This is a genomic window from Rickettsia australis str. Phillips (assembly GCF_000273745.1).
In the GTDB taxonomy this organism is placed as follows: Bacteria; Pseudomonadota; Alphaproteobacteria; order Rickettsiales; family Rickettsiaceae; genus Rickettsia; species Rickettsia australis.
Genome location: NZ_AKVZ01000034.1, coordinates 1 through 56,976, shown reverse-complemented (window position 1 = coordinate 56,976; position 56,976 = coordinate 1). Strand labels below are relative to the sequence as shown.

Here is a 56,976-nt window from a genome sequence, read left to right as displayed (position 1 = left end):
GTTATTTAGCATTACCTCAAAACAGTTAATTTTAAATTTATATGTCATTCCCGTGAAGGCAGGAATCCAGTAAAGCATATAAAAAAACAAGTTTTTTATATGCTTATTTTATCAAATATGTAACTTTATAGTATTAAAGTTATTTATTTTGGATCTCTTCCTACGCGGGGATTACATCGCACGCGTTTTTCGAGTTATGCAACAATATCAATGCTTTCTTGTAATGACGTAGGTATTATTTTTCATAAACAATAGCAACAAACTAGTAATCCTATGGAAATTAAAGATTTTGACTTTGAGAAAAACCGTAAAATTTTTCACTTATCGGCTATAATATTTCCGCTGCTTTATTTATTTATTCCAAGAACCGCTATTATGTTATTATTATTTATAATAACGGTTGTTACATTATATTTAGATGTATCACGTCATAATAATGTAAAAATTAGCGAATTTGTAACTAAATTTTTCTCAAAAGTTATAAGGCTCGAAGAAAATAATGGTTCTTGTACTTTAAGCGGCATTAGCTTTATGATGCTTGGTCTTTTCTTAACTGCTCTTCTTTTCCCTAAAAATTTAGTGATTTGTTCGTGGTTGATTTTAATTATTTCAGATTGTTTAGCGGCTCTTGTCGGTGTTAAAATAGGAAATAGCTTAGGTAACGGTAAATCTATAGCAGGTTCTGTTACCTTCTTAGCTTCTGCAATTTTTATAAGTATATTAGTGTATTTCTATCTAGGATATAATACAAGTTTTATTATTATTATAATAAGTTGTATAGGGGCTACGGCAACTGAATTTTATTCAAAAGATTTAAGAATTAACGATAATTTGTCTATACCACTTTCTTATTGTTTTTCTACAGCTATTCTTTCCTACATATTGTAATATAATGAGAGTTGCACCGGAATTTTATGAGTTCTTAAGAAACCGTATTAACATATCTGATGTAGTGCGGCAAAAAGTAGTTTTAACTAGAAAATCCGGTAACTATGTAGGTTTATGTCCTTTCCATCAAGAAAAGACCCCATCTTTTACAGTTAGTGATAGTAAGAGATTTTTCTATTGTTTTGGCTGTAAAGCAGCCGGTGACGTTATAAAATTTACTTCTAATATTAGCGGTCTATCCTATAATGAATCTGCTATAAAGCTTGCAACCGATTACGGTATAGAGATACCAAAATTAACTGCGAAACAGAAAGAATTTTATGAAGAATCCGATGAAATTTTAAATATTTTAGAGCTTGCTAATAAATTTTTTAGAACGCAATTAACGCCTGAAATATTAAATTATCTACACCAAAGAAATATTACCGAAACGACAATAAAAGAATTTTCAATAGGTTTTGCTCCAAGAAATAATAAATTTGAAAAATTTTTTCATGATAAAAATATAGATATTATAAAACTCGGCAAAGCCGGCTTAATTGGTAAACGAGAAAACGGTGAAATATATAATTTATTTTCTAACCGTATTACTATTCCAATTAGAAATATTTACAATAAAATTGTAGGCTTTGGCGGTAGGGTACTAGGGGAGGGGCTACCTAAATACTTGAATTCACCTGACACTACAGTATTTCAAAAAAGTAAAACTCTATACGGTGAGCATAAAGCGATAAGCAGTAGCTATAAAAAAAATCATTCGATTTTAGTAGAAGGTTATTTTGATGTTATAGCACTACATCAAGCAGGCTTTAGTGCAGCGGTTGCGAGTCTCGGTACTAGCGTTACCGAGAATCACTTACATAAATTATGGCGTGCCGGCGATGAAATTATATTATGTCTTGACGGAGATAATGCAGGCATAAAAGCTAGCATAAGAACTATTAACTTAGCATTACCGCTTATTAATAGTGAAAAGAAAATTTCTTTTATTAGATTACCAAGCGGACTTGATCCAGACGATACAGTAAATAAAAACGGTGCTGATTTTTTTGCAAAGCTTATAGATAAAAGAATAAGTCTATCAGAAATGATTTGGCATATTGAATATAGCGGTAAGAATTTTAAAACCGCAGAAGAAAAAGCCAATTTAGAGAAAAATTTAAAAGATTACTGCAATAAAATATCGGATAGTAATTTAAAAGCAAGTTATTACAGGTTTTTTAAAGATCAAATATGGCAAAATTTAGTCACAAAGCAGAAGAAAATTATAACTAAAAGCTCAAATTTGGTGCCTATAGTTTCAAGTCACGGCTATTCAGAGCTTGAAATGCTAGAACACGCTTTTTGTGCTTTGTTGGTTAAATTTCCTATAATACTTGAAGAAAAAGATATTAGAGATTTCATCTTAAATTTAAATTTTAATAATAAATCGCTTGAAGAATTTCGTAACTGGTATTTAAACGAGATTATAGATAATAACGTAGAAGCAAGTGAAATTACTGCAATTGTGGAAAAAACTAGCTTTTTTGATATTTTTTTATTATTATCAAAAACGGATAATTTGTTTTTAGATATCTCATTTAATAAAAATAATATCAGACTGGATTTATTATGGCAGTGGCTACATAAGAAATATTATCTAATAAATTTACAACAAGAATACGCTATTACAATAAACAGTACAGACAATCACGACTTTGAAAAAATTTTAGTATATAAAAAAGAAATTCTGAAGATTGCAAATGAACTTCAAGTTTTAAACGAATCTTTTATTAATCACACGATAACTTAATTATTTCAAACTTCTTGTAAAAGAAAAAAGCATATAGGTATTTAATGAGCAATAGCAATATAGACAATGATCTAGATAAAATAGATAGTTTACTTAAAAAAGCTAAATCTAAAAAGATACCGGTCACTTATGATGATATAAACAAAGCTCTTCCTCTTAATAAAAATCCTTCAATAAGACAATTAGAAGAAGCTATATTAAAATTTTCCGATGCTGGAGTAGATATTTTAGAATCTAACGAAGATGATGAAATTAAGCTTGATATCGGAATGGATGAAGAATTTAAGCTATCTACTAATGTTGATAATGAACCTGATGATGAAGCAGAAGAAGAAAATATAGGTACTACCGATGATCCTGTAAGATTATATCTTAAGGATATGGGAGGAGTCGATCTTTTAACTCGTGAAAACGAAGTAGAAATAGCAAAAAGGATTGAGGAAGGACGTAAAACAATGACTGCTTCCTTATGCAGAAGCCCTATTGCTATGCGTTGTTTTATAGTATGGTATGAAGATTTAGTTAATGAAAAAATGTTACTACGTGATCTGATAGATTTAGAAGCTAACATGTTACATGACGAAACACCCGAAAATGATGAAGAACATAGTAGTGAGACCGAAGGAGAAGAGCATGAGGATAATCACTTATCTATGTCTAGAGTAGAAACGCAGATATTACCTAATATCATAGAGCGTATGAAAAAGATTTCTTTTATCTGCGAAGAGCTACTCATTGAAGCTAAAAAATGTTATGAAAAATCTTTTGAACCGAAAGTTTTACAAAATAACAAAAAATATAATAATAATTTAGAATTATTATTAAATGAAGTTTCGGAAATACATTTTAATTCTAAAAGAACGGAAGAAATTTTAGGTAAGATGTATGGAATAAATCGTGATTTAATTAATAAAGAAACAGCTTTTTTAAAACTTGCTGAAAAATACGGAGTAACTCGCCAAAATTTCCTTGATGAATATATAGGATCGGTTATCAATGCAGCATGGAAAGAAAAAATGCTGAAAAATAAAAAAGTCGCTTGGAAAGAGTTAATTACTAAAGAATCGGATTATATAGATCAAATGATTGCTGAATTATCGGTTATAGAATCTAATACCGGTCTTTTAGTTAATGATTTTAAAAAACTAGTGAATACTATACAAAAAAGTGAGAGACAAACACTGCAAGCAAAAAAGGATATGATAGAAGCGAATTTACGTTTAGTTATATCTATCGCTAAAAAATATGCTAATAGAGGGTTGCAGTTTTTAGATTTAATTCAAGAAGGTAATATAGGACTTATGAAAGCGGTGGATAAATTTGAATATCGCCGTGGTTATAAATTCTCTACCTATGCTACTTGGTGGATTAGACAAGCTATAACAAGAGCTATTGCAGATCAAGCAAGGACTATACGTATTCCTGTGCATATGATTGAAACAATTAATAAGATACTGCGTACTTCAAGACAAATGCTTAATGAACTTGGATACGAACCAACGGCAACGGAAATCGCTAATCGTCTTTCAATGCCGCTTGATAAAGTGCGGAAAGTTATGAAGATAGCTAAAGAACCTATAAGTCTTGAGAATCCCGTAGGTGATGATAGTGACGGCGGTCAATTAGGCGATTTTATCGAAGATAAGAATGCAGTAGCACCGATTGATGCAGCAATTCAGTCAAATTTACGAGAAGTTACCACTAGAGTACTTGCAACCCTTACGCCTCGTGAAGAAAGAGTGCTTAGAATGCGTTTCGGTATAGGTATGAATACTGACCATACATTAGAAGAAGTAGGGCAGCAATTTAAAGTAACTAGAGAACGTATAAGACAAATCGAGTCAAAAGCTTTAAGAAAGTTACAACATCCTATTAGATCCAAAAAACTTAATAGCTTTAGAAGCGGTGGAAAGCGTGGTGAAGGTAATCCATCAGATTTACTAGAGGCGTGATAATACTTGTACTGTCATCCCGTGGTTTGTTGCATAGGATGCCAAATCGTCATTGCGAGGAGCGACGTAGCAATCCAGAAAAATAATAAAAAAATTCTAATTTACAGATTTTTTACTGGATTGCTGCGTCGAATTACTGCGTAATTCTTCTCGCGACGGCTTAGGTATCTTTTCCGCAGAAATGGACAATAACAAGCTTCTTTATGTATCGATATAAGATCACCATTGAATATTTAGGCACGAATCTTGCAGGTTGGCAAAGACAAGCAGGAGTAATGTCGGTACAGCAGATATTAGAAGAAGCGATTTATAAATTTTCTGGTGAACAGGTAATATTGTTTGGGTCAGGAAGAACAGATGCTGGTGTTCATGCTATAGGTCAAGTAGCACATTTTGATCTTTCAAAATATTTAGAACCTCACAAAATTATTATGGCTATTAACTATTTTGCAAGACCTTATGCAGTAGTGGTATGGCATTGCGCAATAGTCCTAAATAATTTTCATGCAAGATTTTCAGCCACCTCTCGTCATTATATATATAGAATTATTAATAGACCTTATCCATCGGTAATTGATTTAAATAGAGCATGGTGGATTAGTTCACCTTTAGATGTTCTAGCTATGAAAAAAGCTGCCACTTATCTATTAGGCAAACATGATTTTACTTCATTTAGGGCTAGCTCATGTCAATCAAAATCACCGATTAAAACTTTAACTGAACTTAATATTGTTACAGGAGACGAAGAAATAAAATTATATCTTTCAGCCCCATCATTTTTGCATCATATGGTGCGTAATATTGTTGGTAGTTTAGTGCTTGTCGGTAAGAATATTTGGCAAGCAGAGCATATTAAAGATGTTCTAAAAGCTAAAGATAGAAAAGCCGCCGGTCCTACTGCCCCTGCCTCTGGACTTTATTTTGTGAAAACAGAGTATTAATAACTATATAATCCACTAGCCATTTATGAGTGTTATATAATCACTTTGATCTACTTGCAATAGCTCTTAACAACGATAGTCTTCGTTTCACAGTGGGAACTTGAATATTAACGTTCTTTACAAAAAATCAAAATTAGTATATAATTCGCTAAGCAATTATTAATTATGATGAACCAAAAAACTCTCCAATCTACACCAAATCATCCCCAAGCTATTACTTTTTCTAAAAGTAAGTCAATTCTTTTAGATAGTAGTAATTTTAAACAATTTAAACAAATGTTACAAGCAGATGAATTTTATGCTATGGCATTACAGGATTCTATTGACTTCGTAAAAAATATTAAAGTTACGGTGGAAATTGTTAATTACTTAATTAGTTTTACATCTAAATATAACGCCATAACTTTTATACAAAATGTTATGACAAAATTATTTATTAATTGTAAGTATTAAGGTTTAAAAGGTAATACATTACTTAATAAATATCAGATTAAAAAATTATCTGAAAAAAATTTTGTGTATAAAATAGAGAATAAATTTTATACCTGCGCATTTCAACTTAAAAAAATTATTAATTTAGATGTCGGGAAAGTTATATTTCTAAAAATCGCAGCTATGCGTGATGCTATAAATATTGCCATAAAAAATAATCATGACCAACTAGCTGAATAATTAATAAAAGATGTATTAAAAACTGCTGATGTAAACTTAGCCTTATTTTTAAAAATCAATGCTCCTCAATATAACGAAGCTATCTTAATCATTACCAATTTAGTATCTTTGTGAGAGAGCCGTAAGCCCAAATTCATGCTTTTCAAATATTAGCAACACACTGTCAACAAAATTTTTGTGCATTGTTAAACTTTTCAGAGGCTTTGTTATCAAAAAACGATGCTGATCAAGTAATAAAGTTGCTAGAAACTAAATTAGTGAATATGGATATTGTTATCATAACCTTGGCATCGCATATTCCAATAAAGCAGATTATCAATCTGCAAAAAAATACTATTTAGCTGCTTTAGAATATTTACCGAAAGATCAACAGACAATTTTTGAACAATATAAAGTTTATTTAAAACTTAATGAAATAGACAATGCAAAACATTCTAGAAATTACTTAACATCTAAAGATTTAAAACACTTATTAAAGATATCTCAAGATCTTCCTACTGTTTCTACAAAAGGATTAGCATCAATTAATAAAATGGCAATACTACATGCTTCCATTCTCTAATTAAAAGTTTAGAATATGTAGCTAAATTTAATGAAGGTAAGTTTTCTAAGGTTGATGAAGCTAAGGTTCTTAACAAACTTATTAATGATTGTAATGATAATACATTATTGCTTTCAATAGCTCTCTACACTAAACAACTTGATATTGTAAAAAACATCGTACAAAAAATCTCTAAGGAAGAATGATTCCAAAATAAATATTTATGGCAACTTAAAGCTTTATTTGGATTAGACGAGGATATTGAAGCTTCACAAATTATTATTGATAGCAATCATCTAGAAGGAAAAGAATCGGCTGATTTAATGAATATCTCGAGTACTGTTTTAATTGCTAATGAAGAATTTAACTCTGTTCCTAGGTAGACAACGCTTTAAAATATGACCAAAAAAATGAAGAAACTTTAGAAATAGGTATAGCTTTATTCTTTATTAAATAATAATAAAGAAAAAGCCCAAGAATATGCAAATCAATTAACCGAAGAAAAACAGTAAGCAATTTCTGCAAATTACTCTACAGATAACACAGCAGAAAATATAGACGAGCTTATTGAGCAATATGATGCAAAAGAAATACATACTTATTATCAACGGCTAAAACAACAAAAACTTTTTGAAATTAGCCAAAAAATCACTAATAACCAAATTGCTAGTAATTGGAATGTTAATAAACAGAACATTAAAAAAGATGATGCTTATTTTGTAGGCAAATATAAAGGTTTAAATTGCTTTGCAAAAATTTCTGAAGACATCAAGAAAAAATTAGATATTAATTTAATTGATTCTTTTACTCGAGCTATAGAAAAAGGTATTACATATTGTAAAACAAGCATCAATGGAATTAAATTTTTACAAAATAAAGCAGTAGAAGCTAAATTTGACGGTGACATGCGTTTATTTACAAATCTAATTTATAAAAATTCTCAAGAAGAGCTATTAATAAATTTTGATCATTACAGCAATCATGATGAGGAAGGAAATTTTGCTAATAACCATAAATTAGTAGAAGTACTTGGATATTTAACAATATTATAATATACGGTTTGCCCGTGCGTGGATCAATTTTACCTCTGTCATCCCATGGTTTGACCACAGGATCCATAACAAAACAAGTTTAAATCCTACGATCAAGTCCATAGTACCGGACAATTTTAAAAAGTCCTAGATGTCATTCCCACGGAGGCAAGAATCCAGCATAAAGCAAGATAAATCGAGCTTTTAATTTCAAAAATTTGCTGTATTTAATACTTTTTTCTGGATTCCCGCCTACGCGGAAATGACATAAAATGAGTTATGCAACAATGCCTACAACTCGCAACCACGTCCTAAATTAGTACATTACGGACACTGTTAATAAACTGTATAATTTTTTATGGATGTTAGTTAACTTACCTATATTGCTTCCTCCGGCTTGAGCAAGGCTTGCTTGTCCACCTCCGCCGCTGCCTCCCAAGAATAAAGAGAGTTCTTTTGCAATTATACCTGCATTGTATTTGTCTGTTATAGCTTTACTCACCGCAACCGTAATAGATAATTTATCGTTATTACCCGTAATATATACTACTATTAAATCTTCTACTTTTTTCGTTAAATTTTCTGCAGCCTGACGCAATACTTTATTGTCTAAATTCTCTATATATCGATAAATTAACTTAACTCCTTTTATATCCTCAACTTGCTTTTCAATTTGCTCTATACTTAAATCTAAACGAGCTAAATGAGTTTTTTCTAACTCTTTCTCAAGTTCCTTATTACGCTTTAGGGTATTATGAATCTTAGTAACAAGTTCGTTTTTGTTAGTCTTTAAACTGCTTTCTATCGATTTAAGTAAACTATCCTTTTCTCTCATTAATTTAATTACGAATTCACCGCAAACTGCTTCAATTCTACGAACACCTGCTGCTATAGCACTTTCGCTTGTAATTTTAAAAGAGCCGATATCACCAGTACGTCTAACATGCGTACCGCCGCATAATTCTAAAGAAGTATCACCAATCTTAACTACTCTTACCTCAGAGTCGTACTTCTCACCAAACAGTGCCATAGCTCCTTGTTTAACTGCATCTTCAGTTGTCATTAATGTAGTATTTACTTCATGATTATCTCTAATAATCTCATTTATCTTATCTTCGATTGAAGTGATTTCTTCATTAGTCACAGCTTTGGAATGGCTAATATCAAAACGTAAATAAGTCGGAGCGACTAACGAACCTTTTTGTGTAACATGTTTACCAAGTACCTCATGTAGTACTGCATGTAATATATGCGTGGCCGAGTGGTGAATCCTTAAATTTTGTCTATATTTGATGTCTATACTAAAATTAGCATTCTCGCTTACGTTAATCTGTCCCTTTTTCAAAATACATTTATGGGCTATAATAGAGCCTAAATATTTTAAAGTATCTATTACTTCTATCTCAGAATCTTTTGCAAATATCGTTCCAATGTCACCCATCTGACCGCCGGACTCACCGTAAAAAGGTGTTTGGTTGCTGATTAGCAGAAATTGCGTATCTATCTCTTTTATATCATTAACTAAATTATTATCTTTAATTAATGCAATTATTTTACATTCTGCGTCATTAAGCGTATATCCTAAAAACTCCGTGCTACCATGCTGCTCTTTGATGTCAAACCACAACTGATCGGTTTTTGATTCACCGGAGCCAAGCCAAGCTTTTCTAGCACGTTCTTTTTGTGCGAGCATTTGCTCTTCAAACCCATTATGATCGACGGAAATATCACGGTTTTTTAGAATATCTTCGGTTAAATCAAGCGGAAATCCGTAAGTATCATATAGTTTAAACGCTATTTCTCCTGATAATTCATTACCTTTCGTTAGCGTTGCTGTTTCTTCGGTCAGTAGCTTTAATCCACGTTCTAAAGTAGTTTTAAACCTAATTTCTTCTTGTTCTAAGATGCTGCTGATAAAGCTTTCTGCTCTCTTAAGTTCAGGATAAACATTTCCCATTAAATCAACAAGTTTTGGCAGTAATTTATATATTAACGGCTCTTGTGATCCAAGCATATGGGCATGCCTCATGGCTCGCCTCATAATACGTCGGAGTACGTAACCACGCCCCTCATTTGAAGGAATAACGCCGTCAGCTATTAAAAAGCTACTTGCTCGTAAGTGGTCGGCAATAACTCGGTAAGAAAATTTAGCTTCTCCCTCTATTTTCACTTTTACTATATTTTCGGTAAAATTAATTATTTCCTGAAATAAATCTATGTCATAATTGTTGTTAACATGCTGTAATACTGCAGTCATACGCTCAAGACCCATACCGGTATCGATAGATTTTTGCGGTAACTCTATTCTAGTATCTTTATCGATTTGTTCATATTGCATAAATACCATATTCCAAATCTCGATAAATCTGTCACCGTCTTCATCCTTAGTGCCAGGTAGCCCACCGTATATTTGTTCTCCGTGGTCATAAAAAATTTCAGAGCAAGGACCACAAGGACCAGTATCGCCCATAGACCAAAAATTATCGTTTGTTTTAATCTTTATTATGCGATCATCCCCAAAACCTGCTATTTTTTTCCAACAAGAAGCTGTTTCGTCATCAGTATGATAAATTGTTGCATAAAGCTTGTCTTTTGGGAGTTCAAATTCTTTAGTTAATAAATTCCAAGCGTAATATATGGCTTGTTCTTTAAAATAGTCACCGAATGAAAAATTACCTAGCATTTCAAAAAATGTATGATGTCTTGCTGTATAACCGACATTCTCAAGGTCGTTATGTTTACCGCCAGCTCTAAGAGATTTTTGACTAGTTACTGCTGTGTTATAAGGTCTTTTTGCTTGTCCGGTAAAAACATTTTTAAATTGTACCATTCCGGAATTAACAAACATTAAGCTAGGGTCATTGTGTGGAATTAACGAGCTAGCTGGTACATGTGTATGATTATTTGTTTTAAAGTAAGTTATAAATTTACTTCTAACTTCTTCGGTGGTAAATTTAGTCATGGTACGATATATTATTTAATGTTATGTCATTCCTTTGTGGATCGGTAAAATCCACCGTGTCACCCCGTGGCTTGACCACGGGGTCCATAAAAATATTAATATTATTATGTATTTTTTAAGCTGGATCTCGCGATTAAGTCGCGGGGATGACAACGGAAAATCAGTCCACGCAACAATGCTACGCAGGTCTGACTTTGCATATAGTAAAATACACTGAATTATGATTAAAATAAATTTATTTATGAAAAATATTTTTGATTCGATCAAATTAGATTTTGTTAATTTTTTAACAAAATTAAAAATATCTTCTTTCAAAAGAAAAAAGATTGTGGTGTTACTAGGTAATAAAGGTGTATTTCTTAGTACTTTTCTTGATAATAAATTATTAGATAAATTATTTATCCCTACTCAGGAACAGATAGACTTAAATCCTTATAAAAACTTTTTTAGTAAATTTCCAAAAAGCGATATTTATTTTTTACTTGACGGTAGCGAATGTAAGACACGGCACGATCAAATACCTATATTACAGTCGATAGTTAAACTTGATCCTATTGAACAATTTATCGAAGGTTATTTTAATAAAGAAGACATTATAGCACATTGTGTTTACGAAATTACTACTACACCAAGTGAAATTTGGTCAACTTTAATTATGTCGTGTCCATTTGAAACACCTTTAAGTGATATAATTTCATGCATTATAGATCAAAGATCGCTTGATTTAAAAGAAATTTACTTTTTAACGTTAGAGCTAAAAGTTATTATAAATAAAATAGTTCAGAATATAGAAAATGATAAATATAATGATTATTTTCAAATTTGTGTATATGCATCACAAGCTAGCGGTATAAAATTTATTATTAAACATAAAAATAATATAATAACAATTAGAAATCTTGAGTATCCATTTGATAAAACAACCGGCTATGTTCAAGGTATTATAGAACAAGAAATTAATGATTGCTTTATATTATTTAAAAACTATATCAGTAATCTTGACCAAAGAGCCTGTATAATTCTTATAGTAGATGAAGAGTTAAAATCTTTATTAGAATCAACAAATTTTGAAGATCACCCTTTAATCTTTATACCGGTTGATAATATACTAAACACGCAAACTCTAGAAAAAGAAAGATTTATAGATACGAATATTAGTAAGCTGTTTCTAGAATATAAGAGTTTTCCTGCTTATAATAATAATTTAAAATCAATAAAAAAACTAGTTACTATAAAAGATCTGATATTTAAATTATATAGTGCATTACTTATAATATTAATATTAGTGGTTGGTATTATCAAATATAATACAAAACAGAATTACAAAGATATAAACTCTATTAATGAAAAATATTATGCAACAAATCAAGAATATGATAGTATCAAATATAAATATCCTTATATTAAAAATACTACTAGCCTCGCTGATTTATATGTAATAGGAAAATTACTAGAAGCACCGGTACCGCTACCGTTTGATTTGCTTAACAGACTTATAATTACTTTAAATCCGGCTTTTAAATTAGAAGAAATTAAATGGGAATTAACAAATATAGATAATATTTTATTAGTTTCTAAGAGACAATTAATAATCAAATTAATACTTAAATATTATACTAATAATCTATCGATAGATGAATCTCTAAAGCTGCTAGATGATCATATGCAAAACGTAAAAAATAAATTATCTAATTTGCAGATAGATTATGTTATATATAAGGATAAAATACTTGATATATTCGGTAAGGTAGTAATTCCTTTATCGGTTAATATAGTTGATGATAAGACCTAGTATTCTACGGAAGCTGGAAGGCATTGTTGTGTGGATATCTAATCGTTATTGCTTCGTCGAATTATTACGTAGCTCTTAGCAATGACGGAGAATCGAACCACTCAGGCAATGCCATGCGGGAATGACATAAGTCATGCAATAGCATTAATAACCCAAGGTAAAGATAATGTTTGAAAAATATATTATGTATTTAAAGAATCTTATACTCTTTCAATTTATTATATATTTTTTCTTTATTTCCTTAACTATTTGGATAATAAAAAATTTTCAACAAGAATACAGTAAATCTATTCTTGATAAACAAGTTTCACAAGAAAATCTAACAGAGGAAGTTTTAAAGCTTTATTCTGTCATTAACTCTAAAGACGAAATATTAGAATCTTACAAAAAATATGTAGATTTAAGCGTTCCAAGTAATGTAAGTTGCTTAAATTATCAAAAACTAATTCCTAAAATAAAAAGCTTAAGCAATAAATATGATTTAGTAGAACCTATAGACGTATCTATAAATTCAGTATTTTTTAAAAATAATGTTCAGGTGATTGAAGGAGGAGAAGGTGAATCGATTCATGTCAATAATTATAGCATAAATATAAAATATGCATGTGCAGATTTTTTGACTTTTTTAAAAATATTCTCTGAAATTTATTCTTATATGCCTCCTAATACTCTTATATCTTTTGTACGAGTGCGTAATGAAGAAGTGTTAACGCCTAAGAATATATATAAACTTTCAGTGAATCATGCTCCTAATCTTATTTATGCTAAATTGATATTATATATCAGAGAATTAGCCTCGAAATAAATTACTAAAATGAATAATGCAATAGTACTTAATAACATAAATACTAATTTATTTAAAAAAGATATTGTTAATAATTTTGTCAATAATCTTACGCAATCTACTTGCTCTACTATTGCAAATATGCTGGCTATAGATTATACGCTAAGGCTTAATTCTAAGCCGGAAGCTGAAAAATATATTAATAAATGTATTTCTAGACTCAAAAATTATTTAGGTATGCGGGTTATTAATGATGATAATTTTTCTGTAGCATTAGAGTTATTTGTAATAATGATTACTTCTGAAAATGAAAATGAGCAAAATAAGAATAATATTTTAGAGCAATCACAAGATATAATAGCAGAAAATCTTGTAGAAGTTTATTGTGGAGATGAAAAAATAAATAGCACCGAAAAAGAAAAAGTTAAAAATATATTTAAAACTCTTTTAAAAGAGAAGAATTTTGACAAAATAATAAATTGTGTGGAATCTAATAAAAAATTATTTAAGGCTTCTGTAATGTATGCAATGAAGAAATATAATAATATTGATGAAGCAACAATCTATATCAAGAAAGAATTTAATAAAATATTAGAAATGTCTTTAGCATTTACACAAAAAAGTAATATATTTAAACAAGCAACCGGAAAAATCGCCGGTGCTGTTTGTGCTTTACTAGTCGGAGCAATTAGTGTTGCAACTGCGGGAGCGGCTTTTTCTATCATAGTTGTACCGGCATCAATTTTTGCTGTCAGATATGCACCCGAACTTGGGGAAAAAATTGGAGGGTTAATTTTAAATAATGATAATGCAATAAAACTAGAACAAAGCAATATAGATAAGTTTATGAAAACATTACAAAATGATAAAGAAAGTCTTCTATCTCGAAAAAAAACAAAAAACATTGAACAAAATATTAAAGTTTCTCCTTCTCAAATAAATGCTACATTAACTAAGAAAGTGGTTAATGAAAAATATAGATAGGGTATCGTAATTGCGAGTGACTGTAGATGTTGCCCGTATGGTTTAAAAGACTTACTCTATGTCATTCCTGCGAGGCATTGGCGTTATTTCATGGATAGTTTTTTTCGTCATTGCGAGGAAAAACTGTAAGTTGTGACGAAGTAATCCAGTTAAAAATGCTAATTTTTAGCATTTTTTTAATTATTTTTACTGGATTGCCGCACGGTCTTCGACCGCTCGCAATGACGGAGGTGGTGTCCACGCAACAACGCCCCACTTTCGTGGGCATGACATAAATGAGCCCTACAATGAAGCTTAAAGTTATTTTTACTTGAGAATATACAATATTCCTTTTATTATCTTTTTTTAAAATCAATAAAATAACTTAATGAAAAAAGTAATAATACCGGGAATGATCGGTAATGCTGCTGAGTGGTTTGATTATGCGTTATATGCACAATTTGCTTATATTATAGGGCAGCATTTTTTTCCTGATTCTGAAATGCGTGATACCTTAACTTTTGCTGTATTTGCTGCGGGTTTTATAGTGCGTCCACTCGGAGGTATTATTTTCGGTAATATCGGAGATAGATTCGGCAGACGCACTGCTTTAGTTATTGGTATTATAACTATGACAGTGCCGACTGCCGGAATAGGGCTACTCCCTAGTTATAACACTATTGGCATTGCTGCCCCCATCATTTTGACTATTATCAGGCTTATCCAAGGTTTTTCTCTAGGAGGTGAGTTTAGCGGCTGTATTTCTTATATAGTTGAGCATGCTTCGCTTGAGCAAAGAGGGATTGCAGGAAGTGTCTCGTTTGTTAGTATGTGTGGCGGTATGCTGCTTGGGCTACTAACCGCTGCCGGTTTTTCTTATTTTATGCCTGCCGATATGCTATTTGAATGGGGTTGGAGAATACCTTTTATCGCAGGATTGTTGATTGGCTCTATAGGTCTATATATCAGAAAAAATTTAGCAGAAAGCCCTATTTATAAAAAAGCTAAAGAGAACGGCAGGTTAACACGTTTTCCTTTGCGTGAAACATTAACTAAATTTCCAAAAGAACTCATTATCGCACTTGGTCTTTATATTACCGTCACTGCTCCTTTTTATACTTCTACGGTTTTTATCGGTAATTTTATGCAAACGCTTGGTTATACTAATCAGCAAAGTACAATTGTTAGTAGTATAATATTAATCGTAATGATGACAGTATTTCCTATATCTGCCTATGTTTCAGATAAGGTGGGGCGGCGTCCTGTACTAATATGGGGGATTATCTTGTTAATTTTATCAGTCTATCCTATTTTTGTAGTCTTAGGATCAATGAATTTTACTTTAGCTATAATATCTCAAGTAATATTTGCCGGGATTATCGCTATTTATATGGGACCTATCCCAACGGTTTTAGTAGAGATATTCCCGACTAGTGTAAGATTTACCGGCGTTGCACTTTCATACAACCTTGCAGCTGCTATATTTGGTGGTACTGCTCCAATGTTAGCAATGATATTAACGAAAGTTACCGGAGACAATTATGCTATTGCATATTATTTAATTGCACTTGCCTTGTTATCTTCTATAATTCTAAAATTCTACAAAGAAACTTATAAAAAGAATTTGGTAAATTAGGTTCTATGATGAGCAAAGTTTTTAAAATACCAAACGGTGAAAGCAAAGTTTTATTACATTGTTGTTGTGCTCCTTGCGTTGGCCCTTTAATGGAAAAAATGATAGAGAGCGATATTAAATATACGCTTTTTTTTTACAATCCTAATATTCACCCTAAAAAAGAATATGAGCTTCGTAAGAACGAAAATATTAAGTTTGCCGAGAAGCATAATATAGAATTTATCGACGCAGATTATGATCCACAAAATTGGTTTAGAAGAGCTAAAGGGATGGAATTTGAGCCTGAGAGAGGTATACGCTGTACAATGTGTTTTGATATGCGTTTCGAGCGTACGGCTTTATATGCTTATGAGAACGGCTTTAAAATTATAACTAGCTCGCTTGGTATTTCTAGATGGAAAGATATGAACCAAATTAATGAATCAGGAACTAGGGCGGTATCTCACTATGAGGGGATAACCTATTGGACTTATAATTGGCGTAAAGATGGCGGTGCTAGTCGTATGTATGAAATCGCTAAAGAAGAGCATTTTTATAAGCAAGAATTCTGCGGTTGTGTTTATTCTTTCCGTGATACTAACGATTGGCGAGTAGCAAATGATCGCCCTAAGATTGAGATAGGCAAGGAGTATTATTAGTCTCTCAAATTAATAAAAAATATTTTATTTTGAAATCTTTATATTATAATAATCTAGACAATTTAGCTATATTAGGGTTTTATTATGAATAAATGACAGCTACACGAAGCAAAGAGTAAGTTAAGTAATATTATTGATATTGCCATACATGGTACTCCTCAATGTATTACCAAAAGAGGTGAAGACGCAGTTGTAATTATGAGTATAAAAGACTATAAACAACTTACTAAACAAAAACCTGATTTTAAAAAATATTTGTTGAGCATACCTAAGACAGATGATTTGGTTACTGAGAGGGCCCAAGGAAAAGCGAGAGACTTTGAGCTATGAAATATTTATTAGATACTAATGTTGTATCTGAAATCCAAAAGAAAAAACCAATTCTCAAGTAGCAGCATGGTTTTCAATTGTTCATTTTAGCCAGTTATACTTAAGTTGTATAACAATAGGTGAGAGATAAGAAAGGGAATATCAAAATTAGCAAAGGAAGATAAAACGGCAAGTCTACAGTTAGAGAAATGGTTAGAAAGAATAATAATAGATTATAATGAGAGAATTCTTGATATTGACAAAGAAATATGTGAAGAATGGGGTGAATTAATGAGCATAGACGGTACTAATGTAATTGATGTTTTAATAGCGGCACAAGCAAAACAAAATAATATGATATTAGTTACTAGAAATACCAAACATTATAATATGTTTAACATTAAAATATTTAACCCTTTTGACTAAAATTTTATTCCTCACTAATAACTTCTTATGAAAAAACTATCATTTCAACAAATTATTCTGACATTACAAAATTACTGGCAGGATTATGGTTGCGGCATATTACAGCCTTACGATGCCTATGTTGGAGCCGGTACGTTTCACCCTGCAACGGTGCTTAGATGCCTTGGTACTAAACCTTGGTCTGTTGCATATGTTCAGCCATCAAGAAGACCAGGCGATAGCAGATACGGCATGCACCCCAATAGAATGCAGCATTATTACCAGTTTCAAGTTATCTTAAAACCGTCGCCGGATGATATTCAAGATTTATATCTTAAAAGTTTAGAATGTTTGGGGATAGATTTAAAAACCCATGATATCAGATTTGTTGAAGATGATTGGGAGTCACCAACGCTCGGAGCCTCAGGGCTTGGTTGGGAAGTATGGTGCGATGGTATGGAAGTATCACAATTTACTTATATGCAGCAAATCGGTGGGATTGAATGTCGTCCCGTTGCGGGTGAGATCACTTATGGCTTAGAAAGGCTTGCATTATACATCCAAGGCGTTGATGAAGTAAAAGCACTTGATTGGAACGGACAAATAGGTCAAAAAGCTTTAAAATACGGTGAAGTAGATTTCGAGGCTGAGCGTCAATTCTCGAAATATAATTTAGAGCTTGTCGATAGCAAGATGTTGCTAAGACATTTTAAAGATAGTGAAGAACAATGCGAGAGGCTAGTGAAGGCAAACTTAGCTATGCCGGCTTATGATGAATGCCTTAAAGCAAGTCATTACTTTAATCAATTAAATGCGTTAGGTGTAATTAGTGTAACGGAGCGTGCTTCTTATGTTTTAAGAGTGCGTCATTTAGCTAGAATTTGTTGTATGAAATGGTTGGAGCTAAGCGGTGAGTGAATTATTATTAGAGCTATTTAGTGAAGAAATACCTGCATTTATGCAAAAAAACGCTGAAGAGGGTTATTTAAATATATTCACACAAATTTTTGCAGACAGCGAAATATTTGCAAAAGTACAAGTATTTGCAGGACCTCGCAGAATAACGCTGCATGCTACCCATTTGCCAAAGGCCACTTTGCCAAAAGAGGAAGAAATTAAAGGACCAAGCATAGAATCTACGGAAGCCGCTATTAACGGCTTTTGCAGTGCTCATAATGTTAGTAAATTAGAGCTTGCTACTAAATTAATTAATAATCAGCTATATTATTTCTTTGTCAAAAAGACAGAAAAAAGAGAAATAAAAGAGATTTTGCCGAAGATTATTATAGAGGCTATTAATAAATATAGCTGGGCAAAATCGATGTTTTGGGGTGATTACAAAATCAAATGGATTAGACCTCTGCGAAATATTTTATGTATATTTGATGGTGAAGTACTACCACTGCAATTTGGGCATTTGACCGCTAATAATATTACGTATGGGCATCGTCTTACTGATAATAAAAAATTAGAAGTAACAGATTTTGAAGATTATAGAAATAAGCTTTTAGAAAATAACGTTGTTTTAGAAAGAATAAAGAGAGAAGAAATAATTAAGACCGGCTTATTAGAGTGGGCAAATTCTCAAAATCTAAATATAAAAGAAGATGCACGTTTAATAGAAGAAGTAGCAGGACTTAGCGAATTTCCTGTCGTATTGCTTGGAAAAATCCCGCAAAAATTCTTAGAGCTACCTAAAGAAGTACTTATTTCTTCGATGCGTACGCATCAGAAATATTTTTGTTTATTTGATAAAACAGGAAATTTTGCACCATATTTTCTCTTTGTTAGTAATGGTAGATTTACAAATGCTGAACTCGTTATTCAAGGTAATGAAAAAGTACTATCGGCAAGACTTTCCGATGCTTTATATTTTTATAAACAAGATATAGCTAAAACTTTAGAATCAAGATTAGGTAAATTAGAAGCTGTAACATTTCATGCAAAACTTGGTAACTTAAGAGAAAAAATTGAACACATAACCGATATTTGTAATTATATAGCTCCGAATAATAAAGATTTAATTATGGCAGCAAAGCTTTGCAAAAGTGACCTTGTTTCCGAGATGGTTGGAGAATTTCCAGATCTGCAAGGTATTATGGGTTATTATTATGCAAAATATGAAGGGCTAAATGAAGAAATAGCCACTGCAATTAGAGACCATTATAAACCGCAAGGCTTGAGTGACAATGTAGCAAGCGGAAATGCGGCATTGCTTGCTTTAGCAGATAAGCTAGATAGTCTAGTAGGTTTGATGATAGCAGGCGAAGCTCCAACAGGTTCAGGTGATCCCTATGCCTTAAGACGTCAAGCTCTTGGTATAATAAGAATAATACTTGAAAATAAATTAGAACTAAATTTAAATGATTTAATTATTTTTTCCTTAAAGTTATATGGAAATTCAGCAGATAAAGATTTAATAACATCTTTCTTTGAAGAAAGAGCAAAATTTTACTTTAAAAATGAATATGATATTTTATTAATTAATGCTGTTCTTGACTTAAATTTAGTAGATACAAAATTTAAGCTTGAGACGTTAAAAGAATTTTTAATAGAAGACGCAGGTAAGCAATTATTAAATGCTTACAAACGAGCTAGCAATATAATCGGTCATCAGAAAATTACCGGCTTAGTTGATGCGAGTCTCTTTAGTACACAGCCTGAAAAAGAATTATTTGAAGTAATCCAAAAAATTTCTCCACAGATTATAGCTAGTATAGCTGATAAAGATTATAAGAGAGCCTTAAATTTATTATCGTCTCTATTAACTCCTATTACTAGCTTTTTCGCTAATGTATTAGTTAATGATGCTGATCCAAAAATCGCTCAAAATCGTTTATCGTTATTACAAAATATTTGCGAGTTATTAAATAAAATTGCTAAGTTTAACCGCTTGTGACTGAAACTTTCCTATGTCATTCCCGCGAAAGCGGGAATCCATTAAAGTTAAGCTTTTTAAAAGCTTAACTTTAAAGATTTTTTAGCATGGATCCCTGCTTTCGCAGGGATGACATCCAGTAAAACTCGCCTTAAGTTGACACACATGTGTTTTCGCGGGAATGACATCGAGAAGCAGATATATAACAAAAGCTAAAATAACTAAATAATGGTCAGTAAAGCAGTTCAATTTATAAAATCAGGTAAAGTAGTAGTATTCCCAACCGAAACAGTTTATGGAATCGGAGCGGATGCTACTAATAATGAAGCTTGTTTAAAGATTTTTCAGTTGAAAAAGCGTCCTGCTAGTAATCCTCTTATTGTTCATGTCTTCTCCATAGAGCAAGCAAAAGAAATAGGCGAGTTTAATGATTTAGCTATAAAAATAGCAGAAAAATTTTGGTCTGGACCATTATCTATAGTTGTCCCTTTAAAAGAGAATGCCAATATTGCCCCTAGTGTAGCTGCAGGACTAAATACCATAGCACTTCGGATACCGTCTTATCCTGTAGCATTAGAGCTTATCAAACAATCAGGCGTACCTATAGCCGCCCCAAGTGCTAACCCTTCAAACTATATTAGTCCGACTAACGCTGAGCATGTCACAAAACATTTTAAAGATAATCAGGAAATTTTTATTTTAGCACCTGAAATCTATCAATCTGAATATGGGATAGAGTCAACGATAATTGATACTACAACCGCTACTCCTACTATTCTTAGAGAAGGATTTATAACTGCTGAAATTTTAGAAGAAGTACTTAGGGTAAAAGTTTTAAAAGCCTCAGAAACAAGTGCTATAAAAGCTCCCGGCATGCTTGCAAAACACTATTCACCAAAAGTACCGGTTAGGCTAAATGCTATAAATTTAGAGGATAACGAAATCAGCTTAAATTTCGGCAATAGCAATCTTACGGGAAGATTTTCATTAAATCTCAGTACCAAGGGCGATCTTATAGAAGCTGCTGCAAATCTTTATGCGTATTTAAGAATTCTTGATGATTATGCTGCAGCTCATGATGTAAGCGGTATAACAGTTGCTCCTATACCTCAAGTAAATATTGGTGCTGCAATTAATGATCGCCTAAAACGTGCCGCAAAATCATAAATTTTGGCGTTCTATTCTCCTTAATAGATTTTTGATGATATTTGGTCATTACATAATTATCATGTGAGGTTAGATAATCATTGTTATTCATAATTTCAAAATTACCGTTCTGTTTTATTAGTTCAATGGCTGCATAAAAATAATTTTCGATATCAGAAGCAAATACTAAATTACCGTTATCTTTTAGCTTATCTTGTAAAACCTTAAGACGCTCTTTATTGAAAATACGTTTCTTTTTTTGCTTATTTTTTATCCATGGATCGGGAAATAAAATATAAATTCCATCTAAACTATTATTTGGTAAATCGTTTAATATTAAGTCCAAATTATTCGGAAATAATAAAAAATTCTTGATATTCTGCTCAGCAGCAAGTTTTAAAACATTTGCAACTCCGTTTAAATATATCTCTACCCCAATAAAAAGTGTATCAGGATTCATTTTAGCTTGGTTAATGAAATGCTCACCCATACCAAAACCTATCTCAAGAAATACTTTACGCTTTTCGCTTTCAAGTTTTTCTTTGGAAAATAAATATTTCGGTAGTTCGTTATCTAATAAATTCTGTTATACTCCTGATAAGCTTTTGCCGATTCGCCTTGCGTATGACCGATTGAGAGTAATAGGCGATATTTCTATTACTCTATTATGCGACTGCAAATCTTTATAAATATTGTCGATATTATAGCAGTAATTCAAAAAGATTTTGCTAACTTTTTCTGCTTGGTTAAACCCTGTCTCTAATATAATCTTACCGTTTGGTTTTAAGAATGGTTTGGCATTTTTAGCAATTATACGATAAGCTTGCAAGCCGTCCTCTTCAGCAAATAATGCAAAATGCGGTTCGTGGTTCAGTGTCTCAAGTGCCATCTCTGATTTTTCGGTGTGTGATATATATGGTGGGTTGCTAACTATAACATCAAATTTTTGCTTTCCTAAATTTTTAAACCAATCACTGTGAATAATCTGAATGCGATCCGTTACATGATGTTTGATGGCATTACTTTTAGCAACTTCTATTGCTTCAAGGCTTATATCGGTTGCAATTACATTAGCATTCGGTAACTCACATAATAGACTGATAGCAATGCAGCCGCTACCTGTACCGAGTTCTAGTATGCTGTCATTCCATGGCTTGACCACGGAATCCAGTTTCTTTTTTTCTGGCTTCCCGCTTTCATGGGAGTGACATTGAGGGCTATGGGAATAACGCCGCAACACAACATCCACCAAAATTTCAGTATCACTTCTAGGAATTAACACATGTTTATTGACAATAAATTCACGTGAGTAGAATTCTTTAACGCCTGTAATATATGTTATAGGTTCATGCTTTAATCTTCTCTCTAACAATTTTTCAAAAGCTTCTATCTCAGCTTCACTTAACTGTTCATAAAGATTAATAAGCAAATACTCAATAGGTTTATTTATAACATGCTGAAGTAAAATTCGTGCTTCTAATTGTGGCGGATTGATACCTATTTTATTTAATTTATCTGATGCTTTACTCAAGGCTTGTTTTATAGAATATTGCACGGAATAGGTCCAACTCCTATAATTTCTAATATTGCTTTAATATTGTTTTCATAATTAGGGGGCTACAAGTAGCTAAAGGTCCTAAAATTAAGCGTTTATTATCTATATACGTATTTGGTCTATTGAAAGATCTGAATCTCTTTCTAAATTTATTATGAGCTTTAATACGAATTCGTAAAGGGAAAGCATCATCTATTAAATTAGTTGTTAGAGGGATGATTAAAGTAGACGGGTGATTTGCGTCCAATAGTACTTGATCTTGGATAATCAATACAGGTCTTGTTTTACCAAGCTCACTACCGACTCTAGGATTTAAATCGGCAAGCCAAATTTCTCCGAGGTTAATCTTCAGGATCATGCTCTATTATTTGAAAATTCGGAATTTATTTTCATGCTTTCTTTTCTTGTACGCATACTAATTGCAAATAATTGTTCTTTCCTTTCTTGCTCATATAGGCTTTTATTCATAGTTTCAATAGATCTTCTAATATACTGACTACGTGAAATATGAAGTTTTTTAGCCCTTTTAGCTACTTCCTTGGCTAAATCATCGGGTAATCTTACAGTAAGTGCAGACATAACTCTTAAGTATTACAAGTTATAAACACATAGTGTAATTATAATTGTAATACAATTTATGTCAAGTGCTCATTTTGGCATTGCTAAGTAAAGAATGATAGTAATTAATTTTTATTAACAAGAAGTAGTAATGAGTTCTCAATCATATCAAGAGCTTTACTATATCGTTTAGTTTTCCTATTAAAGCAAGCAAAATAGTGTCTGATTAAAGAATTTTTGGACTCTACCACAGCAGTTCCCGCTTTAGTTACAACGTGTTGTAAAGCCAACTTACATTTGACGTACACATCATACGCATCAGTGCATAATATATTAATGTTATACAATTTCTATATACGGAGTAGCCATACCTAAATAACAATAAAAATCTCTAGTTTCACTTACTTCGATATCAAGAATTTTATTCCGGTTTCTGTCAACAGCACGCCAGACATAGGCTCGATTTTTCTTTTTTTATAATACGTAAATAATTCGTCTATTTCTAATATTTCAATATCCTCTAATTTCTCCGGTATATTTACATTTCTTAGTTCTTTGCGTATTAATTCTACAAAATGACGAATCCAGTATATTATCAATGTGCTCGACACTTCTTCTAATCTTTCTATTGATCTTATTCCGATGCCTTCAAGATACATCTTTATTACTTTTATTCTTTTTTCTAATCCATATTTTATACGTTTATCTCCTATACGATATGTCCCTTTACAGCTTTTACACTTGTATCTTTGTACTCCTTTTGACGTCCTACCGTTCTTTACTAAACTCTTATTACCGCACCATTTACAATATTCCATTAGCTTTTCTTTTTCTTAATAGAATATCTTCTTGTTATCTCTTATCAATCTTTATTTTACAATACCTTCATTTTCTACCTAGATTTTTCATCTCTAAAATATCTTCTACACTACCCAAAGGAGTTTGTTTTCTTAAGCCCGGTAAATTTGTGCAATACATCGGTGGCTATAATAGCTTCCATATCCCTTGGCAGCTCACAAGAAAATTCCATAATCTTATTACTAGTCGGATGGGTAAAGCTTAAATACCAAGAATGCAGGGCTTGGCGTTTAAAATCGATTAATTTTGCTTTTAGTTCAGGAGCAGAATGAGCAATTTTTCGGTTGTTATTGCCGTAAGTTTGATCGCCGACCACCGAATGCTTTAAATGGCTTAGCTGCACTCTGATTTGATGAGTTCTACCGGTACTAAGTCTGCATTCCACCATACTAATAGTACCGCCGTAAAACAGCTCTAAAGTCTTGTAATGCGTAACAGCTTCTTTACCGCCATATTTTAATATGGTCATTTTTTGACGGTCTACTCGGCTACGACCTATATTATTCTTAATGACTCCTTCTAGCGGGTTAATTACTCCCCAAACTAACGCTTTATATTTCCGTATTACCTGCCTTTGCTCTATCTGATTTGCAAGCAACATATGTGCTTTATTATTTTTAGCAACTACCATTAAGCCCGTAGTATCCTTATCCAAACGATGCACTATCCCAGGTCTTGCTGCTGAACCTATATCCGATAGATTCTTCGTATGATAAAGTAATGCATTAACAAGCGTATCGTCATGATGTCCTGCCCCTGGGTGTACTGTCATACCTGCAGCTTTGTTAATTACTATCAAATCATCATCTTCATAAATTATATCAAGTGCTATATTTGCTGCTGCAATTTTTAGCTCTTCAGGTTCTTTAAAAGAAAATAGTATAACATCATTCTCCTTGACCAAAACATCAGGATCAGAAATAATTACATCATTAACTAGTACTTGCGAATTTTTAATAGCTTTTTGGATTTGGTTTCTAGAAATATTTTCAAGAAGTTGTGACAAAGCTTTATCGAGCCTTATGTTATTTAGTGCGTTTGGTACATTATATGTTAACATATTTTATTTTAAGATAATGAGTAATACGCTTAAATGGTTAAGTGCAATCGGTGTTGAATATTACTGCTCTGAGCACCCACCAAAATTAAAGGTATGTAATAATACTGAACTAACTGAAAAGTCACAAGTAAAACTTATGTCTACAAAAAAAACTGTATTCAATACGAATGGAAATCTTTCAAGCGTATGTGAGGTTGATGGGTTAGGATCGATGTCTAAATTACCTCTAGAAGTAGGGTTTTGGAAGATTTCTAATGATAAAGTTCATGATAATATAACCCTAGCAAGATCTCTTGCCGATAAAGCTAATAATATCGAAGAACTAAAAGAATCTCTACTAAATTTTAATGGTTGTGAACTTAAGAAATTTGCTACTAATACGGTTTTCGGTGATGGTAATTTGGAAGCTAAAATTATGTTAATAGGCGAAGCTCCTGGCAGTACTGAGGATTTGAAAGGAATACCTTTTTGCGGCGAAAGTGGCAATTTGCTTGATAATATGCTAAATGCTATCGGAATTTCACGAAAAAATAACGCTTATATTACTAATACGGTATTTTGGCGGCCTCCCGCTAATAGACAGCCAACGCTCGAAGAAGTCGATATTTGTAAACCGTTTGTTGAGAAACATATTGCTCTTATTAGCCCAAAGCTAATTATTCTAGTCGGTAGCACGGCTGCAACTAGCTTACTCGGAAAAAATTCAGGCATTACTAAAATTAGACAAGAATATTATTTTTATACCAATAAATATCTATCCGCTCCTATTCAAACTACGGCAATCTTCCACCCTGCCTATTTACTTCGCCAACCTATGCAAAAACGCACCTCTTGGTATGATTTACTCAAGATTAAGGAGTATTTAGTGAATACGGGTTTGCTCGTTAACTAAAAAATTTAAGAAAAACTTTAAGCCTAAATCTTCTTGAAATAACATATAATGTTATGCTAATATCAATTATTGTTATTCTAAAGAGAATATTATGAATATTTCTTTAACTCCTGAACTTGAAAAATATGTAAATAGCCAGGTCGAAAGAGGCTTTTACCATTCTTCAAGTGAAGTTATAAGAGCAGCTGATAACGTACTAAAATGCTTGGAACAAGCTTTTGATAAATTAGCTAATAATCCTAACATGGGAAGTAAACGTGAAGATTTAACAAATAAACCCTTACGCTTTTGGATTGTATATAATTGTTATATTATTTATGCTCCTAATACCAGCCATTTACAAATTTTACGTATTATAAAGTTTGTATCGCAATATAGAAAATTTTTTAAATCCTTATAAATAATAATTCATTTCTAATTTCATTAAATTAGGGTTATATTTACTGATGTATAAAAATAAGGTATATCCATTATGACCAATGAAAATGATAATGATTCAGAATTTGCCGAATTAAAAATCAGAGGAAAAATATTTAAATTACCTATACTTAAAGCAAGTATAGGTGAGGATGTAATCGACATAAGCAGGGTATCTGCGGAGGCCGATTGTTTTACTTATGACCCGGGTTTTATGTCTACTGCTTCTTGTCAGTCTACTATCACTTATATAGACGGTGATAAAGGAATCTTGCGGCATCGAGGATATAATATTAAAGATTTAGCCGAGAAGAGCGATTTTTTAGAAGTGGCATATTTGCTAATCTATGGAGAATTACCAAGCATCGAGCAGTATAATAATTTCACTACACAGGTTGCTCATCATTCATTAGTGAATGAAAGATTACACTATTTATTTCAAGCCTTTTGTAGCTCTTCTCATCCTATGGCTATTATGCTTGCGGCCGTTGGTTCTCTGTCGGCATTTTACCCTGATTTACTGAATTTTAAAGAAGCAGACTATGAACTTACCGCTATTAGAATGATTGCTAAGATCCCAACTATCGCCGCAATGTCTTATAAATATTCTATAGGACAACCGTTTATTTATCCTGATAATTCGTTAGATTTTACTGAAAATTTTCTGCATATGATGTTTGCAACGCCTTGTACAAAATATAAAGTAAATCCAATAATAAAAAATGCTCTTAATAAGATATTTATCCTACATGCAGACCATGAGCAGAATGCTTCTACTTCAACAGTCCGAATCGCCGGCTCATCTGGAGCTAATGCTTTTGCGTGTATTAGCACGGGTATTGCCTCACTTTGGGGACCTGCTCACGGCGGGGCTAATGAAGCGGTAATAAACATGCTTAAAGAAATCGGTAGTTCTGAGAATATACCTAAATTTATAGCTAAAGCTAAGGATAAAAATGATCCGTTTAGGTTAATGGGTTTCGGTCATCGTGTATATAAAAACTATGACCCACGTGCCGCAGTACTTAAAGAAACGTGCAAAGCAGTATTAAAGGAACTCGGGCAGCTAGAAAACAATCCGCTCTTACAAATAGCAATAGAACTTGAAGCTATCGCTCTTAAAGATGAATATTTTATTGAGAGAAAATTATATCCAAATGTTGATTTTTATTCAGGTATTATCTATAAAGCGATGGGTATACCGTCGCAAATGTTCACGGTACTTTTTGCAATAGCAAGAACCGTAGGCTGGATGGCACAATGGAAAGAAATGCACGAAGACCCTGAACAAAAAATCAGCAGACCTAGACAGCTTTACACCGGTTATGTACATAGAGAGTATACGGGTATCGGGGAGAGGTAAACATTATCGTGAGCGGGTATTGTTGTGTGGACACCAAATCGTCATTGCGAGGAGCCATAGGCGACGTGGCAATCTAGAAAATAATTAAAAAAATTCTGTAAATCAGAATTTTTTACTGGATTGCTTCGTCAAAACTTACAGTTTTTCCTCGCAATGACAGAAAACCAGGTCCACGCACTCCTTTGCAATGACGTTGAAAATATAAATCATATGAATTTTATTGATGAAGTTAAAATATATATAAAAGGCGGGAACGGCGGTAATGGTTGCGTTAGTTTCCATCGTGAGAAATTTGTTGACAGAGGCGGACCAGACGGTGGGGACGGTGGACGTGGTGGTAGTGTTATATTTAGGAGTAATCACCATCTTAATACGCTAGTAAATTATCGATATAAACAGCATTTTACCGCAGAAAACGGCGAAAATGGTCAAGGTTCAAATAGAAGCGGCAAATCAGGAAAATCATTAGTTCTTGATGTTCCAATCGGTACTCAAATCTTTTCCGAGGACGGCAGTATATTATTGCATGACTTCACTGAAGATGACCAAAGCTTTGAAATAATTAAAGGAGGAAGCGGCGGTCTTGGTAACAGCCATTTCAAAACGTCGGTTAATCAAGCTCCGAGAAAGCGTACGGAAGGGGAAATTGCCGAAGAAATGTGGATTCATTTAAGCTTAAAGCTTCTCTCTGATGTTGGGCTTGTGGGTCTTCCAAATGCCGGTAAATCTACTTTTTTATCGGTTGTAACGGCAGCCAAGCCTAAAATTGCCGATTATCCCTTTACTACTTTAGTGCCGAATCTTGGAGTGGTGTATGTTAATGACGAAGAGTTTGTAATAGCTGATATTCCAGGTTTGATCGAAGGAGCTCATCAAGGACACGGACTTGGCGATAAATTCTTAAAACATATAGAAAGATGTAATGTATTAATACATTTAATAGACGGCTCTAGTAATGATGTAGTGGTAGATTATAATACGGTACGTCTTGAACTTGGATCATATTCCGATTATCTAGAAAATAAAATCGAAATCATATGTCTTAATAAATGTGATGTTCTTACCGATGAGGAAATACAAGAAAAAATAAATAAGTTACAACAAGCTACTAATAAAGAAGTTTTTTCTATCTCTACATACACTAATCTAGGGGTCAATAAGATAGTTAAACTAGCTTTAAAGACTATAAAAAATCAGGAGTAATATATTGCTGGAGCTAAGAAAGACGGGTATTGCCAGCGTGGATACCAATGTCATTCCTGCAAAAGCAGGAATCCAAAAAAGTATAAATACAGCAAATTTTTAAAATTAAAAGCTCGATTTATCTCGCTTTATGCTGGATTCCCTACCTACGTGGGAGTGATATCAAGTAGTTTTGTGGCCCACGCAAGTGCTACGAACTGCTTGCAATGACAATTAATAAACTTTAAATCAAAGTAATACGTTGTTCTTCTGCCTCTAGATATTTCTCTAGCTCTTCCTTAGTATATTTCTTTTCTTTAAGCTTTATTTCGTTATTAAATATATATTGTACAGCTTTATCTTCTAAGGCAGGACCTTTAAGTCCTTCAATTGCTCTAGGATTATTTTTATAAAAATCAAATATCATATTTTCTTGCCCAGGAAAATTACGTGCTTGTTGCATAATAACTTTTCTTAAATCATCAGGCTCTAATTGCAAATTTTTAGATTTTGCGTATTCAGCAAGTAACAAACCTATTCGCACACGGCGTAGGGCTAATTTATTATAATATTCTGTTATTTCTTTAGGGGATTTATCTTTTAATAATGATTCATCTTGGTTATTTTTATCGGTTTCGGACTTTAGAATATTTTTTTCTTGCTCTAATAAAGATTCTGGTACGTCAAAATCTAACAATTTCTCTAACTTATCAAATAAGTTCATTTTCATTATAGTATTAATAGCTTCTTCCGATTCGTTTTCTATTTGTTTAGCAAAATGTGTACGCAATTCTTCAAGGCTATTACTTTGGAATTTTTTAGCAAACTCCTCATCAATAACGGTAGGTTCTGCAGTATGTACTGCTTTAATTTGTACTGCAAAACGAGCATCTTTACCTGCTAAATCTTTAGAATGGTAATTTTCAGGAAAAGTAACATTAACATCTACTTCACTACCTGTTTTAGAACCTATTAATTGTTTCTCAAAACTTGGAATAAGTGCATTACTACCTATTACTACCTTTAAATCATTTAACTTACCACCTTCAAAAGCTTCGTCCTTGATGTACCCGATTGCATCAATAGTAACCTGATCTCCATCTTTTATTTTTGCTTTACTTTCTTTAGTATAGCTTTTTGTTAATGCGGCAAGTTTTTCTAGTTGTTCTTCAACATCTTTAGCACTTACTTCTAATTTTGGACGATCTAGTGAGATTTTTTTTAAATCCGGAATAGTAATTTTAGGTAATAGCTCTATTTTTACGGTAAACTCTAAAGCTTTATCGGGTTCGTTTTGCAATGCTTCAATTTTGGGTCTACCGATTATATTTAGATTATGTTTTTTAATAACATGATTTACCGAATGGTTAATTCTTCTTTCTATTATATCATTCCTGACGGAAGTACCGTATTTTTTCTTAACAATTGAAACCGGTACTTTACCGGCTCTAAAACCTGCTATTTTAACTTTTTTGGTTAAATTAAGTAATTCTTTTTGAATATCGTCATCTATCTCACTTAAAGGAGTAGAGATTCTTGCATGAAAATCCAATCCTTCGTTTTTTAATACGGTAATTCCCATTTTAATAATCCATTAATTCTGTCCATAGTCTGCTAATCAAAATAAACTAATGCACCGAAATATGCAATAGTTTTTGTAAAATCCCATTAGAATTAGGAATTGTTAACTGTGAGTTGCGCAAAACTCACCTTTGCTGGCATATAGTCGTCTATTTTTGTAATCACTAACTATTTAGCGTTAGCACTTAACAGCAATTGAGTAATTGCTGTAGCAGTCAGGCCTTGCTTCTTATAATTTTCGAGGGCTTTAATAAATTTGGATGTATCAAATATCGGATTGATATTATTAATATAACAATATCTAGTTCGGATTCCCTTTTTTATTATCTTAATGTTCGGTTCTTTTGGTATGGTTGTACGTAATAACGTTTTTATTTCCTTTTTATACAAAAGTATAGCTATTTCTTTTTGTCAATCATCTTGTTAACACTCATCAATAGCTTATCGTTACTTGTTTGCACTTTTCGTATTGCCTATTGAGAATATTTTGCAGCTATCCATACGGCTATTTGGGAAGCAGTAAATTCTTTTCCGGTATTAATCTTAAGAAACTTAGTAGTTGCGGATTTAAGATTAAATATCTCATAGCATCTATTATCATGATGAACTATGTTATCAATATTGTTAACATAATAATATCTAAACCAGCGTCCTTTTTTGGTTATTTTAATTTTTGGTTCTATTTTCGGTATAGTGGTACACAATAGCCTATTTAATTCATTTCTATAAATCATGATAATAATTTGTCTCTTGCTTACTTTGCTTTTAGCACTAAGTAATCGTTTATCATTGCTTGCTTCCTCTTTTTTCTTTGCTTCTTCAGGATAATTATCAACTAGCCAAGTTGCTATTTCCATAGCAGTAAACCCTTTACTTGGATGTGTTTTGAGGAGTTTAATAATTGCAGTTTTGCGGTCAAAAAAAAAGATATATTAGGTAATTATATTATTTTTTAGACATTGCTAAATTAAAGATAGATATTATCATAAGCTAAACAATTAAAAGTATTGTTATATGGATATTATATCATTCCCGCCTACGTGGGAAGGTGTTGTTGTGTGGAGGGCCAAATCATCATTGCGCTGAGAAAGCAACATGGCAATCCAGAAAATAATTAAAAAAATTCGATAAATCAGAATTTTTTTCTTCCTTGTTTTGTCAATTACTTCGTAATTTCCCTCACAATGACTTTATGCAATAAGGTTCAAACGTACCTCTTCGTTTAGTTCTTTTGTAGAAGATAATTCTATATCAAGTTCGGCAAAAATATGCACTAAGGCTATGGATAAATCATTGATCATTTTATCGGTATGGGCAGGGGTTGGGATGATTCGGAGGCGTTCCGTACCTCTCGGTACGGTTGGAAAATTGATATGTTGAACGTAAATACCGTATTCATTAAGGAGCATATTTGAGGCTCGTGCCGCTTTAATCGGATTACCAATAATTATTGGCACTATATGACTTTCATTTTTCAAATAAGGTATATTAAAATTTTCAAAAGAGTTTTTAAGTTTTGTAACTACTTCTTGATGTGTTATTCGTTCTTCATTTGATTCTTTAAGATGTCTAATACTATGCGTTGCAGCGGTAGAGATTACAGGCGGTAATGAAGTAGTAAAAATAAATCCTGGAGCGGTTAGTCTTATAGCATCGACTAAATTATGGTTGCTAGTGATATAACCGCCGATAGTGCCGTATGCTTTGGCAAGCGTTCCTTGAATAATATCGATTTGATCGCTACAATTAAGAAGCTCGGCCATACCGCCGCCTTGTTTACCGTACAAACCGACCGTATGGACTTCATCGATAAAGGTTAAAGCATTATATTTTTTGGCTAAGTTGATTATATCTTTGATAGGTGAGAAGAAACCGTCCATAGAGTAAGCCGATTCAAAAGCAATAATTTTCGGTCTATTAATATCGATTGATTGTAAAAGCTCTTCTAGATGTTTAACGTCTAAATGTCTATATATGTATTTCTCGGCTCTTGAACTTGCAATTCCTGCAATTATTGATGCATGATTTAGCTCATCGGAGAAAAATACTATATCCGGCATGATTTTAGCAAGACTTGCAAGAGTTGTATCATTTGCAACAAAACCGGATGTAAAAACTAAAGCTGCTTGCTTTTTGTGTAAATCTGCAAGCTCTTTTTCAAGCTCAAGAATGGCAATATTATTGCCGCCGATATTGCGAGTTCCGCCTGATCCAACACCGTATTTTAGCAAGGTTTCTATAGAAGCTTGCATTACTTTTTCATGTTTACTCATACCTAAATAGTCATTAATGCACCACATAACTATTTGTTTATTAGCATGTTCTGCAAAAGGAAAATTATCGGCTTGTCTTTTTAAGGCTTTAAATTCTCGATACCTTCCTTCACTCTTAATTTTGTCTATATGTTTGCTAAATATAGTATCGTAATAAGACATTAGTACTATTATTTGTTTGAAGTTTTTGATGTGAATCGTAAAACGTACTATGTCATCCCGTGGCTTGACCATGGGATCCATAAAAACAATAAAAAATACTAGTATTTCTACTGGATCCCGCGATCAAGTCGTGGGATGACAACGGATTGCAACCATTCTACATTAAAATTAAAAAAGTTTAAAGTTATAATATAGCTTTTTGTACAATATCGTTTAATCTCTTTGAAAATGCACCTGTATCGGCAACTGGTTCACCCTCTAAAATACAGGCTTGATCAAATATTAGATTAACCAATTCTCCATTATTTTTATCATTTGCTTTTAAGTCGTTAAAGATTTTTTCTATGATTTTATTTTTAGGATTGAGCTCTAAATTTTTAGCGGATGCAGCCGCTATTTGTTTCTGTTCAATCAAAAATCTCTCCATACGAATATCCATAGCAGAGTCGCTAACGGCAAGACAAGCAGGGCTTGAAGTAAGTTTTTTAGAGATCTTAACTTCTTTTACTAACTCCCCAAGTGTTTCTTTAAAATAATCTGTTAGCAATTTATATTCATCATCGGATTTTTTACTATGTGTATTTTTATCTTCAGATTGTGAAGTAGTGTGCTCTACATCGATATCGCTTCTTGTCGCTGACTTAATAGCATGTCCTTTATACTCGCTATTAACATTTACCCAAAAATCATCCACTGTATCGGTAAAAAGTAATACATCGATATTTTTACTTAATAACCCTTCAATTTGTGGACTTGAAAGTAATTTATCGGGGTTATCACCGCTTAAATAATATATAGTATTCTGTTCCTCTTTAAATCCTGCTATATATTCGTCAAGGCTAATCATTTTATTATGTAAGGCACTTCTGAATATGCATACCTCTAATAATTTTTCATGGTTGGTAGTAGCTTCACATAAACCCTCTTTTAAAGCACCACCGAAATTAGCCCAAAATTTATTATATTCTTCAGATGATTCCTCTTTCTTTTTTCTAAGCTCACCAAGCACTCTTTTTGTAATAGCATTTTTGATTTTCTCAAGTACACTATTATGCTGCAATGACTCACGGCTAATATTTAACGGTAAATCTTCTGAATCAACCACGCCTCGTAAAAATCTTAAATATGACGGAATTAAATCAATATTCTCATCAGAAATAAATACTCTTTTGATATATAATTTGACTCGCCTTTTACGATCAGGGTGAAATAAGTCAAATGTTTTACTTGAAGGAATGAAAAGCAGGTTAGTAAATTCTATAGCTCCTTCGTTTTTATTATGCATAATTATCCAAGGGTCATCAACGGCATAAGATAGGCTTTTGTAGAATTCTTTATATTGTTCTTCCGTAATTTCTGATTTCGGTCTTGTCCATAATGCAGAAGCTGAATTAAGCTGGATTTCATTATTACCGGCTTCATCAAAGAAATATATCGGTACTGCTATGTGATCGGAATAGCTTTTAACGATGTGTTTTAACCTGAAATGATCAAGGAATGTATCTTCTTCTTTTTTGATATGTAAAACAATTTCCGTGCCTCTTGTGAATTCTTGATCTGAATCTGAAACAATATACTCGCCAAGCCCGTCTGACTCCCAAACATGGACTTTATCTTCGCCTGCTTTTCTTGAGGTTACAGTCACTTTATCGGCTACCATAAAGCTTGAATAAAATCCAACACCAAATTGACCAATTAGCATATTATCCTTTTTAGAATCACCGGAGAGGCTTTTAAGAAAATTTGCCGTACCCGATCTTGCAATAGTACCCAAATTCTCAATTAAATCCTCTTGATTCATGCCGATACCGTTATCACGGATAATAATCTGCCCGTTATCTTTATCGACTTTGACCGTAATTTTAAAATTACTATCGCTAGCTACTAATTCGCTATTACTTTGAGATAAATAACGTAATTTATCGCAAGCATCCGAAGCATTAGAAATTAACTCTCTCATAAAAATCTCTTTATTACTATAAAGAGAGTGAATCATTAAATTTAAAATCTTGCCGACTTCGGCATCAAACTTTTTCTTTTTTTGTGTCATAATTATTCCAGTTAATGAATTATTTTTTCGTCATATGACTGCCGATGTCATTCCCGTGTAGGCAGCCATTTTATTAATTATAAAATTCTATAAATAAGATATTTTAAATGTTCTTTTTGGATTTCCGCCTACGCGGGAATGACATCGGCAGTCTAGCAACAACTGTACCTTATTTAATATAGGAATTAATAATCAAATTTAAATAGTCTTCATTAATATTTTTTATCAATATCGTTTTTACGCTATGAGTATGACCTTTAATAATTTCGATATTACTACGTGATAATTTCCATTCTTTTGCTAAATAATTTATAATTTCTTCATTAGCTTTACCTTGTTCCGGTGTTGCTTTTATAGATAATTTTAGATATGGAATATTATTGATAATTACAAAATTACTAATTAGATTTTGTTTAGAATTAGGTTTTACTTTAAGATTAAGTAAAACCTGATGTAAAAAAGAGTTATAATTATAGAATTTATCCATGAATATTTTTTATCATATTTGCTTATTATTTTTAATAAAAAAAGAATACTTGAAAAACTTTGCTTAAACTGATATAAAGTTTACCATAAATGTTAGCACCCTTAGCTCAGCTGGATAGAGCAACAGATTTCTAATCTGTGGGTCAGAGGTTCGAATCCTTTAGGGTGCGCCATTCTTCATTTTTAGGTATTTCTACAAAAATATCAAACCGCAAATGCAGCATAAAATCAAACTTTTTACCGTTTAATGAAAGGTGCGATAAAACTAATGTTTATTAATTGTCTTTCACTAAATCTCTAAACTGAGCAGCTTTTCTCTTTCTTCTAAATAGTAAATTTACTACCACACAAAAAGAAATATTAATAATTTGATTAAGCAACAAGCCGCCTTAATCTCATTCATTTTTAACTGCGGGGCTGTTTTGTTCCAAGCATCAACATTGCAACAAAAGTTAAACCGAGGCGAATACTTGAACGCCGCCAATGAACTACCAAGATGGGTGCATGCTAAAGGCGGTGTTAAGCTGCAAGGCTTAGTAAAACGCCGTAACTTAGAGCGGTCATTGTTCTTAAGTGAAGCATGTACAGCCTCAATTGCTAATGAGATTGTTGTTACTTAAATGTAGAAACTAATTATTTAAAATAATTAACTAATATATTAAATTATCAATTGTAATTATTACCATTTATTAAAATTTTCTATTATTTCCTCTAATCCTCTATATTCATATATCTCTTAAATCAATTACAATTTATTTATTCATACTTCTAGTTAAATTTCTATTGCTTTTTTTAAGTTCTTTATTATGATTCTGTCTATAAGTGCATTTTTTAATAAAAAATTAAGATTTATAGAATTTAATAAGGATATAGTTATGTTTAAAGGGCAATTTCAACCTTCATATAAAAAACTAATAGAGATAATAAAGGCAGAAAATAAAACAGAAGCACAGAATTTAATTGCCAAAATGGATATTGCTGAATTAAGTAAAGCTACTAGTGTAAAGGAGACACAGCATTAATCCTTAGCTATATGGAACGTCTTAGATAAGGTAAGTGAGTTACTAATACCTAGAATGACCAGTCAAGCTATTCAGCATATTAATAATAAATGTGAGACAGTATTGTTTAGTTGTAAAAAATAATTTTAAAAAAATATATGACTTATTTATTTTAAGAATACACGAACTAAATAATCAATTCAATAAAACAAATATATATAAGAACGAAGACGAGCCACAAGCAAAAATACTTATCACTTCCATAAATAAGGAGTTTATTGAAATCGTAAATAACTTTTTCACAATTCTATTTCTATTAATATTTATTGTCAAACAATCAGCGATGAATTAGCAGAGCTAATAGCTGATAATACTTTTGCACCTGCTGCCAGTTAATAATAAAATGCAAAAAATATTTATCAATTAAGCAGACATAACTGGAGAAGGGGCAAAAGATTTTGTTGGATAATTTCCACTTTCTTTCTCCAGTTTTTCAAAATGAAATATACCAAATCCAAATCCAATACTTGTCGGAATCATAATAATTAATACTCCCCAGTTTCCAAAGGTTTTTATTAAATGAGGAAAACCAAAAGAGCTAATAACATACATACAAGCAGCTGATAAAGCATATGTAAATGTTATAGAAGTAAAGCGTTTAAAGATTGGAAAATATCTAAAACAATTTGGTACAGCTGGCATAACATTAAGGGCAAAAGCCATGATAAGTGATTGAATAATGAATATTTGATTTGGATTAGAAGCTTTATTTAATAAATATGGACATAGTAATATTGTAATAGTAAAAATACCTAATAATGCTTTTAGAATTTTTAAAGGATATATCTTATAACTTAATGCTGCTACTATTATTATGCTTATAAGTTCTATTATAGATAATTTGAAATTTTGTTTTATAACTTGTTCAGGAGTACAGTTAAATTTGGTTACAAGAATATCACCGCAATAAATATATGCAAAATAAAAACATACAGGCCATGCACAATCCATTATAAATAGAGCTATTGCTGTCTTTTTATTAATTGTTTCTTTCCAAATAGGATTATTTTCTAATACTTTTATATCCCTATTAGCTTTTTCAAAAGTTTTAAGTAATTTAAGCTTTGCATTAGCAAATTCAGGAGTTTCTCGTAATGCAGTTCTTGCTAATGTTCCTACAACGGCAATAATTGCACCGATACCAAATGCATAACGCCAATTAAAGCCATAAGAAGTAACAATAGTAGCAACCCCTAAAGCTGCGCAAGTTCCTACAGTAGCGAAAACCGTAGCTAAGGCTACAATAGGATATTGTATTGGAGGTTTAGTAAACTCAGTTAAATAAACTTCTGTTCCTATTACCTCTCCCATTGAGGACATACCTTGAACAATTCTAGATAATATTATTATAATAGAAGCTGTTATACCAATTTCATTGTAAGTAGGAAGTAATGCCATGACTATGCATGAAGTAGCCATCATCATAGTTGTTATAACTACTGTAGTTTTTCGTCCATATGTATCGCCTAAATATCCGAAAACGAGAGCTCCGAGCGGTCTCAAGATAAAAGTAGCACATAAAGCTGCTATAGAGTAAAGCGAAATAGCATAAGCATCGGCTTTTGGAAAAAAAAGCTCATTAAGAAGTACCGACATATGGACATAAAGCATAAGATCAAAATATTCCAATAAGGTTCCTACAGATAACAACCATACAGCTTGTTTCTGTTCTTTTGTCAAACTTCTTTGTTCTTTTTCGTAGCCTAGCATAATTCTTGTATAAAAAATTAAATTGTAAAAAGAATGATACTGTGGTGTATAAAAGTCAATAAATGATTTTGTCTTATATGTTTAAATAGATTAATAATATTTCTTAATGCTTAATTACAAATCAGAGGAATATCTAATATATTAGACCAAACTTTATCCCAACCTTTTGCATGAGAAATATTAGGAAAAGTTTGTTTTTTTACACATGGTGAGTTACTTGTTTTTACGTAACGCTCTGCTATGAAAGGTGGGACTCTTTTGTCATCCATGCCGGATAGATGTAATTGAGGAATATTATTAACCTGTTTTGCATAATTTATCGGGTTTAACGATTTAACTAAGTAACCGCGATAATTATGATATTTATCAAACTTTTTAGTATCTAAATTACCGGCAATCGTTATAATATCTTTAACATTACTATTGTGAGCGGCAATTAATATTGTAAGCCCGCCACCACCGGAGAAGCCGACTAAGCTAAATTTTTGTCCGTTATTGATAATATTTATTACATTGTTAATTGAATCTACGACTTCCTGCCCCATTCTTTTATCTAACCAATAATCGCTAATGCATTTTGGATTCATCTCTAAAGGAGTATATTGACAAGGTCGTGCTATATAAACAACATTTGGTCTTTTGTCGATTGTAGCAAGCTTTAAGAGCATCGGATTAACAGGAGTAGGGTTGTCAGAGTTAACGCCACCATCCGCAAGATGCCCATCTCCCTCAATATAGAACACAAAAGGTAGGTAACTAGCGGTAATACGCTGATAAGTCGTAAGAGTAAAATCACCGCCGCTTACTAGCCTCATCTGAAAGTTATTTTGAGTTGCTATATCTTGCGAATACTTTACCCTACTAGCTACATCATGAATGGTAGAACACCCTGAGAGAAATATTGATGTAAGGAATATTATACGAAGAAGTTTTTCCATAATATTTATAGGTAATATTTGGTAGAAGTTACTTATATGTCTTTAATGATATTCCTGCGTGGACACCAAATCGTCATTACGAGCGACCGTAGGGAGCGTGGCAATTTAGAAAAAATAATACAAAAATTCTGATTTACAGAATTTTTTTCTTCCTTGCTTCGTCGAAACTTGCAGTTTCTTCTCGCAATGACGGTAGAAAATAATTAAAACGGTATTTCATCATCTAAGTCGCTATGATCAAAGGAATGATTTTTAGTTTCAGTATGCTTATATTCGCTATGCCCTGAATCTTGAGTATGATTATTAGAGTTTTTACTATCTAATAATATTAATTGTGAATTAAAGTTTTGTAACACAACTTCCGTGGTATATTTTTCTTGACCTGAATTATCATTCCACTTACGGGTTTGTAATGAACCTTCAATATATAATTTACTACCTTTTGTGACATAGCGTTCTATAACAGATACTAATCCTTCACTAAATATCACTACTCTATGCCATTCAGTGCGTTCTTTTCGTTCGCTGGTAATACGATCTTTCCAAGTTTCGGTTGTTGCTAAGGAAAGATTAATGATTTTTTTCCCTTCGCCCGTAGTTCTAATTTCCGGATCACGCCCTACATTACCTATTAATATTACTTTATTTAAACTACCTGCCATAGATTACTACCATTTTAAAATATTATTATTGCAATAATAAAATAAAAGAGCCTATAATACTACAGGTTTTTTTTAAAATATCTCAAAATTTTGTAGTGAAGTGATTATGAACCAAGAATATATTAAGGTACGCGGTGCTAAAGAGCATAATCTAAAAAATATAAATGTTGATATTCCAAGGAATAAATTTGTTGTTATCACCGGTCTTAGTGGTTCAGGCAAGTCTTCTTTAGCTTTTGATACTATTTATGCAGAAGGTCAAAGGCGATATGTTGAAAGTTTATCTTCATATGCAAGGCAATTCTTACATTTACAAAATAAACCTAATGTAGAATCTATTTCCGGATTATCACCGGCAATTGCAATTGATCAGAAAACTACTTCTAAAAATCCGCGTTCTACGGTTGGCACTATAACGGAAATTTATGATTATCTTAGGTTATTATATGCAAGGGTAGGTGTTCCTTACTCTCCGGCAACCGGTCTTCCGATACATAGCCAAACGGTTTCTGAGATGGTAGATATAATTAACGAACTACCTAAAGGTACGAAAGTATATTTACTCGCTCCTATTGTTAGAGGACATAAAGGGGAATTTAAGCGTGAAATTATGAATCTGAAAAAGCAAGGCTTTCAGAAATTAATAGTTAACGGGGAAGTTTGCGAAATTGATGATTTGCCGAAACTTGATAAAAATAAGAAACATAATATAGAAGTAATCGTTGATAGAATAGTTCTAGACGAAAGTTTAGGTAATAGGCTTGCAGATAGCTTAGAGAGTTCGTTAAATCTTGCTGAAGGTATTACTTATTTGGAAATTGTAGAATTGCCGTCGGCAGTTAAGAGCGAGTTTAAAAAAAATCAGCGTATTACTTTTTCTGAGAAATATTCTTGTCCGGTATCGGGTTTTCAGCTTACGGAAATAGAGCCTCGAATCTTTTCTTTTAATAGCCCTTTTGGAGCATGTCCTAAATGTGAAGGGATAGGTAAAGAGTTTTTCTTTGATAGAGAATTAATTGTTCCGGATCAAAGAATTTCTATTAAAGACGGTGCAATAGTACCTTGGGGTAGTACATCTTCTAAATTTATCCTAGAGACATTAAAGGCTCTTGCCGATCATTATAAATTTTCTATTGAAGTACCTTTTGTAAGTTTATCACAAAATGTTAAGGATATTTTATTTGAAGGTTCAGGAGAAGAGGTAATAAAGTTTGAATTTCATGACGGTTCTAAAACGCAAATAATAAAACAATCTTTTGCCGGTATAATACCAAGTTTGCAAGAAAAGGACCGTACTATAGAATCGGTTTTAATTAAAGAAGAGCTAGCTAAATTTAAGTCAGAACATAAATGTACTGCCTGCTCAGGATTTAGATTAAAAGACGAAGCATTATGCGTTAAAATAGCGAATCTTCATATAGGCGAAGTAGTAGGTATGAGTATTGCAGCCTTGCAACAATGGTTTAGTAACTTAGAAGAAAAATTAAATAAAAAGCAATTATTTATTGCTGAGCGTATACTAAAAGAAATTACCGAGAGATTAAAATTTCTTATGAATGTCGGGCTTGATTATCTAACGTTATCACGAGAAGCAGGTACTTTATCGGGAGGGGAAAGTCAGCGTATTCGTCTTGCATCTCAAATAGGTTCAAGGCTTAGCGGTGTTTTATATGTACTTGATGAGCCGTCTATCGGTCTGCATCAACGAGATAATACAAGATTAATTGAGACGCTAAAAAGGCTTAGAGATCTAGGTAATACCGTTTTGGTAGTCGAGCATGACGAAGAAACAATGTATGAAGCAGATCATATTATTGATATAGGACCGGGAGCCGGTATTCACGGCGGTCGTGTTATTGCTGAAGGCAATGCTGAAGAAATAAAGAACTTTGAAGAAAGTATTACAGGTAGATATCTAAGCGGTCGTCAAACAATTAAAGTACCGTCTGAAACAAGAGTAGGGCATGATAATAGAACAATTGAATTACTCGGGGCGGTTGCCAACAATTTAGATAATGTTGATATCAAAATTCCGCTTGGTACGTTTACTGCTATAACGGGAGTATCAGGAAGCGGTAAATCAAGCTTGATGATTCATACTCTATATAAGGCAGCTTTAAAGCATTTAGAGCCGACTAGCAAAGTATTTCCAGGCAAATATAGAGAATTAAAAGGACTTGAATATATTGATAAAATTATCGATATTAATCAATCTCCGATAGGTAGAACTCCGCGTTCAAATCCTGCGACTTATACAGGAGCATTTACTCATATTAGGGATTGGTTTGTGGAATTACCTGAATCAAAAGCTAGAGGGTATAAAGTAGGCAGATTTTCGTTTAACGTTAAAGGCGGGAGATGTGAAGCATGCCAAGGTGACGGGCTGATTAAAATAGAAATGCATTTCCTACCTGACGTATATGTAAAATGTGATATTTGTAATGGTCATAGATATAATAGAGAAACTCTTGAAATAAAATATAAAGGTAAATCTATTGCTGATATTTTGATGATGACAGTAGAAGATGCGATGCAATTTTTTGAGAAAATCCCGTTAATCTATGAAAAACTAATTACCTTAAATGAAGTGGGACTAGGCTATATTAAAATCGGTCAATCGGCTACTACTCTTTCAGGTGGTGAAGCACAACGCGTTAAGCTTGCTAAAGAATTATCAAGACGTTCAACCGGTAAAACGCTTTATATACTTGATGAACCGACTACGGGACTGCATATCGACGATATTAATAAATTGCTGAAAGTTTTACATAAACTTGTTGATATGGGTAATACCGTTTTAGTTATTGAGCATAATCTAGATGTTATAAAAACAGCAGACTATATTATTGATGTTGGTCCTGAAGGCGGCGACAAAGGCGGTAAGATAATTGTATGCGGTACTCCTGCAGATATTGCTGCTTGCACGGCAAGCCATACAGGCAGATATTTAAAGCAATATTTGGAATAAGTCTAATGCTTATGGTCGTGGTGGTGGGTATAGAAGCCTAGAGAAGTAAGTGCATTTGAGAATTCAGAGTTAGGAGTTATTTCATTTGGTATTCCGCTGCAACATATGTGACCATTTAAGCATATCACTTGATCGGAGTTTTTTATTACGGTAAATAAATCATGAGAAATCATAAAAACCGTAATATTTAGCTTTTTACGAATCAGATTAATAAGCTGATAAAATTCCTGCTGGCTTGTTACGTCTAAAGATTGCAGCGGTTCATCTAAAATAATTAAGTCAGGATTATTAACTATTGAACATGCAAGAACTACCTTTTGAAACTGTCCTCCTGAGAGCTTAGAAATTTCTTGCTCTTTTATATGTTCGAAATCAATAAATGAGTTAATCTCTTTAATATTGCTATTAAAATTACTAGGTGCTAACAAATCTAAAAATTTTTTTACTGTAATAGGTAGATCAGGGGTGAATCCGAATTTCTGTGGTACATATCCGATTTTTAATTTGGAATCAATTATAATCTCACCGCTTGTCGGTTTTTCAAGTCCAAGCATTAATCGTACTATGGTGGTTTTACCTGCACCGTTAGGTCCAATTAAAGTAGTAATATTATTTTTTTTGACGGTAAAGCTAACATTATTTATCGGCAATTTATTACCGAATTTTTTAGATATGTTACGAAACTCGATGATAGGTTTTTCCAAGATAATATTTTGTGTTTAAAGTTTTATGTCATTCTTACGTGGATCGGTTGTTTCGTCATTGCGAAAAGAAACTGCAAGTTTCAATGAAGCAATCCAGTAAAAAATTCTGATTTACAGAATTTTCTTATTATTTTTCTGGATTGCCACGTCGCTTCGCTCCTAGCAATGACGGTTTAATGCAGCCTTCCGCAGGAATGACATTACGTAGAATAAATACCAATTATTTCAGTCTTAGCTAATAAATGTTTTTGTAGAGCTAATACTAAATATTGCTAGCATTCTCGTCAAGCTCAAGATAATCATTTAGAGCATATAGTTTAAAAAAATAACGATGAGGTTTGCCTGTAGGTGGATAAGGACCGCCGTATTTTTTTCTTTCCAGCTATTATTTAAAATTTTAATACTACTATCTCTTTGTCCTTCTGAAAGCTCATTAATAGAAGCAGGTATTATATATGATCCAATGATCTCATATACCCGTGCGGTGGTGCTATTTCTACCGGTGCATCCTGGTCATCCATTATAAGTGCAAAAGATTTAGTATTTGAAGGAGCATTATTCCATTCTAGATGCGGTGAAACATTTTGTCCTTTACAAGTAAATTTATCAGGAATGCGGTCATTATGTTTAAACGCCGTACTTGTTATTATGAAAGTCATAAATGCTCTCCTGTGTTGTTTATGTCATTCCTGCGAAAGCAGGAATCTAGACACTAAAAAGTATAACACATTAAATTTTTAAATTAAAAGCTCAAGATAATTTCGCTTTTTTCTGGATTCCTGCTTTCGCAGGAATGACATAGGGTACTTTTCGGTATGACACTTTAGTTCACAACTTGCCATTGTCCGTCAGGTTGGCGGCATGCGTTACCGTATGCTTTTTGTTGTTTTCCGCCTATTACAACTGTTTGAGTGTACTCACGGCAATATTGACCATTGCTATTTCTATAAGTTTTATTAGGTGTTACGTAACCATAATTGCCGTTATCCGGATTACGCCATTCTACGTTACTACCGCTAGGAGCTGTTTCTAAAGCTCTTTGTGAGGTGAGCTCTGCAAGTCTTCTATCTTGCTCATCCATACCTGCACCTATTTGTCCACCAAGCACTGCTCCAAGTAATGCACCTACACCTACTCCGACAAGCTGTCCTTTGCCCTTACCGAACTGAGAACCAAGTAATGCACCGCCGGCACCGCCAAGAAGTGTTCCTGTACCTTGTTTATTCATACCGCCCGGACTGTTACAGGCTTGTAACATAGAAGCTGCAAGAGCTATAATCATAATTTTAGATAATAGTTTCATATAATTCTCACTAAATCAATATATTATTTAATAAGTATATGGTTTTTAGAATTTTGTAAAGTATAAAACTCATTGAATTTTATATTTTCTTTGTTAAACTAACAAAATTAAATTGCAAAGATTTGTCATGGATACTAATAGCCGTAATCGGTTAATAAAATCAGCATCTTATTTATCGGTTACTACGGCATTAATTATTTTGAGTATAAAATTATACGCTTGGGTTGTTACCGATTCGCAATCAATTCTTGCTTCTTTAATTGATTCAATGCTTGATATAACTTCTTCCTTTATTAACTTAATAGCTTTAAGATTTGTCCTGCAACCGCCCGATCATCATCATCGCTTTGGGCATGAAAAAATGCAGGATTTAACAATTTTGTCTCAATCGATATTTTTCTTTGCTTCGGCTTTTTTTGTAGGCTTTTCTTCGGTTAAATCTTTATTTGAAAAAACAAAACCGGAGAATATTAGCGACGGTACTACTGTAATGTATGTATGTATATTTTTGACGGTTATTTTAGTACTTTACCAAACCTATGTAATTAAAAAAACAGGATCAGAGATAGTAAAAGCTGATAAGCTCCATTATTTTACGGACTTGCTTACTAATGTTATAGTAATTATCTCTATAAATTTAAGTGATTACTTTTGGTTTGTTGATCCATTATTTGGAGTAATTATTTCGTTATATATATTTCACTCTTCTTGTTCTTTATTTAAAAAGGCATTTAAAAATTTAGTTGATCACGAATTACCTGAACAAGATAGACAAAAAATTATCTCGATAGTTAATAACCATTTAGTGGTAAAAGGTATGCACGAAATGAAAACTAGATATGCCGGTCAAAAAGCTTTTATTCAGTGCCATTTGGAAATGGATGGCAATATGTCACTGTATAATGCTCATAAAATTAGCGATGAGATTGCTTTTGAAATATTGCAGGAATTTCCGGAAGCTGAAATAATTATCCACCAAGATCCTTTTGGAGTCGAAGAACACGTAAATTATCGTGAATATATTGTTAGATAAAGAAATGAGTTTCAATAACCTATTCATGGAGCAAGCTTTAAAACAAGCACGGCTCGCTTTTGATAAAAATGAAATTCCGGTCGGAGCAGTGATTGTAGATAGGTTAAATCAAAAAATCATTGTTAATAGTCATAATAATACCGAAGAAAAAAATAACGCTCTTTATCATGCTGAAATTATTGCTATTAATGAGGTGTGTAATCTTATATCTTCTAAAAATTTAAATGATTATGATATTTACGTTACTTTAGAACCTTGTGCCATGTGTGCAGCGGCTATAGCTCATAGCAGGTTAAAACGTTTGTTTTACGGTGCTTCTGATTCCAAGCATGGAGCAGTTGAAAGTAATTTACGATATTTTAACAGTAGTGCTTGTTTTCATAGACCGGAAATATATAGCGGAATTCTTGCCGAAGATTCTGGGCTATTAATGAAAGAGTTTTTTAGGAGGATACGATAATCATGGTAGAGCATGCTTGAGTGGATTATCAAGTATGCTTGATGTCATACCGTGGCTTAACCATGGTATCCATAAAAATAACTTAAAAATACTAATAAATCTTAGTATTTTTAGTTGGATCCTGCGATCAAGTCGCGGGATGACAAATGAAAAATCTGTCTACACACGCAAGTCTTCTGCAAGAATGATATAAAGAAGTAAGAAAATATGCTAAAACTATTAACCCCCTATTATTTTAATAAATTATTAAAGGTTATAATACCTATATTAGTTATATCTACTCTTGTAATGATGATTATAGGTCTTTATTTAGCCCTTATAGTTTCGCCGATAGATTATCAACAAGGTGAGTTTATACGCATTATGTATGTTCACGTACCTGCTTCTTGGATGGCACTTGGTATTTATGTTTTCATGGCAGCATGCAGCTTTAGTTATCTGGTATGGAAAACTACTATCAGCTATTTGTTAGCTGTAGCATCTAGTTATGTTGGGGCTATTTTTACTTTGATTAGCTTAATAACAGGCTCTTTATGGGGAAAGCCTATATGGGGAACATGGTGGGCTTGGGATGCAAGGCTTACTTCTATGCTCATATTATTTTTATTATATCTAAGCTATATTATCATAGTGAATAGTGCGGATAATATAAGAAAAGCACAAAATCCTGCTTCTATTATTGCTCTTATCGGACTGATTAATATACCGATAGTAAAATTCTCGGTAAATATTTGGTATAGCCTACATCAGCCTGCTAGTGTTTTAAGGCTAGGGAGTCCAACTATTCACTCTTCAATGCTAACGCCTTTAATTATCATGTTTATCAGTTTTATATTATATTTTCTATTAGTATTACTTTTAAGAACTTCTATATTAATCGACAAAATCAAAAACAGATAACAAAATGACTTATGTTGTAACAGATGAATGCGTAAAATGTAAATATACCGATTGTGTTGAAGTATGTCCTGTAGATTGTTTCTACGAGGGTGAATTTATGCTAGTTATCAATCCTGATGAATGTATAGATTGCGGTGTATGTGTTCCTGATTGTCCTATAGATGCTATCAAACCCGAATCACCGGAGTTAATAGAATGGGTAGAACGTGCAAAAGATTTTATAGAAAATAAAGGATGGAAAAATATTACCAAGAACAAGCCTGCCTTGCCTGATGCCGATAAATTTAAAGATGAGAAAAATAAGTTTAATAAATATATAAATAATATGAATTAAATATATGTGTTTATTTTGTCACAAAATTTTATAAAAGCTTTATTATATGAATCTAATTACCGATTAAATATAGAACTAAAAAATATAATATGTTATACATGCCGTTAGTAGAATGTTTAATGAGTTAATTATGAGGTGCTAACCATGAAAAAGTTACTTTTAATAGTTGCTACAAGTGCAACAATTTTATCTTCTAGTATATCATTTGCCGATGATATGGGTAATGATTGGTATTTAAGAATAGATGCCGGTGCAGCAATGTTTAATAAAGAAAAAGATAAGGCAACCGGTGTTAAATTAAAATCTAATACGACTGTTCCGGTTGATTTAGGTATAGGTTATTATATTTCCGAAAATTTTAGAGCCGATTTAACATTAGGTACTATCATAGGTGGAAAGTTAAAGAAATCCGGAGCTGCAACTAATGCACCTTTTACCGGTACTAACGTTTCAGCGAGCCATAAACCTACTATTACACGTTTACTTATTAATGGTTATGTAGATTTAACTAATTTTGATATGTTTGATGTTTTTGCCGGTGCCGGTGTTGGTCCTGCATTAATTAAAGAGAAAATTACATATAATGGTATAACAGGTCTTTCATCTAACACTAAAAACAGAACTAATATCTCTTACAAGCTAACTTTAGGTACTTCTGCACAAATTGCCGACGGTGTTAAAGCAGAACTAGCTTATAGCTGGATAGATGACGGTAGAACAAAAAGTAAGAATGTAATTTACCAAGGAACAAGTGTACCAACCGGTGGCATGCGTTATCAAAGTCACAACTTAACGGCTGGTATAAGATTTGATATATAATTAACAAGAATATATTAATAGTTTTAGGTAATAGACTAATGTCATATCGTGGCTTGACCACGGTATCTAGAAATACACAAAAAGACTGGATTCCGTGGTCAAGCCAGGGAGTGACATTAAGCGATAGCTTAGCAATGTGACTTAAAATTATTATCTAATATCGTGTTTACTAACAACTAATAAAATTTAAAGGAAAAATTTAACAATATGAAAAAATTACTTTTAATAGCAGCTGCAAGCACAGCACTTTTAACTTCTGGTCTTTCATTCGCTGATTGTGATATGAATTCTTCTGTAGATTCATCTACTAGTTCATCGATGTCATCATCTATGGAAAATCAATGGTATTTAAAACTTAATGCTGGCGGCGTGGTTTTGGATAAAACAAAACCTTCAAATAGCATTGTTAAGTTAAAATCCAATACAGGTTTTACCGGTAATATTGGAGCAGGTTATTATATCATGGATAATTTAAGAACTGATTTTACAATTGGAATGGTAACAAATAACCACATGAAAAAGTCTACAAATGTTTCTTCTAACTCTACTGTTACTACTGTACCATCAGTTATTTCAGCAGGTGGACAACTTATTATTAATGGTGTTGTGATTCCAGGAGGTGTGCTTACAAGTGGTCCTGATGGCACTACCACTACCACCACTGCTACTACAGTATCAGTAAAACATAAACCTACTATTGTAAGTGCATTACTTAATGGTTATGTAGACTTTATTGATGTAAGTATGTTTAAAGTGTTTGCAGGAGCAGGTGTCGGTGCTGCATTAGTAAAGGAAAAAGTAAATATTTTAACTAAGACTGTTGCTAATGATAATGTTATTAGTAGTACTAATTTTTCAGGAACTACTAAAAACAAAACTAACTTTGCTTATCAATTGTCTTTAGGAACTTTATTTGAGGTAGCACAAGGTGTGAAGGTAGAACTCGTTTATAGCTGGACAGATTACGGTAAATCAAAAACTAATACTAAAAATGTTGCCGAAAATAAGGTTAAATTTGGTGGAACCCGTTATAAAGGTAATAATTTAATGGCAGGATTAAGATTTGATATGTAATTAGATCTCAAATTTTTTGACAAGCTATTAACACGAAAAAGGAGCCTTTAATATTAAAGGCTCCTTTTTTTATTTGTGTGCTTTTTGTTTGTATGGATACCAAATCGTCATTGCGAGCGAGGAGCGAAGCGACGTGGCAATCCAGCAAAAATAATAAAAAAATTCTGTAAATCAGAATTTTTTACTAGATTGCTTCGTCGCATTACTACGTAATTCTTTTTGCAATGACGGAAAAGCAGGTCCACGCAATAATGCCTACGCGGGAATGACACGGTTGCACAAATTAACATTCAAGATAATAAGACTTTTGCAATAAAATAGAACAAAAACTGTCTGGTAGTATAGGCTTGACCACGGGGGATTCAGAAATATAACTTAAAATGCTAGTAATTTTAGCATTTTAAGCTGGATACCGCGATCAAGTCGCAGGTATGACAACTAAAAATTGATCTCATTTAAACAACACCATGCCTTGCAAGAATAGTATAAAGCGTCATCCTATCTTAGATTTTTCTTTGTAAAACGTTACATTCATTTTGTGTATTGCCGCAAAGCCTAAATAAATTTTAATACGTTCCAAAATAATATCTTGATAATAAGGTAGTTCTGCTGCAATGGTATTATCTTCCGCTTGTATAAACAGTGTGTTAATCTTTTGTTTTTTATAAGTATAGGTGGTGATTTTTAAAGGTAACGCTTTATTGCTGAAGTTAAACCCGACTATTTTAGTCCAGTTAATCATGATTGCAGGAAGCAATGGATGTTGTTTGGCGAATACACGTCTAACTATTTTATCAATATCCTCTTTAATTAGCTTCATTTTAATAAACTCTGCACTGTTAAAGTTATGACGGCTAAAGCAAGCATTATAGATATTATAGGAAAATGTAAAGATGTAACTGATATGATCATTAAAAATATATTACAAACTGCTATAATCGATACTACTTGTTTATGAGACTTACCTTTTTGTACTGCTTGTTGAAAAAAATGCTTTAGATGAGGCTGCCAAATTTTTTCTTTATTGAGTAGTCGAATTAATATGGTTAGTACGGCATCGGTAATGTAATATAAACTAGCAATAACACAAGCTATAAATAAATTAGTATTTGTAAGAGCAAGCAGGAGCAAACAAAGACCCGTTAAGAATCCAAGGCTAATACTTCCTACGTCGCCTAAAAATATTTTTGCTGGATGCCAATTAAATATTAAAAAACCACAAGAACAACCAAGAATAATAACATTTATACTAGCTATAAAATATGGGTTATCAATAATTGAAAATTGTAAAACACATAATATAAGCATAGTGCTAGATAGATGGATAGATTCCACACAACTCATACCGTCTATACCATCCATAAAATTATATATATTAATAAAACCGCTTAAAGCTATAACTAAAATAGAATATATTAGTATATGTACAGAGCTTAGCTGCGAAAAAAGAAAAATAGCAAAAGCTGCACAAATTAAGTGGACTATTAAACGAATTAGAATAGGTACGGCTTTTAAGTCATCTAAAAAGGAAATTGAGGCAATTATCAATAATAACGGTAATATTTTTATTGAATTAGCAAGGTTATTGCTCATTATATATTCAAACCCGCTCAAAGCAATTATTACGACAATTACAATAGCGAGACCGCCGCCGCGCGGTGTTATCTTATCATGAGAGCGACGACTACTAGGTACATCAACTAAACCGATTGCAGTAAGATATTTAGTTAATATATATGTTAATATAGCGGTGGCTATAAAAGAAAAAATAAATAATGTGCTATAGCTATTTATATTCATAGTAACATATTAGATTTAAAACTATAATATTTGTTATTACTTATAATGACGTGATCATGTACCATAATATTTACGGTTTGGTACGTCTCTACTAGCTTATTTGTCATATGAATGTTGGCTTTTGAAGGTTCAGGGCTACCGCTTGGATGATTATGCACACGTATAAGGCTTCTTGCTTCGTTAAATAAAGCTCGTTTAATTATCGCACGTGGATATACCACAGTTTGGTCTATAGTTCTTTGACTTAAAACCTCATCGGCAATTAAAATATTTTTCTTATTCAAAAATAATATATGAAATTGCTCGAGTCGCATAATTACCCATATTAACTTTTAAATAATCAATCAAAGAACTTCAAGAAGCAATAATATTTTTATTTATTATTTTTTGTTTCAATACTCTATTTATCAGCTCACGTATTAGAGTAAAATTAATATATAAATTTTCATTGGTGCCTTTAATATAAGTAGCCTTTCCTTATCAAGGTTCATTCAATCCGTAATATCAAAATGATCAAGTAATTTTTTAGCAAGAGGTTTTATGTCTTTCCGAGTGATAGCCGAACATAACATTACTGCAAGTAATGCGTAATCGGAAAAATGTTCTGCTCTAGCGGTAACGAAGCGTTCTTTTACTCTTTTACGGTGACCTATATAAGATGCGTACCTATTGCAGCATTAGACATCTTCCCAAACTTCGATTCTAGAGGTAATTTAGACGTCGAACCGGTAACTCGCATCCTCACGTACTAGCGTATGCGCTGCGGTGCTGCGCCGTGTCTCCTTTAAATTTCTCTCTATAAGCTGGTTTAGAAAGATGTCTATTAGCGAATTCTATCAAATTATTTTCTAACATTCTTTATGTTTATTCAAATTATAAATAAGTAAAATGTTGCTGATGTCATCCACGTGGAGGCAGTGAGTTGTTGCATGGATACCCGAACCGTCATTGCGAGGAGCGAAGCGACATGGCAATGTAGAAAATAATTAAAAAAATTCTTTAATCAGAATTTTTTACTGGATTGCTTCGTCAAATTACTTCGTAATTTTTCTCGCAATGACGAAACGACTAAACCATACAATCAACTTTTACCTTACAATTTAGTATGGAGGATAATCAAGTTTTTTAGGTGATAACGTAAATATTTCAAAGCCATTTTTAGTCACACCTATAGTATGCTCAAATTGAGCCGATAATGATTTATCACGCGTAGTAACCGTCCATCCATCTAGTTTACTTAATATAGTGTCATAATTACCAGCATTTATCATAGGTTCAATGGTGAAAAACATTCCTTCTTCTAACGTTAGACCTGTGCCGCTGCGACCGTAATTTAATATTGACGGCTCGTCATGAAAAACTCTTCCGATACCGTGACCCGTATAATCTCTAACCACAGAATAATTATGTTTCTCGGCATAACTTTGAATCGCATGTCCAATATCACCGAGTTTAGCACCGGGTCTAACTACTTCAATCCCTTTCATCATTGCATCATAAGTTACTTGAATAAGACGCTTTGGCTTAATTGCTACGTCACCGACATAATACATACGGCTAGTATCACCGTACCAACCGTCTAAAATTACTGTAACATCAATATTTACTATATCACCGTTTTTTAATGGTTTATCGTTTGGAATGCCGTGACAAACCACATGATTTATAGAAGTACAAATCGATTTCGGAAAGCCTTTATAATTTAACGGTGCAGGAATCGCATTATGAGAAGTAATAAAATTATGACAAAGGTCATTTAAACTATTAGTAGTGACGTTCGGTTTTACGTAACCAGTAATAAAATCGAGCGTCTCTGCAGCTAATTTTCCAGCTAGCCGCATCTTCATGAAATCTTTTTCCGTGTGGATTTTTATGGTCATGTTATATTATAAGTTTTTAAAATCGTTTATAGTATAACATTTTTTTCTAAGGTGTAAATTTCAAAAGTTGACATTAATAGATCATATTAAATTAGCTTGTCTAATTTACTTTAAAAATGTATTTTATGTTAAAATTTTTCAAAAATCACTTAATGCTATATTACATAAATAAAATTCTTTCAAACAATAAGGTACAAGCTGTTATCTTAGGGATAATCGGACTTGGTATTTTGACTGTTCTTACGTCATATAATATAGACGATCCATCTTTTAACTCGGTTACAACAGAATATCCTAGTAATTTAATCGGAATTGCCGGCTCTTATTTATCGGATTTTTTATATCAATTTTTTGGGTTGGCTGCTTTTATTATACCGCTTGCTTGCTTTGTTTGGGGAAGAAATTGTTGGTATGGAAGATATCGTGGCTCATTTATCCGTATGTTTGTAATGTTGCTTGCTCTCATTAGCAGTAGCACATTATTATCTAAGATTAAGCTAGAATTCATACCGGCAAATGCAGGCGGAGCTATCGGAATAATAGCTTTTAATTTTTTTGAGCGATTTACAAATCAGCTATACTTATTATTAATATTTTTTACCTTTATTATATTAGCTGTTTTACTTGAAATTAAATTTACTTCTTTAAGTACTTTTATTATTAAGCTAAGTAAATTTTTAACCTATCGGATACAATATTTTTTACATAATGTATTTTCAAGCTTGTCGTTGATAAGATTATTCCCTACTAAAAACAATGATAAGATAAATATAACTTCTTCTTACCAAAAGCCTGTAAGTGAAAAAGTCAAATTCACTGAAGAAGCGAGACCCATACCTGCAAATCCTATAAAATTCTTTAATAAATCCCCTGCCGCCCCTAAAATATCTCAAAGCGAAATAGCAGAATTGCCGCCTATTTCGTTATTACATGATCCTGAAAACCATCATGTAAAAGGGGTTTCTTCCTTAGAGCTTAAGCAAAAAGCTGAGGAGCTATTAACCGTGCTGAATGATTTTGGAGTTAAAGGGCATATCATTAATATCAATCAAGGACCGGTGGTAACTCAATATGAGTTTGAGCCGGCAGCTGGTACTAAAACATCAAGAGTAGTAGGATTATCTGACGATATAGCACGCTCACTATCTGCTTTATCAACAAGGATAGCGGTAATACCAGGCAAAAACGTACTTGGTATTGAGCTCCCTAATAAGCAGCGTGAATTCTTTTGTTTGAAAGAGTTGATAGAGACGCCTGAATACCAAGACAAATCAACTTTATTACCGTTAGTCTTAGGTAAAGATTTAGTCGGTAAGCCACTGATTGCCGATCTTGTGAAGATGCCTCACTTGCTTGTTGCAGGAACAACCGGTTCTGGTAAATCAGTTGGGATTAACGCGATGATAGTCTCGCTCTTATACCGCTATAGTCCTGAAGAATGCCGCTTTATCATGATTGACCCGAAAATGCTTGAATTATCGGCTTATGATGGAATACCGCATTTGCTAACTCCCGTAGTAACCGAACCTTCTAAGGCGGTAGTTGCTCTTAAATGGGCAGTTAAAGAAATGGAAAACCGCTATAGAATGATGAGCAATATCGGTGTTAAGAATATTGCAGGTTACAATGCAAAAATCTTAGAAGCGGTTAAAGAGAATAGAGTAATTGAGCGTTCGATTCAAACGGGTTTTGACCCTGAAACAGGTAAGCCTATTTACGAAACCGTTACGATGAATATGAAGAAACTACCTTACATTGTGGTTATTGTTGATGAGATGGCTGATTTAATGCTAGTTGCCGGTAAGGATATTGAAATGCTGATTCAAAGGCTTGCTCAAATGGCAAGAGCGGCAGGTATCCATATTATCATGGCAACGCAAAGACCTTCTGTAGACGTTATTACCGGTGTCATTAAAGCCAATTTCCCAAGTCGTATTAGCTTTAAAGTTACCTCTAAAATCGATAGCCGAACGATTTTAGGCGAGCAAGGATCCGAGCAGTTACTAGGTATGGGTGATATGCTATTTATGGGGAATACTTCAAAGATAAGTAGGGTACACGGACCATTTGTTAATGAAGCCGAAATCGAGAAAATTACGGAATATTTGAAAGAGACCGGTACGCCTGAATATATCTCTGCCGTTACCGAGCAGCCTGAAGAAGACGATAGTAGAATTGATATCGGTGACAGTACGTCTGATGAAGTGCTTTACAAAAAAGCCGTTCAGATAGTGCGTGACGAACGTAAATCTTCCATTAGCTATATCCAAAGGTCGCTTAGAATCGGCTATAACAAAGCTGCCAACTTAGTTGAGAAGATGGAGAAAGATGGAATAGTCTCACCACCGAATCATACAGGTAAGAGGGAGATATTACTGCCTGAGAGGTAAATGTTATTCTCGTATTCTTAATGTTATCCCCGCGAAAGCGGGGATCCAGTACTTTTAGTTGTCACCCTGTGACTTGACCACGGGGTCCATAAAAACAATAACAATACTAATAATTTTAGTATTTTTAACTGGATACGGTGGTCAAGCCACGGTATACTACTCAGTAGATTTCTCGAACCATGCAACAAGGTTCTGCCTCCGCGGGGGGAATGACATTTGCTATGCAACAAAGCTACCGCCCCTGCAGAATGCAAATGCCACATATTCATACTAAATTTGTAAAATATTGTATATAATTATTAATTATAATAGACATATTTAAAAAATTGTATTAAAATCACAACAGTGCTATTTAATTTTTATTAAGGTTTATATTATGGCGAATATTTCTCCAAAATTATTTCAAAAAGCAATTCACAAAAGTCTTAAAGCAGCTTTATTCACCACCTCAACCGCAGCGATAATGCTGAGTAGTAGCGGGGCATGGGGCGTTGCTGCGGGTGTTATTTCTGTTAATGATGCAGCATTTAGTAATCGTGCTGTTGCCAATAATTGGAATGAGATAACGGCTGGAGGAGCTGCTAATGGTAATCATGCTGACGGTCCTCAAGACAATGAGGCATTTACTTACGGTGGTAATCATACTATCACTGCAGATGAAGCCGGTCGTATTATTACGGCTATAAATGTTGCAGGTACTACTCCCGTAGCTCTAAATAGTACTCAAAATACCAGCGTCGGTTCTATTGTTACAGGTGGTAACCTGTTACCTGTTACTATCGCTGACGGCAAAAGCTTAACTTTAACCGGTACTAAGGCAGTTGCTGCAGATCATGGTTTTGATGCTGCTGCTGATAATTATACAGGTTTAGGGGCTATTACCCTAGGCGGTGCCACTGCAGGCTTAACTATACAATCTGCAACTCCAGCATTAATAAATCTTGCAGGAGCTATAGACGGTGATAACAATGATCATGGTGAAATAACTGTTAATACTCGAACAAGTTTTACCGGAGTAATCGGTGGGACCAAAACTTTGCATGCCGTAACGTTTAATAACGGTAATGCAGGCGGAGTCAGTACAGCAGGAGCAATAAGTGCAACAACAGTAATGATAGGAGAGGATGCAGGTAATGTTGCGTCAGTGGTACAAACCGGACTAATAACTGGAGC

The 56,976-nt window shown here is 32.8% G+C and carries 48 protein-coding genes, 1 tRNA gene and 8 pseudogenes; 33 read left to right on the top strand and 24 right to left on the bottom strand.

What is annotated here, in order from left to right:
* Positions 1-273: 273 nt before the first annotated feature.
* From A452_RS0106575 to A452_RS11235, 7 genes are all read left to right on the top strand, one after another.
* Positions 274-888, top strand: a complete 615-nt coding sequence (locus tag A452_RS0106575) for a diacylglycerol/polyprenol kinase family protein (RefSeq protein WP_014412179.1) — start codon at positions 274-276, stop codon at positions 886-888.
* 4 nt (positions 889-892) lie between these two features.
* Positions 893-2,680 carry a DNA primase gene (dnaG, locus tag A452_RS0106570; RefSeq protein WP_014412180.1) on the top strand — a complete coding sequence of 596 codons (1,788 nt, stop codon included), beginning with the start codon at positions 893-895 and terminating at the stop codon, positions 2,678-2,680.
* 44 nt (positions 2,681-2,724) lie between these two features.
* On the top strand, positions 2,725-4,632 hold the full coding sequence (gene rpoD / locus A452_RS0106565) for an RNA polymerase sigma factor RpoD (protein ID WP_014412181.1): 1,908 nt from the start codon (positions 2,725-2,727) through the stop codon (positions 4,630-4,632).
* 203 nt (positions 4,633-4,835) lie between these two features.
* A complete protein-coding gene (gene truA / locus A452_RS0106560) occupies positions 4,836-5,573 on the top strand; it encodes a tRNA pseudouridine(38-40) synthase TruA (RefSeq protein ID WP_014412182.1) in 738 nt (245 codons plus the stop codon).
* Positions 5,574-5,738: 165 nt separating this feature from the next.
* A complete protein-coding gene (locus A452_RS0106555; RefSeq protein ID WP_014412183.1) occupies positions 5,739-6,026 on the top strand; it encodes a hypothetical protein in 288 nt (95 codons plus the stop codon).
* Between the two features lie 472 nt (positions 6,027-6,498).
* A complete protein-coding gene (locus A452_RS13075; protein WP_155813387.1) occupies positions 6,499-6,807 on the top strand; it encodes a tetratricopeptide repeat protein in 309 nt (102 codons plus the stop codon).
* A gap of 884 nt (positions 6,808-7,691) precedes the next feature.
* Positions 7,692-7,838 carry a hypothetical protein gene (locus A452_RS11235; protein ID WP_014412185.1) on the top strand — a complete coding sequence of 49 codons (147 nt, stop codon included), beginning with the start codon at positions 7,692-7,694 and terminating at the stop codon, positions 7,836-7,838.
* A 295-nt stretch (positions 7,839-8,133) separates the two neighbouring features.
* Here the strand turns inward: A452_RS11235 and alaS are convergent, their stop codons facing one another.
* Positions 8,134-10,779 carry an alanine--tRNA ligase gene (gene alaS, locus A452_RS0106530; RefSeq protein ID WP_014412186.1) on the bottom strand — a complete coding sequence of 882 codons (2,646 nt, stop codon included), beginning with the start codon at positions 10,777-10,779 and terminating at the stop codon, positions 8,134-8,136.
* A 220-nt stretch (positions 10,780-10,999) separates the two neighbouring features.
* Between alaS and A452_RS0106525 the strand changes: the two genes are divergently transcribed.
* The 10 genes and pseudogenes from A452_RS0106525 (at position 11,000) to A452_RS0106480 (ending at position 21,351) form a co-directional block, all read left to right on the top strand.
* Positions 11,000-12,571, top strand: coding sequence for a hypothetical protein (locus A452_RS0106525; protein WP_014412187.1), 1,572 nt, complete (start codon positions 11,000-11,002; stop codon positions 12,569-12,571).
* 166 nt (positions 12,572-12,737) lie between these two features.
* Positions 12,738-13,376, top strand: coding sequence for a hypothetical protein (locus tag A452_RS0106520; RefSeq protein ID WP_014412188.1), 639 nt, complete (start codon positions 12,738-12,740; stop codon positions 13,374-13,376).
* 9 nt (positions 13,377-13,385) lie between these two features.
* The gene (locus A452_RS0106515) at positions 13,386-14,339 is read left to right on the top strand and encodes an RP853 family protein (RefSeq protein WP_014412189.1); all 954 of its coding nucleotides are present in this window, start codon (positions 13,386-13,388) and stop codon (positions 14,337-14,339) included.
* A 367-nt stretch (positions 14,340-14,706) separates the two neighbouring features.
* Positions 14,707-15,954, top strand: a complete 1,248-nt coding sequence (locus A452_RS0106510; RefSeq protein ID WP_014412190.1) for a metabolite/H+ symporter — start codon at positions 14,707-14,709, stop codon at positions 15,952-15,954.
* 8 nt (positions 15,955-15,962) lie between these two features.
* Positions 15,963-16,592: an epoxyqueuosine reductase QueH gene (locus A452_RS0106505; protein WP_014412191.1), complete on the top strand. Its 630-nt coding sequence runs from the start codon at positions 15,963-15,965 to the stop codon at positions 16,590-16,592.
* A gap of 96 nt (positions 16,593-16,688) precedes the next feature.
* Positions 16,689-16,922, top strand: a pseudogene (locus A452_RS10105) (type II toxin-antitoxin system Phd/YefM family antitoxin); the annotation flags it as partial.
* Positions 16,919-17,327: pseudogene (locus A452_RS10100) on the top strand (PIN domain-containing protein). The pseudogenes A452_RS10105 and A452_RS10100, both read left to right, overlap by 4 nt.
* Before the next feature lie 27 nt (positions 17,328-17,354).
* Complete coding sequence (locus A452_RS0106490) at positions 17,355-18,224, top strand: glycine--tRNA ligase subunit alpha (RefSeq protein ID WP_014412194.1); 870 nt, start codon at positions 17,355-17,357, stop codon at positions 18,222-18,224.
* Positions 18,217-20,205 carry a glycine--tRNA ligase subunit beta gene (glyS, locus tag A452_RS0106485; RefSeq protein WP_014412195.1) on the top strand — a complete coding sequence of 663 codons (1,989 nt, stop codon included), beginning with the start codon at positions 18,217-18,219 and terminating at the stop codon, positions 20,203-20,205. Before A452_RS0106490 ends, glyS begins: the two co-directional genes overlap by 8 nt.
* Before the next feature lie 207 nt (positions 20,206-20,412).
* Positions 20,413-21,351, top strand: a complete 939-nt coding sequence (locus tag A452_RS0106480; RefSeq protein WP_014412196.1) for an L-threonylcarbamoyladenylate synthase — start codon at positions 20,413-20,415, stop codon at positions 21,349-21,351.
* Here A452_RS0106480 and trmB read toward each other — a convergent pair.
* The 6 genes and pseudogenes from trmB to A452_RS0106455 form a co-directional block, all read right to left on the bottom strand.
* A pseudogene (gene trmB, locus A452_RS08720) lies at positions 21,317-22,885 on the bottom strand (bifunctional peptide chain release factor N(5)-glutamine methyltransferase PrmC/tRNA (guanosine(46)-N7)-methyltransferase TrmB). The gene A452_RS0106480 and the pseudogene trmB sit on opposite strands and share 35 nt — an antisense overlap.
* Before the next feature lie 25 nt (positions 22,886-22,910).
* Positions 22,911-23,243, bottom strand: coding sequence for a type II toxin-antitoxin system PemK/MazF family toxin (locus A452_RS0106470; protein WP_014412199.1), 333 nt, complete (start codon positions 23,241-23,243; stop codon positions 22,911-22,913).
* On the bottom strand, positions 23,240-23,464 hold the full coding sequence (locus A452_RS08715; RefSeq protein ID WP_014412200.1) for a ribbon-helix-helix protein, CopG family: 225 nt from the start codon (positions 23,462-23,464) through the stop codon (positions 23,240-23,242). The genes A452_RS0106470 and A452_RS08715 overlap by 4 nt, the downstream gene beginning before the upstream one ends.
* Positions 23,465-23,568: 104 nt before the next feature.
* On the bottom strand, positions 23,569-23,751 hold the full coding sequence (locus A452_RS13070; RefSeq protein WP_162828825.1) for an IS1 family transposase: 183 nt from the start codon (positions 23,749-23,751) through the stop codon (positions 23,569-23,571).
* A 93-nt stretch (positions 23,752-23,844) separates the two neighbouring features.
* Positions 23,845-24,261 (bottom strand): IS1/IS1595 family N-terminal zinc-binding domain-containing protein, encoded by a 417-nt coding sequence (locus A452_RS0106460; RefSeq protein WP_014412201.1) that lies wholly within the window; start codon positions 24,259-24,261, stop codon positions 23,845-23,847.
* 110 nt (positions 24,262-24,371) lie between these two features.
* The gene (locus tag A452_RS0106455; protein ID WP_014412202.1) at positions 24,372-25,361 is read right to left on the bottom strand and encodes an RluA family pseudouridine synthase; all 990 of its coding nucleotides are present in this window, start codon (positions 25,359-25,361) and stop codon (positions 24,372-24,374) included.
* Between the two features lie 16 nt (positions 25,362-25,377).
* Here A452_RS0106455 and A452_RS0106450 point away from each other — a divergent pair, with 16 nt between their 5' ends.
* The 4 genes from A452_RS0106450 (at position 25,378) to obgE (ending at position 29,236) form a co-directional block, all read left to right on the top strand.
* Positions 25,378-26,253, top strand: coding sequence for a uracil-DNA glycosylase (locus A452_RS0106450; protein ID WP_014412203.1), 876 nt, complete (start codon positions 25,378-25,380; stop codon positions 26,251-26,253).
* 91 nt (positions 26,254-26,344) lie between these two features.
* On the top strand, positions 26,345-26,653 hold the full coding sequence (locus A452_RS0106445) for a type II toxin-antitoxin system RelE/ParE family toxin (protein ID WP_014412204.1): 309 nt from the start codon (positions 26,345-26,347) through the stop codon (positions 26,651-26,653).
* 72 nt (positions 26,654-26,725) lie between these two features.
* Positions 26,726-28,033 (top strand): citrate synthase, encoded by a 1,308-nt coding sequence (locus A452_RS0106440; protein WP_014412205.1) that lies wholly within the window; start codon positions 26,726-26,728, stop codon positions 28,031-28,033.
* A gap of 210 nt (positions 28,034-28,243) precedes the next feature.
* Positions 28,244-29,236, top strand: a complete 993-nt coding sequence (gene obgE, locus A452_RS0106435) for a GTPase ObgE (protein WP_014412206.1) — start codon at positions 28,244-28,246, stop codon at positions 29,234-29,236.
* 223 nt (positions 29,237-29,459) lie between these two features.
* On the opposite strand, the gene tig is transcribed toward obgE, so the two are convergent.
* From tig to A452_RS0106405, 5 genes are all read right to left on the bottom strand, one after another.
* On the bottom strand, positions 29,460-30,797 hold the full coding sequence (gene tig / locus A452_RS0106430; protein WP_014412207.1) for a trigger factor: 1,338 nt from the start codon (positions 30,795-30,797) through the stop codon (positions 29,460-29,462).
* 472 nt (positions 30,798-31,269) lie between these two features.
* Positions 31,270-31,653, bottom strand: coding sequence for a hypothetical protein (locus A452_RS09080; RefSeq protein ID WP_017208678.1), 384 nt, complete (start codon positions 31,651-31,653; stop codon positions 31,270-31,272).
* A 333-nt stretch (positions 31,654-31,986) separates the two neighbouring features.
* Positions 31,987-33,231 (bottom strand): 5-aminolevulinate synthase, encoded by a 1,245-nt coding sequence (hemA, locus tag A452_RS0106415; RefSeq protein ID WP_014412208.1) that lies wholly within the window; start codon positions 33,229-33,231, stop codon positions 31,987-31,989.
* A 184-nt stretch (positions 33,232-33,415) separates the two neighbouring features.
* The gene (gene htpG / locus A452_RS0106410) at positions 33,416-35,281 is read right to left on the bottom strand and encodes a molecular chaperone HtpG (protein ID WP_014412209.1); all 1,866 of its coding nucleotides are present in this window, start codon (positions 35,279-35,281) and stop codon (positions 33,416-33,418) included.
* 169 nt (positions 35,282-35,450) lie between these two features.
* On the bottom strand, positions 35,451-35,768 hold the full coding sequence (locus A452_RS0106405) for an A1G_07140 family DUF167 domain protein (RefSeq protein WP_014412210.1): 318 nt from the start codon (positions 35,766-35,768) through the stop codon (positions 35,451-35,453).
* 95 nt (positions 35,769-35,863) lie between these two features.
* Between A452_RS0106405 and A452_RS0106400 the strand changes: the two genes are divergently transcribed.
* From A452_RS0106400 to A452_RS0106390, 3 genes are all read left to right on the top strand, one after another.
* Positions 35,864-35,940 (top strand) — tRNA-Arg (locus A452_RS0106400).
* Positions 35,941-36,135: 195 nt separating this feature from the next.
* Complete coding sequence (locus tag A452_RS0106395) at positions 36,136-36,387, top strand: lysozyme (protein WP_338009662.1); 252 nt, start codon at positions 36,136-36,138, stop codon at positions 36,385-36,387.
* A 186-nt stretch (positions 36,388-36,573) separates the two neighbouring features.
* A complete protein-coding gene (locus tag A452_RS0106390) occupies positions 36,574-36,789 on the top strand; it encodes a hypothetical protein (protein ID WP_014412212.1) in 216 nt (71 codons plus the stop codon).
* A gap of 402 nt (positions 36,790-37,191) precedes the next feature.
* On the opposite strand, the gene A452_RS0106380 is transcribed toward A452_RS0106390, so the two are convergent.
* The 3 genes from A452_RS0106380 to A452_RS0106370 all read right to left on the bottom strand — a co-directional run bounded on the left by A452_RS0106380 (position 37,192) and on the right by A452_RS0106370 (position 40,138).
* Positions 37,192-38,538, bottom strand: coding sequence for an MFS transporter (locus A452_RS0106380; RefSeq protein WP_014412214.1), 1,347 nt, complete (start codon positions 38,536-38,538; stop codon positions 37,192-37,194).
* 110 nt (positions 38,539-38,648) lie between these two features.
* On the bottom strand, positions 38,649-39,476 hold the full coding sequence (locus tag A452_RS0106375) for an alpha/beta hydrolase family protein (RefSeq protein WP_025999595.1): 828 nt from the start codon (positions 39,474-39,476) through the stop codon (positions 38,649-38,651).
* A gap of 203 nt (positions 39,477-39,679) precedes the next feature.
* Positions 39,680-40,138, bottom strand: coding sequence for a single-stranded DNA-binding protein (locus A452_RS0106370; protein WP_014412216.1), 459 nt, complete (start codon positions 40,136-40,138; stop codon positions 39,680-39,682).
* 106 nt (positions 40,139-40,244) lie between these two features.
* Here A452_RS0106370 and uvrA point away from each other — a divergent pair, with 106 nt between their 5' ends.
* Positions 40,245-43,106, top strand: a complete 2,862-nt coding sequence (uvrA, locus tag A452_RS0106365) for an excinuclease ABC subunit UvrA (RefSeq protein ID WP_014412217.1) — start codon at positions 40,245-40,247, stop codon at positions 43,104-43,106.
* A 2-nt stretch (positions 43,107-43,108) separates the two neighbouring features.
* Here uvrA and A452_RS0106360 read toward each other — a convergent pair whose 3' ends face one another.
* From A452_RS0106360 to A452_RS0106350, 3 genes and pseudogenes are all read right to left on the bottom strand, one after another.
* The gene (locus A452_RS0106360; protein WP_014412218.1) at positions 43,109-43,810 is read right to left on the bottom strand and encodes an ATP-binding cassette domain-containing protein; all 702 of its coding nucleotides are present in this window, start codon (positions 43,808-43,810) and stop codon (positions 43,109-43,111) included.
* Between the two features lie 200 nt (positions 43,811-44,010).
* Positions 44,011-44,469 (bottom strand): annotated as a pseudogene (locus A452_RS12885) (YbhB/YbcL family Raf kinase inhibitor-like protein).
* Positions 44,470-44,633: 164 nt separating this feature from the next.
* Complete coding sequence (locus A452_RS0106350; protein ID WP_014412220.1) at positions 44,634-45,113, bottom strand: RT0821/Lpp0805 family surface protein; 480 nt, start codon at positions 45,111-45,113, stop codon at positions 44,634-44,636.
* 127 nt (positions 45,114-45,240) lie between these two features.
* Here A452_RS0106350 and A452_RS0106345 point away from each other — a divergent pair, with 127 nt between their 5' ends.
* The 6 genes from A452_RS0106345 (at position 45,241) to A452_RS0106320 (ending at position 49,733) form a co-directional block, all read left to right on the top strand.
* Positions 45,241-46,146 (top strand): cation diffusion facilitator family transporter, encoded by a 906-nt coding sequence (locus A452_RS0106345; RefSeq protein ID WP_014412221.1) that lies wholly within the window; start codon positions 45,241-45,243, stop codon positions 46,144-46,146.
* Positions 46,127-46,606, top strand: a complete 480-nt coding sequence (locus A452_RS0106340) for a nucleoside deaminase (protein ID WP_014412222.1) — start codon at positions 46,127-46,129, stop codon at positions 46,604-46,606. Before A452_RS0106345 ends, A452_RS0106340 begins: the two co-directional genes overlap by 20 nt.
* 207 nt (positions 46,607-46,813) lie before the next feature.
* Positions 46,814-47,506 (top strand): heme ABC transporter permease, encoded by a 693-nt coding sequence (locus A452_RS0106335; RefSeq protein ID WP_014412223.1) that lies wholly within the window; start codon positions 46,814-46,816, stop codon positions 47,504-47,506.
* A 4-nt stretch (positions 47,507-47,510) separates the two neighbouring features.
* Positions 47,511-47,840 carry a ferredoxin FdxA gene (gene fdxA / locus A452_RS0106330; RefSeq protein WP_012150138.1) on the top strand — a complete coding sequence of 110 codons (330 nt, stop codon included), beginning with the start codon at positions 47,511-47,513 and terminating at the stop codon, positions 47,838-47,840.
* A 144-nt stretch (positions 47,841-47,984) separates the two neighbouring features.
* Positions 47,985-48,659 (top strand): outer membrane beta-barrel protein, encoded by a 675-nt coding sequence (locus A452_RS0106325; protein WP_014412224.1) that lies wholly within the window; start codon positions 47,985-47,987, stop codon positions 48,657-48,659.
* A 207-nt stretch (positions 48,660-48,866) separates the two neighbouring features.
* Complete coding sequence (locus A452_RS0106320; protein WP_014412225.1) at positions 48,867-49,733, top strand: outer membrane protein; 867 nt, start codon at positions 48,867-48,869, stop codon at positions 49,731-49,733.
* Between the two features lie 493 nt (positions 49,734-50,226).
* Here the strand turns inward: A452_RS0106320 and A452_RS0106315 are convergent, their stop codons facing one another.
* The 6 genes and pseudogenes from A452_RS0106315 to map all read right to left on the bottom strand — a co-directional run bounded on the left by A452_RS0106315 (position 50,227) and on the right by map (position 53,413).
* Positions 50,227-50,553 carry a DciA family protein gene (locus A452_RS0106315; RefSeq protein ID WP_014412226.1) on the bottom strand — a complete coding sequence of 109 codons (327 nt, stop codon included), beginning with the start codon at positions 50,551-50,553 and terminating at the stop codon, positions 50,227-50,229.
* On the bottom strand, positions 50,550-51,533 hold the full coding sequence (locus A452_RS0106310; protein WP_014412227.1) for an MraY family glycosyltransferase: 984 nt from the start codon (positions 51,531-51,533) through the stop codon (positions 50,550-50,552). Before A452_RS0106310 ends, A452_RS0106315 begins: the two co-directional genes overlap by 4 nt.
* Positions 51,520-51,881: pseudogene (locus A452_RS08695) on the bottom strand (JAB domain-containing protein). The gene A452_RS0106310 and the pseudogene A452_RS08695 overlap by 14 nt, the downstream one beginning before the upstream one ends.
* Positions 51,882-51,887: 6 nt before the next feature.
* Positions 51,888-52,218 (bottom strand): annotated as a pseudogene (locus A452_RS10090) (UPF0758 domain-containing protein).
* Positions 52,201-52,355 (bottom strand): annotated as a pseudogene (locus A452_RS10930) (palindromic element RPE1 domain-containing protein); the annotation flags it as partial. The pseudogenes A452_RS10090 and A452_RS10930, both read right to left, overlap by 18 nt.
* A 278-nt stretch (positions 52,356-52,633) precedes the next feature.
* Positions 52,634-53,413 carry a type I methionyl aminopeptidase gene (map, locus tag A452_RS0106295; protein ID WP_014412229.1) on the bottom strand — a complete coding sequence of 260 codons (780 nt, stop codon included), beginning with the start codon at positions 53,411-53,413 and terminating at the stop codon, positions 52,634-52,636.
* A 152-nt stretch (positions 53,414-53,565) separates the two neighbouring features.
* Between map and A452_RS0106290 the strand changes: the two genes are divergently transcribed.
* Together A452_RS0106290 and A452_RS08685 are read left to right on the top strand one after the other, a co-directional pair.
* Positions 53,566-55,803, top strand: a complete 2,238-nt coding sequence (locus A452_RS0106290) for a DNA translocase FtsK (protein WP_014412230.1) — start codon at positions 53,566-53,568, stop codon at positions 55,801-55,803.
* A gap of 376 nt (positions 55,804-56,179) precedes the next feature.
* A pseudogene (locus tag A452_RS08685) lies at positions 56,180-56,976 on the top strand (autotransporter outer membrane beta-barrel domain-containing protein); the annotation flags it as partial.

Excerpts from the sequence above, each read along its gene's own strand:
- obgE (WP_014412206.1), top strand. The coding sequence starts at position 28,244 with ATGAATTTTATTGATGAAGTTAAAATATATATAAAAGGCGGGAACGGC.
- A452_RS0106315 (WP_014412226.1), bottom strand. The coding sequence starts at position 50,553 with ATGAAGCTAATTAAAGAGGATATTGATAAAATAGTTAGACGTGTATTC.
- A452_RS0106505 (WP_014412191.1), top strand. The coding sequence starts at position 15,963 with ATGAGCAAAGTTTTTAAAATACCAAACGGTGAAAGCAAAGTTTTATTA.
- A452_RS0106345 (WP_014412221.1), top strand. The coding sequence starts at position 45,241 with ATGGATACTAATAGCCGTAATCGGTTAATAAAATCAGCATCTTATTTA.
- fdxA (WP_012150138.1), top strand. The coding sequence starts at position 47,511 with ATGACTTATGTTGTAACAGATGAATGCGTAAAATGTAAATATACCGAT.
- A452_RS0106320 (WP_014412225.1), top strand. The coding sequence starts at position 48,867 with ATGAAAAAATTACTTTTAATAGCAGCTGCAAGCACAGCACTTTTAACT.
- A452_RS0106335 (WP_014412223.1), top strand. The coding sequence starts at position 46,814 with ATGCTAAAACTATTAACCCCCTATTATTTTAATAAATTATTAAAGGTT.
- A452_RS0106450 (WP_014412203.1), top strand. The coding sequence starts at position 25,378 with ATGAGTAATACGCTTAAATGGTTAAGTGCAATCGGTGTTGAATATTAC.
- A452_RS0106445 (WP_014412204.1), top strand. The coding sequence starts at position 26,345 with ATGAATATTTCTTTAACTCCTGAACTTGAAAAATATGTAAATAGCCAG.
- A452_RS0106380 (WP_014412214.1), bottom strand. The coding sequence starts at position 38,538 with ATGCTAGGCTACGAAAAAGAACAAAGAAGTTTGACAAAAGAACAGAAA.
- A452_RS0106525 (WP_014412187.1), top strand. The coding sequence starts at position 11,000 with ATGATTAAAATAAATTTATTTATGAAAAATATTTTTGATTCGATCAAA.
- A452_RS0106350 (WP_014412220.1), bottom strand. The coding sequence starts at position 45,113 with ATGAAACTATTATCTAAAATTATGATTATAGCTCTTGCAGCTTCTATG.
- A452_RS0106455 (WP_014412202.1), bottom strand. The coding sequence starts at position 25,361 with ATGTTAACATATAATGTACCAAACGCACTAAATAACATAAGGCTCGAT.
- hemA (WP_014412208.1), bottom strand. The coding sequence starts at position 33,231 with ATGTCTTATTACGATACTATATTTAGCAAACATATAGACAAAATTAAG.
- A452_RS0106460 (WP_014412201.1), bottom strand. The coding sequence starts at position 24,261 with ATGGAATATTGTAAATGGTGCGGTAATAAGAGTTTAGTAAAGAACGGT.
- A452_RS0106310 (WP_014412227.1), bottom strand. The coding sequence starts at position 51,533 with ATGAATATAAATAGCTATAGCACATTATTTATTTTTTCTTTTATAGCC.
- A452_RS0106515 (WP_014412189.1), top strand. The coding sequence starts at position 13,386 with ATGAATAATGCAATAGTACTTAATAACATAAATACTAATTTATTTAAA.
- A452_RS08715 (WP_014412200.1), bottom strand. The coding sequence starts at position 23,464 with ATGTCTGCACTTACTGTAAGATTACCCGATGATTTAGCCAAGGAAGTA.
- rpoD (WP_014412181.1), top strand. The coding sequence starts at position 2,725 with ATGAGCAATAGCAATATAGACAATGATCTAGATAAAATAGATAGTTTA.
- truA (WP_014412182.1), top strand. The coding sequence starts at position 4,836 with ATGTATCGATATAAGATCACCATTGAATATTTAGGCACGAATCTTGCA.
- tig (WP_014412207.1), bottom strand. The coding sequence starts at position 30,797 with ATGGGAATTACCGTATTAAAAAACGAAGGATTGGATTTTCATGCAAGA.
- A452_RS11235 (WP_014412185.1), top strand. The coding sequence starts at position 7,692 with ATGCGTTTATTTACAAATCTAATTTATAAAAATTCTCAAGAAGAGCTA.
- A452_RS0106490 (WP_014412194.1), top strand. The coding sequence starts at position 17,355 with ATGAAAAAACTATCATTTCAACAAATTATTCTGACATTACAAAATTAC.
- alaS (WP_014412186.1), bottom strand. The coding sequence starts at position 10,779 with ATGACTAAATTTACCACCGAAGAAGTTAGAAGTAAATTTATAACTTAC.
- A452_RS0106405 (WP_014412210.1), bottom strand. The coding sequence starts at position 35,768 with ATGGATAAATTCTATAATTATAACTCTTTTTTACATCAGGTTTTACTT.
- A452_RS09080 (WP_017208678.1), bottom strand. The coding sequence starts at position 31,653 with ATGGAAATAGCAACTTGGCTAGTTGATAATTATCCTGAAGAAGCAAAG.
- uvrA (WP_014412217.1), top strand. The coding sequence starts at position 40,245 with ATGAACCAAGAATATATTAAGGTACGCGGTGCTAAAGAGCATAATCTA.
- A452_RS0106520 (WP_014412188.1), top strand. The coding sequence starts at position 12,738 with ATGTTTGAAAAATATATTATGTATTTAAAGAATCTTATACTCTTTCAA.
- A452_RS0106470 (WP_014412199.1), bottom strand. The coding sequence starts at position 23,243 with ATGATCCTGAAGATTAACCTCGGAGAAATTTGGCTTGCCGATTTAAAT.
- dnaG (WP_014412180.1), top strand. The coding sequence starts at position 893 with ATGAGAGTTGCACCGGAATTTTATGAGTTCTTAAGAAACCGTATTAAC.
- A452_RS0106575 (WP_014412179.1), top strand. The coding sequence starts at position 274 with ATGGAAATTAAAGATTTTGACTTTGAGAAAAACCGTAAAATTTTTCAC.
- htpG (WP_014412209.1), bottom strand. The coding sequence starts at position 35,281 with ATGACACAAAAAAAGAAAAAGTTTGATGCCGAAGTCGGCAAGATTTTA.
- A452_RS0106480 (WP_014412196.1), top strand. The coding sequence starts at position 20,413 with ATGGTCAGTAAAGCAGTTCAATTTATAAAATCAGGTAAAGTAGTAGTA.
- map (WP_014412229.1), bottom strand. The coding sequence starts at position 53,413 with ATGACCATAAAAATCCACACGGAAAAAGATTTCATGAAGATGCGGCTA.
- A452_RS0106325 (WP_014412224.1), top strand. The coding sequence starts at position 47,985 with ATGAAAAAGTTACTTTTAATAGTTGCTACAAGTGCAACAATTTTATCT.
- A452_RS0106290 (WP_014412230.1), top strand. The coding sequence starts at position 53,566 with ATGCTATATTACATAAATAAAATTCTTTCAAACAATAAGGTACAAGCT.
- A452_RS0106510 (WP_014412190.1), top strand. The coding sequence starts at position 14,707 with ATGAAAAAAGTAATAATACCGGGAATGATCGGTAATGCTGCTGAGTGG.
- A452_RS0106375 (WP_025999595.1), bottom strand. The coding sequence starts at position 39,476 with ATGGAAAAACTTCTTCGTATAATATTCCTTACATCAATATTTCTCTCA.
- A452_RS0106440 (WP_014412205.1), top strand. The coding sequence starts at position 26,726 with ATGACCAATGAAAATGATAATGATTCAGAATTTGCCGAATTAAAAATC.
- A452_RS0106370 (WP_014412216.1), bottom strand. The coding sequence starts at position 40,138 with ATGGCAGGTAGTTTAAATAAAGTAATATTAATAGGTAATGTAGGGCGT.
- A452_RS0106390 (WP_014412212.1), top strand. The coding sequence starts at position 36,574 with ATGATTCTGTCTATAAGTGCATTTTTTAATAAAAAATTAAGATTTATA.
- A452_RS0106555 (WP_014412183.1), top strand. The coding sequence starts at position 5,739 with ATGATGAACCAAAAAACTCTCCAATCTACACCAAATCATCCCCAAGCT.